Source organism: Hymenobacter lapidiphilus, assembly GCF_013377885.1.
Lineage (GTDB): Bacteria > Bacteroidota > Bacteroidia > Cytophagales > Hymenobacteraceae > Hymenobacter > Hymenobacter lapidiphilus.
In genome coordinates this window covers 1-57,671 of the sequence record NZ_JABKAU010000010.1, presented here as the reverse complement: position 1 = coordinate 57,671, position 57,671 = coordinate 1, and the positions used below count along the sequence as shown (strand labels likewise).

Genomic DNA, 57,671 nt, shown 5'->3' with positions numbered 1-57,671 from the left:
CTCCTACACCACGCCAGCAGGCCCGGTGCGCGGCACCATCGGGCTTAAGCGCCAATACCGCATCCGCGACGGCCGAATGGAGTTTCTGCTCGACAGCGACGTGAACATTCAGGACGATGTACTGCAGCGCGAGCTGGCCAAGTCGTCGGACGACAAGCTCAAGAACATTGTTGCCACCATTCAGCGCGACCAGAACGCGGTTATCCGCAACGAGAGTGCCTCGGTGATGGTGATTCAGGGCGTGGCCGGCTCGGGCAAAACGTCTATTGCCCTGCACCGCATTGCCTTTCTGCTGTACCGCTACCGCGAAACTATTGCCGCCGGCGACATTCTCATCATCTCGCCCAACAAAGTATTTGCCGACTACATTTCCAACGTGCTGCCCGAGCTGGGCGAGGAGTACATTCCGGAGATGGTGATGGAGGAGCTGGCGGCCGACCTGCTCGAAAACCGGCAGCCGTTCCAAACCTTTTTTGAGCAGGTATCGGCCTTGCTGGAGCACCACGACGCGGCCTTCATTGAGCGCATCCGGTTCAAGTCGTCGTTCGATTTTCTGAGCCAGCTCAACCAGTACCTGCTGCACATTGAAAACAGCTACCTCACGTTTCAGGACCTGCGGGTGGGCAGCACACTGGTCCCGAAGGCCCTTATCGAGCAGAAGTTCCGAGGCTACCACCGCGTGCCGCTGCTGAAACGCTTCGCGCTGGTGGCCCAGGATGTGCGCGATTACGTGCGCCACGCCGCCGGCCGCAAGCTCAGCGGCCGCGAGAAGGGCACGATTGGCGAGGCTATGAACCGCATGTTCCGGTTTCAAAACGTGCTCGACATCTACCGCGACTTCTACCGCTGGGCCGGCCAGCCCACGCTGCTGAAGCTCGGGCATAACCTGAAGCTGGAGTACGCCGACGTGTTTGCCCTGATTTACCTGCGCATCCGGCTGGAGGGCGTTAGCACCTACGCCCACGTAAAGCACCTGCTGATAGACGAAATGCAGGACTACACGCCCGTGCAGTACGCCGTGCTGTCGCGCCTGTTTACCTGCCGCAAAACCATTCTGGGCGATGTAAGCCAGACGGTGAACCCGTACAGCGCCTCCTCGGCCGAAACGATTGAGCGGGTTTTCCCGCAGGCCGATGTAGTGCGGCTCTACCGCAGCTACCGCTCGACGATGGAAATTACGGCCTTCGCGCAGCGCATCACGCCCAACCCCCACATTATTCCGCTGGAAAGGCACGGGCCGGCCCCGGCCGTGGTGGGCTGCGGCAGCCCTGCCGAGGAGCTGGATACGCTTAAGCGGCTGCTGGAGGCGTTCCGCAAGTCCGGTAATCAGTCGCTGGGCATCATCTGCAAAACCCAGCACCAGGCCGAGCAGGTGCATGAGGCGCTGCCAGCCCCGGATGTTCACCTGCTCACCGACGAGTCCTCGTCTTTCAAAGAGGGCGTCATCATCACTACCGCTCACCTGGCCAAAGGGCTGGAGTTTGATGAAGTTGTTGTGCCCTTTGCATCGGCCCGCACTTACCAAACGGAAGTAGATAGGAGCATGCTTTACGTGGCCTGCACCCGCGCCATGCACCAGCTTACGCTCACGCACACGGGCCAGCCAACCGGATTTCTGGCCTGATTTGCCCTATCTTGACCAAAATCATTCGCTCAGCGGACGCAAATCAAGGCGGCCAAGCGCTTAGGGGGCAACCTTTGTCGGACGCCAGACGCCCGGTGCCCGAACCGGCTGGCAGACGGCTTTATTTTTACCTTTCAATCCCTTTCCAGATGACCCGAAATACGACCAAAATCCGCACGATGAAAGTGCTGCTCACCTCCCTGGCCGGGGCCGGCGTGGGGGCAGCCGTGGGGGTGCTGCTTTACTCGAAAAGAAGCACAGAGCGCCGCCAGCAGTTCCGCCATTACCGCACCGAACAGCGCCTGCGCCTGCAGGGCGACTGGAACCAGCTCAAAGCCAAGCTGCAGCAAACCTACACCCAACTCACCGACGAGGACCTGGCCTATGTGGAGGGCAAGGGCCACGAGCTGGTGAGCCGTTTGCAGGCCAAGCTTGGCAAGGGCAAGCGCAAGGTCATCAAGCTACTGAACGCGTTGTAGCCTTACTGCCTCTACCCACCCAAAACGGGCCCGCCCCTGGTTGTAGCAACCAGGTGGCGGGCCCGTTTTGGGTGGCGGGTAGCAGGCAGGCCTACTTAGCCGCCGGGTACCAGTTACGCAGCCGCACGTCGATTTTCTTGTTGGCGGTGTTCACGGTTTTCTTGAAGCTGTCCACATCACTCAGGCCATCCTGGCCCCGGTAGTGGTAGGGGTACACGATGCCCGGCTTGAAGGCCAGCACGCCCTGAGCGGCCTGGTCCACGTCCATGGTGTAGGGCAGGTTCATGCACACGAAAGCCACGTCTATTTTCTTGAGGGCGCGCATTTCGGCAATGTCCTCGGTGTCGCCCGACAGGTACACGTTCTTGCCGCCCAGGTTCAGCACGTAACCATTACCCCGGCCCTTGGTGTGCCGCGAATCGGCGGCTTCGGGCAGATTGTACATGGCCACGGCCGAAACCGACATATCCAACGTATCGAGGCGCTGGCCGTTGTTAAGAATGCGTACCTGCGCCTGGTACTCGGCGGGCAGCTTTTCGGCCACCGCTTTGGGCACGATCATCAGGGCTTTACCCACCGAAAGGCCCGCCAGCGTTTTGGGGTCGAGATGGTCGCCGTGGATGTCGGTAATCAGGATAACATCGGGCGCAGCCAGCCCGGCATAGGCTTCGGCTCCGCCGTAGGGGTCCACGTAAATGGTTTTACCGTTCCAGGTGAATACCACGCTGCCGTGCGTGATGGGCTGCACCGTTATGGGGCCTTTTTTGGTGGCAATCTGGTCGGCGGCCGCCAGGGGCGCGGCGGCGGGGGCAGCCATCTGGGCCTGCGCCTGAACCGCGAAAACAGCCAGCGCGGCTGTGAGCAGGAAGGTAGATTTCATCGAATTTTCTGTTTGATGCTGATGAGTGAGCAGAATGGCGTTCGGGGGCAGTGCCTTGTTGCCGCTGCTCCCCCCGAAAACCGTGCCCTATAACTCTGTTGCCCCGCACAAGTTTTAGCGGGCTGGCCACTCAGCTTGCTCTGTCTTGCCCTGACCGACATTGCCAGTCGGCTTAAAAGCGGGGGGGGGGGTATCGGCAGCAAGTCAAAGCCCCGCTTATGCTGCCTCTGCTGGCTTTGCACCGCCTGAGCCGAAAAAGCCGGCGCTGGTTTCCGGCCATGCCTACCACTTGCCGCTTTCCCCCTTGCCGGAGTGAGCCGGGCGCAGGCGGCTACTTCAAGCCGAGGCAGCCAACCGATTTGGTTAAGCGGGCCTACCCCTCCCGACTTCCGGCGGATTTTGGCCAGGTTGTTTCGCTTACCAGAATGCTTTTGCTTTATTTAACCCATGTTGCGACGTGGTTTGCCGGACCGCAGTGCGGGGCCTGGCTTCGCAACTCGGGTTATTTAATCGATTCATTTGGAGCCCCTGCCATGAGTCCGTTGCTGGTTACAGAACAGCCATTCCTGGAGTGCCTCAACAAAACGGCGCGGTGCCAAGCCGCCAGCCACGGCCAACTGGCCGGCTTAAGACGGTGCAGTACCAGGATAAGTTGCCGACACTATTATGCCCGGATGCTTTCAGGAATTTACTGCCTCCGGCTTAGGGGGAGGCGGCTGTATACCGGTTCCACATAGTTCCGACGCATCTGCCTTTGGGCACCGGCTGCTACTGTGGCGCGCCCCGCATACCCGCTCTTCCTTCTTCACTCCTTATTCCCGGCCCGATGGTCAATACCCCTGTCCCCGTTACAACCCGGCTCAATCTGCTGGAAGAAACGCGCTTCGAGAAGCAGCCCGTCACGGTTTTCCCCAGCCCGCAGCTGGCTTCGGTGCAGGTGGCGGCGCGCATTGCCAACCTCATCCGGGGCAAGCAGCAGCTTGGCGAGCAGGCCGTGCTGGGCCTGGCTACCGGGGCCACGCCGGTAGCCGTGTACGCCGAGCTGGTGCGCCTGCACCAGCAGGAAGGATTGAGCTTCGCCAACGTTGTCACCTTCAACCTCGACGAGTACTACCCCATGCTGCCCACGGCGCCCCAGAGCTACGTGACGTTCATGCACGAACACCTGTTCGACCACATCGACATCGAGCCGGGAAACATTCATATTCCCGATGGTACGCTGGCCCCCGAAGACGTGGCCGACTACTGCCTGCGCTACGAGCAGCAGATTGAGCAGGCCGGCGGGCTCGATCTGCAGCTGCTGGGCATCGGCCGCACGGGCCACGTAGGCTTCAACGAGCCGGGCTCGGCACCCAACTCGGGCACCCGCCTGGTGACGCTCGACGACCTCACCCGCCGCGACGCCTCGCGCGACTTCGGGGGCAAGGAGAGCGTGCCCCGCAAGGCCATTACCATGGGCATCGGCACCATTTTCAAGGCCCGCGAGCTGGTGCTGCTGGCCTGGAGCGGCAAGAAGGCTTCTATTGTGAAGAAGGCGGTGGAGGGCGAGGTATCGGGCGAGGTGCCGGCTACTTACCTGCAGTTGGCCCCCAACGTAGAATTTGTGCTCGATGCCGCCGCCGCTGCCGAGCTGACGCGCTTCGATACGCCCTGGCTGGTGAAGGACTGCGTGTGGAGCGAACTGCTGATCAGGAAGGCCGTCATCTGGCTTTCCAACACGCTGGGCAAGCCCATTCTCAAGCTCACCGAAGAGGACTACAACAACAACGGCATGGCCGAGCTGGTCACGGAGCGCGGCGCGGCCTACGACATCAATATTGCCATTTTCAACCACCTCCAGCACACCATCACGGGCTGGCCCGGCGGCAAGCCCGGGGCCGACGACTCGCAGCGCCCCGAGCGGGCCCTGCCCGAAAAGAAGCGCAGCCTCATCTTCTCGCCCCACCCCGACGATGACGTGATTTCGATGGGCGGCACTTTTATTCGTCTGATTGACCAGGGCCACGAGGTGCATGTAGCCTACCAGACTTCGGGCAACACGGCCGTCTGGGACGATGACGTGCTGCGCTACATGGAGTTTGCCATCGACCTGGAAAAAAGCCTGGGCCGCGACAGTAGCGAGCTGCTGAACGTGTACGAAGCCATGCGGGCGTTTATCGGCCAGAAACAGCCTAACCAGGTAGATACCCAGGAAATCCGCAACGTGAAAAGCTACATCCGCAAGAGCGAGGCCATTGCCGGGGCCCGCTACGCCGGCCTGCCCGACAGTAACATCCACTTTCAGGCCCTGCCCTTCTATGAGTCGGGCAAAACGGTGAAGAACCCGGTAACCGACGACGATATTGAGCTAACCATGCAGCTGCTGCAGCGCATACAACCGCACCAGGTGTTTCTGGCCGGCGACTTTGCCGACCCCAACGGTACGCACATTGTATGCTTCAACATCGTGGCCGAAGCCCTGCGCCGCCTGAAGGCCACCGAAAGCTGGGTAGCGGACTGCTGGGTGTGGATGTACCGCGGAGCCTGGCACGAGTTTCCGGTGCACGAAATTGAAATGGCCGTGCCCCTCTCGCCCCACGAGGTTACGCGCAAGCGCAACGCCATCTTCAAGCACCAGAGCCAGAAGGATACGCCCGTGTTTCCGGGCGACGACGCGCGCGAGTTCTGGGTGCGTGCCGAGCACCGCAACCACGAAACGGCCGAGCAATACCACCGCCTGGGCATGGCCAACTACGAGGCCATGGAGGCCTTCGTGCGCTGGCACTTCTAGCCCCTGCAGAAGGCATACCGCTCCTACTTGTTCCCGTTTACCGCTCCAGGCTGCCGGGCCAGTCCAGTTTGCAAGAGCTAGCCCGGCAGCCTCTGGCCCAGGAAATTACCCGTATTATTGGCAAATTACTTCCGTTATGTCAATCCCTCCTGCTATGTTAATTCAATCTGAAATTACCCTTGAAGCAGCCCGCCTGCAAGCATTGAAGCGCTACGATATCCTCGACACGCCGCGGGATGGCAGCATGAACCGGCTGGCAGGCCTCGCCGCCAGGGTATTCAATATGCCCATTGCCATTATCAGTCTGGTTGATGAAGACCGGATATGGTTTAAGTCGCGCCACGGCCTGGATGCCGAGCAGATTGACCGGGGCGGCGGCCTATGCGACTCGGCCATCCTCTCCGATGAAGTGTACATTGTGGAAGATGCCCGCAACGACCCGCGCACCCTTGCTAACCCACTTGTGGCGGGCGAATTTGGCCTTCGGTTTTACGCCGCCGCCCCGCTACAAACCCACGACGGCTACCGCCTGGGCACCTTCTGCCTCATCGACCAGAAGCAACGCTACCTGAACGAAAACCAGAAGCTGGTTCTGCAGGATATGGCGGCCATTGCTATGGATGAGCTTGAACTGCGACTGGCTGCCCGGCAGGCCGCCCAGGAAAACGAGCGGCAGCTCAACGAACTCCGGCAACAGCTAGGCAGCAAAGCCTGACCGCTGTCTGTCTCTCGGTTCGGGTTTAGGCTACCAGCTTTGGAGGTTACGTGCTGAGCCGTTGCAACACGGCAACCAGCTCTTCGCCAACCTGCTCAATGCGCGTCAGGCCCCGGCGAGCTTCGTCGATGTGACCCTGGCGGTATTGCGTCGCCAGCTCGCGGCCCGTATTCAGCAGCTGCTGGAGCAGGCGCTCGGCTTCGCGCACTTCGGGCCGGTTGGGGTAGCGGGGCTTTACCTCAGTGCTCAGCCACAGGCCCAATGCATTGTTTTGCAGCGAGAACAGGTTCTCATCGGCCTCGCGCACCCCGTAGAGTACCGAGCGCAGCTGCGACTTAAACAGAATCTGTTTAATGCGGGCTTGCTGAATATCAAGAGTAGTAAGATCCATGGGTGAGGAAGTGAGCAAAACCTGGGGAGCACACTCGCTTACCTAGGAGGCAGCCGGGGGTTGTGGCAACAGGCCTTCTAGCTTATGGCGGGCCTCCACAAGTTCAGTTACATCGAAGGCAAAGCTGATCACCCCCACAATTTGTCCTTTTTCACGCAGCGCCTGATACGAGAAGTCGAAATACCGTTCCTCGATCTGGCCCGTGGCACGCCGGTGGAGCTGCAACGGCATCTGCTTGCCAGAGAAAGGCTCCCCCGTCTGGTACACATTATCGAGCAGCGCGATGTAGCCCTGTTCGGCAGCCTCGGGCACTACTTCCAGCACCGACCGGCCAATGATGTCGTCGGTGGCAAATAGCTCGTAGTAGGGCGGGTTGGCGAACTCGAATATGTGCTGCGGCCCGCGGGCAATACCGATGAGGGCGGGTGCCTGCTGAAACAGGGCGTAAAACGTTTCGCGCTGCGACTGTGCGAGCTGGTAGGCCTGGTACGCCTGATCGGAAAGCGCTGCCTGCTCTTCGCTGGCTTGCAGCAGCTCCAGTACCATCAGTTTCTGATCCTGAATATCGACGCTGCAACCTACCCACATGGTTACAACACCCTCGGCAGTGCGGCGCGGGATGCCACGGGCCAGTACCCAGCGGTAGTCGCCGTCGGCACAGCGCAGGCGGTATTCGGTCTGGTAAGCCTCCCCCGACTCGTAGGCCCCGCGCCAGGCGGCAGCCGCACCGGCCCGGTCGTCGGGGTGTACCCCATCAAGCCAGCCAGAATTGGTTTCGGCCTCCATCGGCTTGCCCGTAAAATTGAGCCAGCGCTGGTTGAAGTAATCGGCCGCCCCGTCGGGCTGGGTAGTCCAGACCATAACGGGTAGCGACTCGAGGATAAAGTGGGTCCGCTCCTGGCTTTCGAGCAGTTCGCGCTCGATGGCCTGGGCCTGCTGCTCGGCGCGATGCTGCGCGGTTACATCTTCTGTTTTGAGCAGAATAGTCTGGAGCTGGCCTTGGTCGTCGAACTGGGGGTAGTTGGTCGTCTGCCAGTACCGCTCCTCCAGGCCGCCACCCTGTGCGGCGGGGCGCTGCAGGTCGTAGCGGATGCGGGGCATGGTGTGGGCCGTGGCGTGCTGGCGCACGTACTCAAGCGAATTGAAAAGCACCTGCCACTCGCTTTGCTCTTCGCGGGGGAAAACATCGAATACATCGCGGCCCACAATGTCGGCGCGTTCCAGCAGCGTGGTCGTCAGGTACAGGTCGGTGGCGTCCAGAATGGTATGGTCGGGTGCCACCAGCATATAATGCTCGGGCAGCTGCCACAAAGAATAGAACGTGCCGGGGGCAGGAAGAGGGAGAGTCATGGCGCGAGAACTAGAAAAAGAGCAGGCGATGAGCCTTTACTTACATACGACGGAGCCACGCAGCGGCCGTGGGCAGGTCGTGGAAGGACATGAACGTAATACCGGAGGAAGTTTGCTGCATGGCCAGTTCGGCCGAAAGCTGGCTGTAGCGCTCGGGCGAGTGTACCCACGAAAAGTAACGACAGCCGGCAGCATGGAGCTGCGGAAAAAGCACGTCGCTGCCCCATTTGGCCGCATCGGCCCACAAGCCCGACACGTGGGTATTGTCGTTAAGTATTTTAGCGCAGCGCTCCTGCTGCAACAGCTCCAGCAGCTTGAGCGCCCCGGGCATAATGTCGTCATCATTGAGCCGGCCGTGCCAGTCGAGGTACAGCCAGTCATCAATGTAATTGATGGAAATGGTCAGGACAGGCGAGTCGTAAAGGATGCGGTTGGCCATTGCAAACTAAGAGGTGGTGGCAGGTGTACGGTCGCAGCCACGTTGGGTTAGGGCAGGCCTGGAAAACGGGCGCCCTAATGCACGATGAATACAAAAGGCGGTATACAACCTTCTCTGTGCTATTTCGCCATGTGATAGGCTCGTTTGAACGCCCCGGCTACCGCGGCCGCCGGGCGCTTATGACACTTGCCGCAGCCACTGCTGCGCTGCCTCCTCCGAATCGAACATGCGGTAGGTAAGCGCGGCCACGTGGGCATCAGTCATCAGCTGGCTGGTAGGAAGACGGGCAATATCGTCTTTGGGCAGCAATACAGCGCCATAAATGCGGGCAACGCCCCGCTGCTCGGCCGTAAGCCAGTAATTAACAATCCATTCGCTTTCCTCGGGTGTAAAGGCCGTCATCAGCCGCTGGTCGCCCAGCAGCCTGTTCCAGCCCCGCAATTCCAGGAGCTTGCCGGTATGGGTAAGAAAGGACTGCAGATAATCGAGCCGGCGAAGGCCGGGTTCGTAGATAATATGGGCGTACCCCTCGGGGTGTTCCATCACCCTCCCCACAGGGTTGTTGAAGTAAAGCCGGGAGGCAGCAGGCATGAGCAACGGGTAGTTAGAGCAAAAGGCTAAAGGCACCAGGTAATGGAGTGCAACTACAAGTGCGGGCCCCCGGCATCAGGGGGGCACCGGCACCATATGCACCCGTCATTGAAAAGGCAATTTAGGTATTCCGGCTGAACGCGCGGCTGAACCGTTTCGCCGGCTTTTCAGATCATTTCCTGCCTGAACGCAACAGTAAACGCCCGAAAAGCTACATCCGAAGCCTTCTAAAAACCTCTAATAGTGCGAGTTGATCAATCAGCGAGCAGAAATCAGGCACCTGTCTTTATGGGCAAGCCGACGTACCAGCGGCGGCGTAGCCAGCGCGCAACATTCACCAAGACAATGAGGGTAGGCACTTAAATAAGTGGCCCGATAACGCCGGCAAAAGCCTGACCCGAGTTGAAGCCAAACACACCAATGGCGACGGCAATGGCCAGCTCGAAATTGTTGCCGGTATTGTTGCCGGTGGCCGTGAAGGCACTACTGGTATTCGAGGCGTAGCTGGCTCCCAACCATTTGCCGGCTGCAAAGCAGTATCTGAACCCTGTTGTTTCAGCGCCTTAGCCAACCACAAACGGCCCGGCCCCTGCCAGCCAAATGGTAGCAGGGGCCGGGCCGTTTGTGGTTGGCTATGCAGCCTAACTGAACAGCTCGCCGGTGGAGGAGTTGCCGCGCAGGTGCTGCGGCATAGGCCGGCCCAGGTGCTGGTAAGCTGCCTCGGTAGCCTCGCGGCCGCGGCTGGTACGCTTGATGTAGCCTTCCTGAATCAGGAAGGGCTCGTACACCTCCTCAATAGTTTCGCCTTCTTCGCCACAGGCCGTGGCAATGGTGCTAATGCCTACCGGACCACCCTTAAACTTGTCGATGATGGTAGTCAGAATGCGCTTATCCATGTCATCGAGGCCGCGGGCGTCTACGTCGAGGGCATTGAGGGCGAACTGGGCAATATCCTGCGTGATGGTGCCGGTACCTTTGATCTGGGCAAAGTCGCGGGTGCGGCGCAGCAGGTTGTTGGCGATGCGCGGGGTGCCACGCGAGCGGCGGGCAATTTCGTAAGCCGCCTCGTCGTGAATGGGCGTGGCCAGGATTTCGGCCGAGCGGCCCACGATGCTGGTCAGCAGCTTGGCATCGTAGTACTCCAGGCGGGAGCTGATGCCGAAACGGGCTCGCAACGGCGCCGTGAGCATACCCGAGCGCGTAGTGGCCCCGATGAGGGTGAACGGCGACAGGGAAATCTGCACTGAGCGGGCATTGGGACCCGAATCGAGCATGATGTCGATGCGGTAGTCCTCCATGGCCGAGTACAGGTACTCCTCCACTACCGGGTTGAGGCGGTGAATTTCGTCGATGAAGAGTACATCGTGCGGCTCCAGGTTGGTGAGCAGGCCGGCCAGGTCGGAAGGCTTGTCGAGCACCGGGCCCGAGGTCATTTTGATACCCGATTCGAGCTCGTTGGCGATGATGTGCGAGAGCGTGGTTTTGCCCAGTCCGGGAGGGCCGTGCAGCAGCACATGGTCGAGGGCGTCGCCGCGGCGTTTGGCGGCGGCCACGAATACCTTCAGGTTTTCCACCACCTTATCCTGGCCGGCGAAGTCGTCGAAGGAAAGCGGCCGCAGGGCCTTGTCAATGTCTTTATCGGTGGCGTCGTAGTGTTCGGTGTCACCCGTCAGGAGCGGTTCGCGCATAAGTCTGGCAATAATTCAGCGTGTCGAAAGGTAACACTTTGCCGCCGGCCTTGGTGCCTTTTTTAGCAAAAAATAGTTGGCACCTTGAATACGGCTAACATGATTAGCAATTGCACTTATGGAGCTGTCTGAAAAGTTAAAGAAACGTCATGCTGAGCCTGCCGAAGCATCTCTCCCACTTTGTGGCAACGGTTGCAACGAAGCGGCAGAGATGCTTCGACAGGCCCAGCATGACGGGCTCATTAGCGTTAACGACTTTTTAAGAAGTTTTTCTGTTTAAAGACTGCAGGCTTGCTGTATGGGCGTTGTTACTTCCAATCAGCAGGCCAAGGCTGTACCTTGCAGCCTTAACCCGCTGCCTCGCATATGCCCGCTTCCAATTCCTGGCTCGATACTCTGCCAGCCGATTTCTACGCCCAGCTCACCCACACCCTGAACCTGCACGGCATGGCCGCGCTGGAACTGCTGAGCCGGCCCGCCACGCCCGCCACCGACCGTATCCACCAGCTTAGCGGCCTCGATGCAGCTACCGTGCAGCGGCTCAACGGCATCGGTAGCCACGCGCAGCTGCTGGCGGCTTTGCGGCAGGAGCCGCTGGCCGTATACCACCTGCTGCTGCTAGGGGGCCTGACGCTGGAAACCAGCTTAGCCGCGCCGGTACTGGCTTACGTGCGGCAGGCGATGAGCATTACCGAGGAACAGCTGGGGCAGCTGCTCGCCTACTGCCAGCAGCTGAGCGGGGCCTTTCTGGGGCAGCTGGAAGAGCATGTAGCGGCCCCGGCAGGCGCGGCTTCGCTGGGCCTGCATCGGCTGGCAGTCGAGGAGGCTTTTGCAGAGTTTTTGGCCGCGCAAATGGCCGCCCGCCCCGTGGCCGAGTTGCGGCCGTTGCCGCCGCAGCTGCACATTATGCGTTTGGCGCTGCTGCTGGCCGTCAGCCTGCCGCAGGACACCGACCATCCGTTCGCGCAGGCCGTGCGGGCGCTGCCCCACCTGCAGCCCGCCACCCTGGAGCCGCTTATTGCCCGGCTCGGCCACGCGCAGGCCCACGCGCCACTGCCGCTCAGTATGCCCGAAGTGGTGCAGCTCTACCAAGCCCTGCAGGTATGCGGCATGGTGTTCGTGTCGGATTTGATGAGCCACATCGGACTGGAGGACTCCTTCCCGACCTTATCGGAGGAGGAGCGCCGGGCCAGCGAGCCAGCGCCGGCCAGCAACCGCGAGGCAGTAGGCAGCATCGTGAGCGGCTTCACGCAATGGGTGCAGCAGCACTTCCCCAACCACCCCGACATAGCGTTGGCCCGGCAGCAAGTGCTGGCCCTGGCCGATGAACTGTAGGCGGTGAACTGTGGACGGCGAGCAATAGAAGAACTATTATAGAACAGTCATTCTGAGCGAAGGCGCAGTCGCAGTCGAAGAATCTCTACCGCCATAGTAATCCTGTCGTTGGGAAATACTTTGGCGGTGGGGATTCTTCAACTACGGCTGCGCCTTCGCTCAGAACGACCGTTCTATAACAGTGAAGCTGTTTAGGAAGTACCCGGAATCAATTAGAACGTCATGCTTCATCTGGCGTCCGCGCAGCCGAAGCATCTCTACCGCTTCGCTGAATGACTGTAACGAAACGGTAGAGGTGCTTCGGCTGCGCGGACGCCAGATGAAGCATGACGTCCTTTTGACTTTCTAAACAGCTTCAGTTCCTGCTGATTCGTTCTACTGGGCCAGCAGCACTTCAATTTCCAGATGCAGCCACTCATCTTCCCAGGCTTTGTGGGTGAGGCGGGCCGAGAGCGGGTAGCCGGCGTCGAGCAGGCGGGCAACGGTTTCGTTGCGGCCTTCGGGCAGGTAGCCAAGCCAGAACGCCTCGCCGGAACCACTGGTGAGCACGCGCACAGCCCAGTCGTCGTAGGAGCTGTCGGCCTCGCGGGTGAGGGCCAGGGCCTGGCCGGGCTGTAGCGCGGGTTCGAACTCGCGCAGGCCGGGGCGGTGGGTGGTACCGGCCACAAGGCATTCGAGCAGTACCAGGGCGTTGGCGGGGGCAGAATCGGACATGGGGAGAGAGGCGTAGTGAGGCTCTAAACTACGCAGCAAAACGGGTTTACGCAGCTGCGGGTTGGGCAACCTGGCAGTGCGGGCCGCATTTGCCCGGGTTCGGCTGGCCTCATTTGCCCGCCCGCTACCTTTGCCGCCTATGTATAGCAAGACCGAAGCCACCCAGCTCCGCCAGGCCTTCTGGACCACGCTGGGCCAGTACATGCAGCCCGTACCGTCGGCCGACGGCGGGCCAGTGAACTGGATGAACTACAAAACCGGCCTCAAGCACGTGTATTTCCGCCTGCACGCCGACAACCGCCACGCTACTATCAGCATCGAAATAACGCACCCCGACGAATGCCTGCGCGAGCTGTTCTTCGAGCAGTTCCGGGAGTTGCGGCCGATGCTGGAAGAAATCACCGGCGAAACCTGGACCTGGGAGCCGGCCGCCGTCAACGAAAGCGGCCAGCCGCTGGCCCGCATCTGCCACGAACTGCGCCCCGCCAACCTGTTCTCCCGCGACGACTGGCCCCGGCTCATCCCCTTCTTTAAGCCCCGGCTAGTGGCGTTGGACGAGTTTTGGAGCACGGGGCAGTACGCTTTCGACGAGTTGCGGTAGGGCGACGGGTCGATACCTCGACTGGAGACAAAAACGGCCACTCTGTTTCCAGAACGGCCGTTTTTAAACTGTGCAAGACGCCACTATATCACTCATCCGGGAAATCATCCGGCACCGCTTTCAATAACTGCCGAATTTCCTCTCGCCCAATTGACGCAACCTCTGACTTATCGTAGATTGAGAGTAGAAAAACCCACTCGGTCCCGGTTTGCGCATCCAATACCCGCCGGTAGGTGATAACCCGCGCCCCGCCGCTTTTGCCTTGGCCTTTGCTGGCAATAGCCACCCTTATTTTATAGCAGTCCTGCCCCAACGGCTCCCCTAAAGCGGGCTGCACCAGTAGAGCAGTTCCAAGAACTGCCAGTTCAGATTTCAACGAGCGGTACCGCTTTACTAAAGGCTTGGCTTCGCGCTTGAAGTTAGCCGTGGCAATGACGCGAACAGGCACTGCGGGCGGTTAAAGCGAATCCAAAAAATCGTGCAAATCCTCGCCCGGCTGCTTTCCGGCTTCGATAGCGCGAGTTTCTAGCAGCGCACTGCGCATACCCTCCAGCACCTCGTCGCGGCGACGAAGCTGGGCGTAATACGCTTCCAGCTCCTTCCACCGCGCAATCGGAATCACGACAGCTTCGCGCTTGCCGGTTTCGTCGGTCAGGTAATGCAGTGCTTGCGCCGCCATAGTCGAGGAGGGGTAAGAGGGTTTATTTGAACGCCTGAATGCCCTTACTATCCGCCTTCATAGTGGAAAGAAAAACACTGTAGTACCAGCTGAAATCACAAGACACTATCCGCTCCGTGCCTTAATAGTCTCATTTGGCCTCACTTGACCTGGGCAACCAGTTACGATAGTGCTTCGGGGCGAATAAAAGTACAATCCAAGCAACAATGCATATTGGAACTCCACCATTAAGCAGGGAATTTGCATTAAGAGCCTCAGCAACAGTAAATAAAGACACCCACATACCTATCCAGATTATGGTACCTCGCCAGCCCAAAGGATAGCAAAGCAGCATAACAATAAAAGGCAACACAACCATAAACCAAGAACGATAAGACGGCTGTTTGAGATGCTATAATTCTGCGCTTACTTGAACGCCTGGATACCGGTGATATCGGCGCCGGTGATGAGCAGGTGGATGTCGTGGGTGCCTTCGTAGGTGAGCACCGATTCGAGGTTCATCATGTGGCGCATGATGGGATACTCGCCGGTAATGCCCATGCCGCCGTGAATCTGGCGGGCTTCGCGGGCAATGTGCAGGGCAATTTCGACCGAGTTGCGCTTAGCCATCGAAATCTGGGCGCTGGTGGCTTTGCCTTCGTTTTTGAGCACGCCCAAACGCCACACCAGCAGCTGGGCCTTGGTAATTTCGGTAATCATTTCGGCCAGCTTCTTCTGCTGGAGTTGAAAGCCGGCAATCGGCTTACCGAACTGCTCACGCTCCAAGCTGTACTTCAGCGCCGACTCGTAACAATCAATGGCCACGCCGATAGCGCCCCAGGCAATGCCGAAGCGGGCGGAGTCGAGGCAGCTGAGGGGACCTTTGAGTCCGTCGATGCCGGGCAGCAGGTTTTCCTTGGGCACCTTCACGTTGTCGAACACCAGCTCGCCGGTGGTGCTGGCGCGCAGGCTCCATTTGTTGTGGATTTCGGGGGTCGTGAAGCCTTCCATGCCGCGCTCCACGATAAGGCCTTTGATGCGGCCTTCCTCGTTTTTGGCCCACACCACGGCCACCTGACACTCGGGCGAGTTGGAAATCCAGAGCTTGGCACCGTTCAGCAAGTAATAGTCGCCCATGTCCTTGATGTTCGTGGTCATGCCGCCGGGGTTCGAGCCGTGGTCAGGCTCGGTGAGGCCGAAACAGCCGAGCCACTCGCCGCTGGCCAGCTTGGGCAGGAATTTCTTGCGCTGCTCCTCCGAGCCGTAGGCGTAAATCGGGAACATTACTAGTGAGCCCTGCACCGAGGCCGTGGAACGCATACCGGAGTCGCCGCGCTCAATTTCCTGCATAATCAGGCCGTAGCTGATGTAATCGAGGCCGCCGCCGCCGTACTCGGTCGGGATGGTGGGGCCGAACGCGCCGACATCACCAAACTTGCGCACGATTTCGCTCGGGAAGTGTGCCTGCTGGGCCCATTGCTCGATGTTGGGGCTAATTTCCTTTTTTACGAAGTCGCGGATGCTCTGCCGAATGAGCTTGTGCTCCTCAGTCAGCAGGCCGTCGAGGTCGAAATAATCGGTGAAACCGGCGGCGTTGGTAGAGCCGCGCTGGGCAGTGTGGGCTTTTGCCTGGGGCGAGAGAACGTCAGCTTCGGAAGACATGGCAGAGGGTAAATTGGGTTGGGTGGCTCAAAGATAAAGATTTAAGACGGCGCCGGCTATTCGTGTGCTCAGCCCGATTCATTAACAGAACAGCCTACCAGCAAGCGGGTTCCGGCACATCCTAAATTCATTCCTCATCTTTCTGTCGCTGATCTGCGTAGCGCCTACCCGACCCCAGCGCGTTGCTCATAGCAGCAAAGGCTCTTCTGATGCGCCAGCGTCCGTAAGCCGGCCCCACTACCTTTGTTTTGAAGCTATTACAGGAAGTGCCTAAGAACTTGAGCGAATGTCATGCTTCGGCAGGCAGATGCTTACCTTTTTAACCGGCTTCTTTCCCTCGCCCAATGCTCCCTCCTACGCTAAGTAAACGTTTTCAGGACCGTCTGCAGGAGCATCGCCCCCAGCTACTCAGCCGGGCCGATGCTACGCTGTTTTACCTGAGCCTGGCAGGGCTACTGATTTTTGTATACGACCTGGGGTTTGCGCAGGCAGCGGCGGCCGAGCAGGCATTTTCGGTTTTCTACGGAGGCTACACACTGGTTCTGGTGGTGGTGCTGGTGCTGCGGTTATTCCTGCTCAACCGGGCGGGGGTGCCCAGGGGGTGGGTGATGGTCGAGTTCGGGCTTATCCTGCTGGCGGCCTGCGGGGCTTTTTTGAGCTTCTTTCCCGAACAGTTCTTCTATCACAGTACGGTATTGGGGCGCTTCGTCGATCGGGGCTTTCTGGTGCTGGGTGTGCTGCTGTATATATTCCTGATCGAGCTTTCGCGCCGCTCGCTTACCATTTACCGCCTGCGCTACAACCCGGCGCTGCTGTTTATCGGCAGTTTCGTACTGCTTATTCTGCTGGGGGCGGGGCTGCTGCTGCTGCCCCGCGCCACGGTACAAGGCATTCCGCCCCTCGATGCCCTGCTCATCTCGACCAGCGCGGTGTGCGTTACCGGCCTGGCTACCGTGGATCCGGCCACGTATTTCACCACCTTCGGCAAAACCGTTATCCTGATGCTCATTCAGCTGGGTGGCCTGGGTATCATGACGTTCACGAGCTTCCTGACGCTGTTTTTCCAACGTTCCTCGTCGTTCCAGAACCAGCTTTTCATGCAGGGACTGGTGAATGAGGAAAGTATCGGTAACACCATGCGCACCATTGGCAGCATTGTGGGCATCACGTTTCTGGTGGAGTTTATCGGGGCCGGGCTGATTTACGCGTCCATCAGCCCGGCCGCTGTCCCGCACCTGTCCGACCGGATGGGGCTGGCCGTTTTCCACTCCGTATCGGCCTTTTGCAACGCGGGTTTCTCTACCCTGCCCGGGGGCCTGTACAACAGCGGCTTTCGCTTCAACTACCCCTTTCAGCTGGTTATCATCGCCCTGATTGTGGTTGGCGGCATTGGCTTTCCGATCATCTTCAACCTGTACCGCTACCTGCGCGAAAGGAGCCTTAGCCGCTGGCGGCAGCTGGTACGCCGCGAGCGGTACGTGTACGTGCCGCGTATTATCAGCGTAAATACCAAGCTGGTGCTGCTTACTACCGCCATTCTGCTGGTAGGCGGCACGGTGCTGTATGGCGTTTTTGAGTACAATAACACCCTGCGCGAGCACTCAGGATTCGGTAAGCTCGTAACGGCGCTATTCGGGAGCGTTACACCCCGCACCGCCGGCTTCAACACCGTGGATATGGCGCAGCTAAGCACCCCAATCGTGCTCATTTACCTGCTGCTGATGTGGATTGGAGCCTCGCCGGGCTCCACAGGCGGCGGCATCAAAACCACCACCTTCGCCCTGGCTTTCCTCAACATTGCCAGCATTGCCCGCGGCAAGGAGCGGCTGGATGTTTTCGGGCGGCACGTGCCCAGTAAGTCGGTGCAGCAGGCGTTTGCCGTGATGATGCTCTCGGCGCTGGTTATTGGGGTGGCTACGCTCTCAGTTGCGTATTTTAACCCGGATATTCCGATTGTAAAGGTGGCGTTTGAGGTGTTTTCGGCCTACAGCACCACCGGCCTCAGCCTGAACGTAACCAGCGAGCTGGCAGCGGGCAGCAAGCTGGTAATTATTATCACAATGTTCCTGGGCCGCGTGGGTACGTTTACGCTCATTGCCGGCGTGGTAAGCAAGGTAAACGACTTAAACCACCGCTACCCCCCCGAAAATATCATCATCACGTAACTTTTGCTGAACTTACCTTTTCGCTGAGCAAAACCGCATGAAATACATAATTATTGGCCTCGGCAACTTCGGCGCTTCTTTATCGATGCAGCTCACGGCCATGGGCCACGAGGTGATTTCGGTGGACAACGACATGGCCAAGGTCACCCAGTTCAAAGACCTGATTACGCATACCGTGTGCCTCGATGCCAAAGACCAGCGGGCCCTGGCCACGCTCCCGCTCAAAGACACCGACATGGTGCTGGTAGGCATTGGGGAAGATTTTGGCGCCTCCGTAATGGCCGTGGCCAACTTCAAGCAGCTGGGCGTCAAAAAAATCATCGGGCGCGCTATTTCACCCCTGCACCAAACGGTGCTGGAGGCCATTGGCGTTGACCGGATTGTGAGCCCGGAAACCGAGTTTGCCGAGCGTCTGGCCAAAAGCCTCGACATGAAAGGTATTCTCGACTCGCTGGACCTGACCGAGGACTACAACATCATTCAGGCCACGGTGCCCGCCCGCTACGTGGGCCACACCATCCAGGAGGCCAACTTTCGGCAGAAGTACAACATCAACGTGCTCACCATCATCCGGCAGAAGCAAGCCACCAACATGTTCGGCCGCTCGCAAACCAAGCCGTCCGCCATTGGCGTAGTAGCCGCCGACACCGTTTTTTTGGTCGACGACATTATGGTACTTTTCGGTAAGATGGACGACATCCGGAAAGTACTGCAGTAAGTACCCGACACTGCGGAGCGCATCGGGCCGCTAAATTTGAGCCCCAGCGCCAGTTTTAAAACGACAACCCGGGCATACGAGTACAAGGGCAGCCTGCCACCGCAGCAGGATTCCTCAACCCCGCAATCAGGTTCTGCCCGGCCACCCGCGGTTTGCCACTCCCTCAGCTTACGCCTACCCCCTTTTATGAGCCACGAAAAAAAGCTAACCGAACTGGAAGCAACCGCCATTTGCGGCAACGACATTTCTTCGTCCTGCCTCTACGTTTCGGCTCTGGCCATTGCCTACGCCGGCCAGTACGCCTTCGTGGCCCTGCTGATTGTAGCGGCGGTGCTGTTTCTGTTCCGCAAAATTTACGGCGAAGTGGTGGGTGCGCTACCCCTCAATGGCGGGGCCTACAACGTACTGCTTAACACCACCAGCAAGCGCAACGCCGCCCTGGCCGCCTGCCTCACCATCCTGTCGTACATGGCCACGGCCGTGATTTCGGCCTCCGAGGCCATGCACTACCTGCACACGCTCTGGGAAGGGCTCCCCATCATCGGGTCCACACTGGGGCTGCTGGGACTGTTTCTGGCGCTTACCATTCTGGGTATGTCCGAGTCGGCGAAAGTGGCTGTGGCCATTTTCATTACTCACCTGGTTTCGCTTACGCTGCTGGTGGGCGCGGCCATCTGGTTTCTACTAACCCACGATTTGAGCACCTTATCGCTCAACTTCTCGGCCCCGGTACCGGGCGGCAGTATTACTACGGCCCTGTTTTTCGGTTTCAGCGCAGCCATGCTGGGTATTTCGGGCTTCGAAAGCTCGGCCAATTTTGTAGAGGAGCAAGGCCCTGGGGTGTTTTCGAAGACGTTGCGCAACATGTGGGTAGTCGTGAGCTTCTTCAACCCGGCCATTGCTTTTCTGGCCATTGCGGTCCTGCCGCTGGCTACGGTGGGCGAACACACCGAAACCCTGCTCTCGTACCTGGGCACCACCACCGGCGGCCGCTGGCTGGGGATACTCATCTCTATTGATGCCGTGGCCGTACTCAGCGGAGCTGTACTCACGAGCTTTGTGGGCGTGAGCGGCCTGATGAAGCGCATGGCTCTAGACCGCATTCTGCCCCAGTTCTTCCTCAAGGAAAACAAGCGCCAGAGCAACTACGTGATTCTTATCACCTTTTTCCTGCTGTGCATGTCGGTGCTGTTTATCACCAACGGCGAGCTGGGCCCGCTCTCAGGCGTATACACCATCTCGTTTCTGTCGGTAATGGCCTTTTTTGCGCTTGGCAACTTCCTGCTCAAAAGCAAGCGCCCCAACCTCCCCCGACCGGTGTACGCCGGCATTCTAACGGTTACAGTGGCGCTTATCAGCATTATGGTAGCGCTCTACGGCAACATCACGCTGCACCCCGACTACCTCATCGTGTTTTTGCAGTACTTCCTGCCCTCGATGGCCGTGGTCTACATTATGCTCAACCGGGCCTCTATCTTGGAACTGATTCTAGCCGCCGTCACCTCGTTTGGCCATAAATACCCGGGCATGTCGCGCTTCAGCCGCCTGCAGGTGCAAAAAGCCACCCGCGAGCTGCATCAGCAGGAATTCGTGTTTTTCACCAAGGGCGACAACGTGTCGAACCTTAACAAGGTGATGGCCTACGTGGTGGAAAACGAGTTTACCAACCGCCTCAAAATCGTAACGCTGCTTCGCGACGGCGAATCATACTCCCAGGATCTGGTAAACGATATTGAGGTGCTCGACCGGGCCTACGAGGAAATCCGAGTCGATTTCGTAGCCATGCCCGGCCACTTCGGCCCCGAGCTCATCGACCGCCTCTCCCGCGAGTGGAACGTGCCTAAAAACTTCATGTTCATCGGCTCCCCCGGCGACCGGTTTCCCTACCAGATTTCCGAGCTGGGCGGGGTGCGCCTGATCATTTGATCACAGATGTTACAGACGGGGCCGATGCCGCAGATTCGTTCTGACAACGAATCTGCGGCATCGGCCCCGTCTGTAACATCTATGATTTAGAATTTAGCCCCTACTGATACCAGGAAGTTGCGGGTGGCCTGCGGGAAGTACCAGTTGAAAGTTTGCTGGCGGCCGTCGGTGCCGGGGTAGCCGTAGGTGTAGCCGTTGGCCACATAACGGCGGTTGAGCACGTTGTTTACCAGCAGGCCCAGCTCGATTTCCTTGATAAACACGGGCCGGATAGTGTAACGCAGCCGGAAATCAAGCACCTGATAGGGGCTGATGCGGCGGTCTTCGCTCGTGGAATTATCGAGGTATTGGCGGCTAACGGTTTTGTAGAGCAATGCCGCCCGCAAACCCCGTAGCGGCTGCACCTCCAGCGTGTGCGCCGACACAACCGAGGGCGAGTAGGAAATAGTGCTGGTACGCAGAACAAAAGTGCTGTCGGTGGTGGCTTCCTGATAGTTCCGGATGCGGTTCTGGCTCAGCGTAATCGTGCTGCTGAGGCTGATTTTGTCGTTGGCCGACACGAAGCCCGTCAGCTCCAGGCCACGCCGGTAGCTGCGCGTTACGTTGGTACGCAACGGCGTGCCCACATCATTGAGCTGCCCAATCGACACCAGTTGGTTGCGGTAGTTCATGTAGAAGTAGTTGGCCTCGAAGCGCAACGACGTATTCGGTCCCAGCAGGTCGGTATTGGGCTGGGTGAAGCGGTAGCCGCCCTCGAAGTCGTGCAGACGCTCGGCCTGGGCGCCCGCGTCGCCGGCGGGGCGGTCGGTGAAATCGGAGCGCACCGGCTCGCGCTGGCCCACCGCGAAGCTGGCGTAAAGCTGCTGGCCTTCGGCCACCGCAAACGTGGCGCCAGCCTTGGGGTTGACGAAGGTGTAGCGGGCACGGGTGCGCACGTCGTTCTGGTCGTCTTCGAGCCCGTCAATGGCGTAGTCGATGTGGCGCACCTGTACATCGGCGTACACCCCGAGTTTGGGCAGCAGCTGCCAGGTGGCGCGGGCGTAGGCGTTATAGTCGGTTTTGGTGGCGTCGTTGAAATAGTAGCGCTGGCGGATGCTGCCCGTGGAAGCATACCGGGCCCAGATAATTTCGCCGTAGTGGTCGTTGATGAAGCGGTTCCAGGCCCCGCCTACCGTCGCCTGTAGCCGGTCATTGGCCTTGGGTTGGTAATTGAGCGCGAAAGTGCCTCCGTAGAAGTAGTTGTCGAGGTACTTGCGGTCGATCAGGTCGGTACGCTTAATGGTGGTGTCGCCGAGCGTTACATCGGGCAGCTGGTAGTTGGCCAGCTTGCGGTTGGCGCGGAAGCTTTCGTAGTAACCCAGGCCGCGGGTCAGGTGCAGAGCTGCGCCCAGGCTCCAATCCTCGCCAAAACCCTGTGAGAGGTGCAGCTGGTAGTGGTTCTGCTGGTAGTTATCGGTCTGGTTGTCGTAGGTGTACGAGCTATAACGGCGGCCCTCACGGCGCAGCCGGTCGGCATCGGCGGGGCTCAGTTCGCCGTTATCAATAAACTGCTGCAGCAGGGCCGCGTCGCCGGTAATGGCGGGTTCGGGCACACCGTTCCAGGCCTGGTAGGTTTTCTCACGGCCCGAGAAAGTGATGAACTTCACCTGCGTAGATTTGCCCTGGTAGCCGGCAGCCAGGTAGTATGATTTCAGGTCGGAAGACGCCCGGTTCATGTAACCGTCGGTGCTGATGCGCGAGAGACGGCCGTCAACCGTGAAGTGCTTTCCCAGCAAACCGGTACCAAACTGGGCCGTGTTTTTCCAGGTGTTGAAGGAGCCGTAGGAGTTGCTGGTTTCACCGTAGGCCTCGGCGCGATTGTCGAGGGTAGAGATGTTGAGGCTGGCCCCGAAAGCCGCGCCGCCATTCTGGCTCGTGCCCACGCCCCGCTGAATCTGGATGGAGCTGATGGAGGAGGATAAATCGGGCAGGTTTACCAGAAACGAGCCGTGCGACTCCGCATCATTCAGCGGAATGCCGTTGATGGTCATGTTGATGCCCGTGTTGCTCGTGCCCCGGATGCGGATATCGGTGTAGCCCACGCCCGCCCCGGCATCCGACGTAACCACCACCGAAGGCGTCTGATCGAGCAGATAGGGCAGATCCTGGCCGAAGTTACGCTTGGCAATATCCTGCTTGCCCAGGTTGGTGTAGGCCGTGGCGGTGCGGTCGGAGGCGCGCTGGGCCGTTACGAGCGCATCGCCGGTGAGCACCCCGCCGGGCTGCAGCCGGGCCGCTACGCGCTGGGCCTCGGCCTGCCCTTGCAGGGCCTGCACAAAGGTTTCGTAGCCCACAAACGTGATGCGCAGCTCGTGCCGGCCGGCCGGCACGACGGCCAGGCTGAAAGCGCCGGCTGCATCGGTGGTGCCGCTGGGTGTGCCGTCGAGCAGTACGGTGGCGCCCGGCAGCGGCTGGCCGCTACGGGCATCGGTAATGGTGCCGGCCACGGGCCCCTGGGCCCAGGCCACGCCAGACGATAGCCCCAACAGGGTTAGTCCGGTGGTTAGTACTTTTTTCAAAAGTGAAAAAATAGAAAAAGTGGAACGTACCCAGGGCCAGGGGTCGGCCCCCGTGGGTGTTTCGCTCGCGGATCGTTTGTTCCCTTCGCCGGCATTACCCGGATCAGGTTCAATGGGTATGATCTCAGCCTTATTGCTACTCGCGTAGCTTGGGGCACCCCTAAACTGTGCGGCGAAGGTACGCCACTAAATCTGGTTCCGGCGGGCCAGACGCGGCCGAACGATGCAAAAAAGGCGGGCGGCTTCGTTTTCTACTGACAATCAGTTATCTTAGAAATACGCCCCGCCCGCTGCGGCAGCCCGGCCGAAAACCCGGGCACGCTAAAAACAAGCCGGGGCCACTGCCCGTTGCAGTAAACAATTCGTCCGGTTCCGGAGCTCTACCTGCCTCTCTTCAACCTCCCGCGCCATGTCCGCTCCCAGCCTTCTGTATATGCTTGCCGCGCTTATTTTCGCCGCTTTCGTGTTGCTGATGCCCAGCCGTCGCCTGCGCCAGCCCCCGGCTCCCGGCAACGACGACGACAGTGGCGGCGGCGAACCTATCGACGATGGGCTACCCGATTTCGACCTGCCCCCGGGCATCTCGCGCCCCATAAACGACTGGGAGCCCGAATACAACCGCCGCCCGGTGATTAGGGATTAGGGATTAGGGATTAGGAAAGCACGTCATTCAGAGCGAAGCGAAGAATCTCGCGTGAATCGTTGAACAACAACCGTTGTAACGATTCACGCGAGATTCTTCGCTTCGCTCTGAATGACGTGCTTTTTTGACTTCCAACCCCCCCCTTATACTACAAGTCCCTGGCCATCAGAATATACGGCTCGGTGCCGCGGTATATGCGGTTGCCTTCGGGCTCCAACTTGAAAGCGCGGTAGAAAGCCTCGTTGCGGGCGCGGGCGTCGCACCACAGGCGGCGGGCGCCGTGGCGCCGTGCTTCGTTGATAACGTGGCGTAGCAGCTGCGAGCCGATACCCTGGCCCTGACAGTCGGGCCGGGTGGCAAACTTGCGGAACCGGGCCACGCTGCCATCAATAAACAGCGAGACAACCGAAACCAGTTTGCCGTTGCGGAAGGCGCCGAAGTGCAATCCGGCTTCGTCGTTGCCCAGCTTAATGTAGGCCATTGGTTCGCCGGGCCATAGCACCTTATGGCGCAGCTCGTAGGTATCGGCCGCCGAAATGGCCCGGATGGTGATATCGGAAGTGGTGGTATTAGGCAACGGTGAGACTGTAAGAAGTGATAAACTGCTGGCCGGCGTTCAGGCGCAGCATGCCCTGCTTGTCGGCCAGCTCGACGGGGCCGCCCACGCTGCCCGCCAGCCCGTGCCAGGGCTCGATGCAGACAAACCCGGCACCTGAGCCGGCCGTCCAGAGGCCCAAATACGGGAAGCCGTCGAAACGGGCCCGCACGCTGTGGCCCGAACGCCGGCTGCGCAGCGTGATACTGGTGAAATCGAAGTGCTGAAAGACCAGCGCATCTTGGGCAAATAGCGCGTAGGTAAGTGGCAGCACGGTTTCCTGACGCAACAGCGGCGTAGTGCGGCCGCTAAAAAGGCCGTTTTCCAGCAGGTGCTGGTCGAGGCTGACGGGGTGGTCGAAAACGAATTCGTAGTCCTCGAACGTTTCGCCGGGCAGCAGCGGGCAGCGGAAAGCCGGGTGCGCCCCAATGCTGAACAGCAGTTCCGCAGAGTCCGGGTTTTCGACCTCCCAGCCCACCGTGAGCGTGGAGCCAGCCAGCCGGTAGCTGATGCGCAGCGCAAACCCAAACGGATACACGACCCGGCTGGCGGCATCGTCGCGCAGCTCAAACGTCAGCTCGAACTCGCTGCGGTGCAGCAGCACAAACTCCCGGTCGCGGGCGAAACCGTGCTGGCCCAGCTCGTAGGTCTGGCCCTGGTGGCGGTACTGGTTGTCGGGCAAGCGGCCCACCACCGGAAACAGCACCGGCGCGTGGCGGCCCCAGTAGGCGGGGTCGGCCTGCCAGATATACTCCAGCTCGCCGGCCGCCTCCAGGCGCACAAAGCTGATCAGCTCGGCCCCGTGGGTATTTACCTGAACGCGGCAGTGCTCGTTTTCGAGGGTATGGATCATGGCAATACCTGTTTTATTCCCTGATAAGCATAGCGCCGATTTCATCATTCCAGCATCCCCAACCGATCCGCTACCGGGCAAACAACGGCAGCCGCCCCGTAAAGTTACTCCGGCGCTTCGTCGGGCCGGGGCTGACGGCCAAGCAGCTCATCAACGTGGAAACAGGCCTGCTCGAAACGATGGGCGGGCGGGCCGCAGATTTCGGCAAAGTTCGACAGTTGGTCGCGGAGTTCGCGCTGGTAGAGGGTATAAAAATGGTTGCGGTGCTGCGGATGCTCGCGCAACGGGTCGGCTTCCCAGGGCAAATCCACGTTCAGCAGCAGCACCAGACCATATTGCTGCTGCTCCATCCGGCGCAGAATCCAGTCGGGGCAATAGCCGAACGAGTGCTCGGCCCATATTTTTATCACCAGCAAATCGGTGTCGCAGAACACCAGCGGCCGGCCCAGGCGTAGGGCCTCGGCTACGGCCTGCTCCTCAGCCAGCAGCTGGCCGCGGGCAATATCTTCGAGGTCGGAAAGCGTGTAGCCCGGGGCGCGGCCGGTGAGGTAGGCGCGGGCGTACTCGGGGGCCCAGGCCGTGTGGTAGTGCACGGCCAGCAGGCGGCTCAAGGTGGTTTTGCCCGTCGATTCGGGGCCGGTGAGGGCAACGCGCAGCATCAGCGGGCTGCTCCGCGAAACGGAAAATCGGCTGGCAGGAAGTAGAGCGGTTGTTTCATAGCAAGTCAGGTAGAAAGCGGAACGGAGCGAATGGCGTGCTGGCGCAGCGCCCGCCGCCACTCCAGGTAGCCATACACGGCCAGGCCGAGGTAGAGCACATATAGGGCGCTGGTGGGGTATAGCTGCTTATACCAGAGAATGGGCACGTAGATGATATCAACCACCATCCAGACAAGCCAGTTTTCGAGGCGCTTGCGGATGAGCAGAAACTGCCCGGCCAGGCTACCGGCCGTCGTGAAGGCGTCCCAGTGGGGCAGCGCGGCATCGGTGTGGTGCTGCAGGTAGTAGCCCACGCCCAGCGTATAGGCCGCCACAAAAGCCGCACAACCCGCCCACTCGCGGGCCGGCGTGCGCGTCACGGGCAGCTCCGAGCGGTTGCGCCCGCCATACAGCCACTGGTACCAGCCCAGCCCCGCCAGCCCGATAAACAGCACCTGCAGGAAGGCATCTGAGTACAGCGTGGCCCCCGAGTACACCACCACATACAGCGCGCAGCTGACAATGGCCACCGGAAAATTCCAGAGCGATTCGCGAGCGGCCAGCCACACGCAGGCGAAGCCCGTCACGACGGCCACCCATTCGAGCGGGCCGTTGCCGGCCGCGGCGGTCCAGAGTCTGAACAGTTCTTCCAATTCGGTTTCAGCAGATGAAGTGCGCCGGCGCCGTGCGGGCCGATTGGTCAAAGCTAACCAGCGGCGGGGTAATTTTACGGTTGACACCGCTTTTTAGCCCCTACCTGATGCTGCCCGAACTCACGCCCGAAGCCCTGCACGCCCGCCTGCAAAGCGGCGAAAACCTCCAGCTCATCGACGTGCGCCAGCCCGAAGAGTACGCCTTCTGCCGCATCGAGGGCAGCATTTTGATTCCGTTAGGCGAGCTGGCGTCCCGCGCCGACGAGGTGCCCGACGACCGGCCGGTGGTGCTCATCTGCCACCACGGCGTGCGCTCGATGCAGGCGCTGGCCTATCTGCAGCACCGCCACGAGCACACCAACCTGCTGAACCTGCGCGGCGGCATCGATGCCTGGAGCCGGCGCGTGGATGCTTCGGTGGCGTTGTATTAGGGAGTGTGACCAGTTGTTATAGGGCGGTTATGCTGAGCGCAGCCAAAGCATCTCTACCGCTTTGTTGAATGTTGTAGAGCAGCGGTAGAGATGCTTCGGCTGCGCTCAGCATAACCGCCTTTTTTGATTCTTATAATCAACCATCTACGCAGCCCAGGACAAACAGCACCAAACTAAATGCGCTTCCCCGACCTGCCCATAACCGCCGCCCTGCCCGAGCTGCTTGCCACGCTCGAAACCCACCATGTGGCCGTGCTGCAGGCCCCGCCCGGTGCGGGCAAAACTACGCTGGTGCCGCTGGCGCTGCTGGAAGCGGCTTGGTGCGCGGGCCAAAAAATAATCGTGCTGGAGCCCCGGCGGCTGGCGGCGCGGGCGGCGGCCACCCGCATGGCCCAGCTGCTGGGCGAGCCCGTGGGCCAGACCGTCGGCTACCGCATGCGGCTGGAAAGCAAGATTTCGGCGAGAACCCGCATCGAAGTCGTCACCGAAATCATCCTCACACGCCAGCTCCAAGACGACCCCTCTCTGGAAGGTGTGGCCGCCGTGCTGTTCGACGAATTCCACGAGCGCAGCCTGCAGGCCGACCTCGGCCTAGCACTGGCCCTCGATGCCCAGCAGGTTTTGCGGCCCGATTTACGCCTGCTGATCATGTCGGCCACGCTGGATGCCGAGCGGCTGGGCCGCTGGCTGGGCGCGCCAGTCGTGAGCAGCCTGGGCCGCATGTTTCCGGTTGAAACCCACTACCTGAGCCCCCAGCGGGCCGCCAGCTCCTCGCGCCGCCCTCACGAAAAGCTCCAAGACCTCGTGCCGGTGCTCGTGCGCGAGGCCCTGCAAGCCCACCCCACCGGCGACGTACTCGTGTTTCTGCCCGGCCTGGCCGACCAGCGCCGCGTAGCCGCCAAGCTCGCCTCACTGCCCGACCATATTATCATCCATACGCTGCACGGCGAGCTGCCCGCTGAACAGCAGGACGCCGCACTGCGCCCCGCCCCGGCCGGCCGCCGCAAGGTGGTGCTGGCCACCAGCATTGCCGAAACCAGCCTCACCATTGAGGGCGTGAGCATCGTGGTGGATGGCGGCTTCGCCCGGATTCCGCGCTTCGAGCCGCGCACCGGCCTCACCACACTGGGCACCGAGCCAGCCAGCCAGGCGGCCGCCGACCAGCGCCGGGGCCGCGCCGGCCGCCTCGGCCCCGGCACCTGCTACCGCCTCTGGACCGAAGCCGAATTCCGGGAGCTACCGCAGCACCTGCCGCCCGAAATCCTGACTGCCGACCTGAGCCCGCTGGCCCTGGAACTGGCGTTGTGGGGCGCGTACGCGGCCGATAGTTTGCGCTGGCTGGATACGCCGCCGGCCCCGGCGCTGGCCCAGGCCCGCGAACTGCTGGTGCGGCTGGAGGCTGTTACGCCGGCCGGGCCACCCACTGCCCACGGCCGCGCCCTGGCCCGGCTGGGACTGGCCCCACGCTTGGCGCACCTGGTAGCCCGGGGTCAGCAAATCGGGCACGGGGCCACGGCCTGCGCGCTGGCCGCCTTGCTCACCGAGCGCGACATTCTGCGCCCCGCCGACGGCTCGTTCGGCCCGCCCGATCTACGCCTGCGCCTCGAAGCCCTGCACACCGGCCGCGCCCCGCTGCCCGGCCTGTTGCCCGATGCGGCCGGCCTGCGCCGGGTGCGCGAGGCGGCGGCCGTGCTCCGCCAGCGGGCCGGAGCCAAAGGCGAAATTGAGCCCGACGCGGCCGGGCTGCTGGCCGCCCTGGCTTACCCCGACCGCCTGGCCCAGCGCGAAACACCCGAACGGGTACGGCTGCGCAGCGGCCAGCGGGCCACATTGCCAGCCGAGCATTTCGGGCAGCAGGACCAGTTTTTTGCCGTGGCCAGTCTCGATGGATACACCGCCCAGCCCCGCGCTAGCCTGGCCGCCCCCCTGAGCCGGGCCGAGCTGGAAGAGCATTTCGCACAGCAGATTGAAACCCGCGACGAAGTGCGCTGGGACGAAGCCGCCGGCCGCGTAACGGCCCGCCGCCTGCGCCGCCTCGGGGCCCTGATGCTGTCCGATATCAACCTGCCCAACCCCGACCCGGCGCTGGTGGCCGCGGCTTTGCTGGAGGCCGTGCAGGCAGGCGGCATTGCCGGCTTGCCCTGGAGCGAGGCCGCCACCCAGCTACGCGAGCGGCTGGCCTTTATGCACCATCATTTCCCCTCAACCTGGCCCGAAGTGTCGGATGAAGTACTGCTGGCGGAACTTGACGACTGGCTGGGCCCTTACCTGACAGGCGTGAAGTCCATGGCTGAACTGGGCCGGATTGACTTCCACGAGGCACTGCTGGGGCGGCTGCCGGACGGCTGGAGCCAGCGCCAGGAGCTGGACCGCCTCGCCCCTACCCACCTCGAAGTGCCCACCGGCTCACGCATCCGCCTCGATTATACAGTGCCCGAAACACCGGTACTGGCAGTGCGCCTGCAGGAAGTGTTCGGCCTGCTCGATACGCCCACGGTAGGCGGCGGCCGGGTGCCGCTCACGCTGCACCTGCTCTCGCCCGGCTACCGCCCCGCCCAGGTTACGCGCGACCTGCGCAGCTTCTGGACCAGCTCTTACTTCGAGGTGCGCAAGGACCTACGCGGCCGCTACCCCAAGCACTACTGGCCCGAAAACCCGCTTGAAGCCCAGGCCGTGCGCGGCACCAAAAAGCAGAACGGGCTTTAGTAGTCAGTAGTCAGTAGTCAGTAGTCAGTAGAAAATACGAACGGCATTCAGAGCAAAGCGAAGAATCTCGCGTGAATCGTTACAACGATTGTTGTTCAACGACTCACGCGAGATTCTTCGCTTCGCTCTGGATGCCGTTCTGCTAAGCCTAGAAATCTAGCTTGGGAAGTCGGCCGAATTACCGGTTTCTTCCACTTCGGACAGCTCTTTTATAAGGCCGGTGAACTTCTCGCGGGCGCCTTTAACGGCGGCCTTGCCCAGGGGCAGGTGCAGGGGTGCGTCACCCTCAGCGTGCACGAGGTCGTACATGATCTGGGCGGCGCGGTCGGGGTCGCCGGGCTGGTTACCGCTATAGCTCTGGATGCCTTTGAGGTTTTCGCCCACGGTGCTACGGTAGTCCTCAATATTGGTATCAACGTAGGTGGCCGAGGCGCCAGCCCATTCGGTGCGGAACCCGCTGGGCTCGATATTGGTGACTTTGATGCCGAGTGGTTTCACCTGCTGGGCCAGGCTTTCGCCGATGGCTTCGAGAGCAAACTTGCTGGCGTTGTACACGCCCACGCCGGGGAAGGTTTTCAGGCCGCCGATGCTGGTGATGTTGAGTACGTGGCCACTTTTCCGCTCGCGCAAATGGGGCAGCACAGCCCGTAGCACGTGTAGCGGCCCGAATACGTTCACGTCGAACTGGCGGTGTACTTCTTCGGCATCGATTTCTTCGATGCTGCCCAGCGAGCCGTAGCCGGCGTTGTTTACGATAACATCGAGGTGGCCTAGCTGCTTGATGGCATCAGCAATGGCTTTTTTAACCTGGGCTTCGTTGGTCACTTCCATCACGAAACCGTGGCCCTGGCCGTTGGCCTTTTTGGTGAACTCGTCGGCCTGCTCCTGCTTGCGGAAAGTGGCGGCCACTTTGTCGCCTTTTTCGAGGAGCAAGTCGGCCAGAGAGGCGCCGAATCCGGAACTGACGCCGGTAATAAACCAGTTTTTGGTAGTTGCCATAGGTTAGAGTAGCTAAGTAAGGCCGCACCAATCCGGCGCGGTTGGGGCTTATAACTGCAAGAGCGGGCCGGGGGTTTTAGAATGTGCGGCCCAGGCCCGACTGCGGCTTATTTGAGGGCATTCCGCGAAAAGCAAGCTGGACCATAACCCGGAAACCAACTTTACGCCCTAACTTTGACCTGCAACAAGCCACCTTCTAACTCTCTTGTTGCCATGGCCGACCACGCCGCCAAAATTGCCTTCGAGGCCCTGACCTACGACGATGTGCTGCTGCTGCCCGGCTACTCCGAGGTGTTGCCCCGCGACGTTGACACCGGCGCCCCCCTTACCCGTCGTATTCGCCTGCAGCTGCCTTTCGTTTCGGCGGCCATGGACACCGTAACCGAGGCCGAAATGGCCATTGCTCTGGCCCAGGAAGGCGGCATTGGCATCATTCACAAGAACATGAGCATCAAGGCGCAGGCCGAGCTCGTGCGCCGCGTGAAGCGTTCGGAGAGCGGTATGATCCTCGATCCGTTCACGCTCACCGAAACTGCCACCCTGGCCGAGGCCAAGCAGCTGATGCGCGAGCACAACATCGGTGGTATTCCCATTATCGATGAGCAGCGCCACCTCAAAGGCATTTTGACCAACCGCGACCTGCGCTTTGAGAAGGACATGACGCGGTCGGTGAGTGAGGTGATGACCGCCACGCCGCTCGTAACGGCTAAGGCCGGCACCGAGCTGGCCGCCGCCGAAGAGATTCTGCAGGATTCCAAAGTCGAGAAGCTGCCGGTTATCGATGTGGAAGGCCGGCTGGTGGGCCTTATCACCTACAAAGACATCCGCAAGCGCCGCCGCACGCCCAACGCCTGCAAAGACGAGCTGGGCCGCCTGCTGGTAGGTGCTGCCCTGGGCGTTACGGCCGACCTGATGGAGCGCGTAGCCGCCCTGTTGGAAGCCGGCGTAGATGTCGTGAGCCTGGACACGGCCCACGGCCACAGCAAAGGCGTACTCGACGCCGTGCGCAGCCTCCGGCAGCAGTTCCCCGACCTGCAGATTATTGCCGGCAACGTGGCCACCGCCGAGGGAGCCCGCGCCCTGGCCGATGCCGGTGCCGACGCCGTGAAAGTGGGCGTAGGGCCGGGCAGCATCTGTACTACCCGCATTGTGGCCGGCATTGGCGTACCCCAGCTTTCGGCGGTGCTCGAAGCCGCCCGTGGCCTCGAAGGTACCGGCGTACCGGTTATTGCCGACGGCGGCATCAAGTACTCGGGCGACGTGGTGAAGGCCCTGGCGGCCGGTGCCAGCACCGTGATGATTGGCTCGCTGCTGGCCGGCACCGACGAAGCCCCCGGCGAAATGACGCTGTTCGAGGGCCGCAAATACAAGGGCTACCGCGGCATGGGCTCGGTAGAAGCCATGGAGGAAGGCAGCAAAGACCGCTACTTCCAGGATGCCGAGGACGACGTGAAGAAGCTCGTGCCCGAGGGCATTGTGGGCCGCGTACCCTACAAAGGGCTGGCCGCCGAAGTGCTCTACCAGCTCGCGGGCGGCCTGCGCGCCGGCATGGGCTACTGCGGTGCCGCCACCATTGAAGTGCTGCAAACCGCCCGCTTCGTGCGCATCACCGGGGCCGGCCTGCGCGAGTCGCATCCCCACGACGTGCAGATTACCCGCGAGTCGCCGAACTACAGCAGCCGCTAGAAAAAGTCGATTGGCTATCCAGGCGAGTACCCCGGGGCGCTGCTTCCGGGGTACTCGCTTTATTAACCATCTGGCAACCTGGGTATAATGCCACTCAATCTGGCCGGAAGTAGCCTGTTATTAACGGGCCGCGTATCTTGGCCTCCTGTTTACTGCCGCCGCGCTCTTTGCCTGGGTTGGCTTTTCCTTACTTTGTCTGCATGGCTGTTCTTAGGAAGCCTTTTTCCTTGCTGGGTATTGCCGTGCTGCTAAGCTGGCTGGCGTTGCTGGCCGCCGCGCTGCTCTATGCTCATCCGGGCCTTGTTGGGGTATCTCTTTCTCCTCCGGCCGGACTGATTCTGGTTTTGCAGGCACTGTTTACGGGCATTGTTTTTCTGTACGAGCGGAAATCGCCCGAGCGCCTGCGCGGAGTTGATTTTATCGGGCTGTTGCAACGGTTGCTGCTGGGCCCGGCACTGCTGGCAGTAGGCAGCGTGGTACTGCACCAGCTGCTGCAACTATTGCTACCCGGCTTTGCTAACGGCTCGGTACTGCACACTATATTCTATACGCTCAATGTTGGGCTCTTTGTGCTGCTGCTGGCCCGCACCAACTATGCCTGGCGGGCATTGATGATGTTTCGGGGTTCCGAGCGCCTGCAACGGCAATGGGTAGCCTTTGAACTGCTGCTGGGTGCCACCCTGCTATTGCGCCTGCTGCCTTACGCTCCCCCTGCGGCTCTGTCGGCGGCGGTGCTGGGCGTGTTGGCTGCCTTTGGGGCCTACCTGAGCGGCCGTCAGAAGTGGGTAGCTTACCTCAGCCGCCGCCAGAAGCTGGAGGCCGTACTGCTGCAGCTGGCCATTATTGGGGTGATGGGCATATTCGTGGCCTACTTTCTGGATACCCGGCTCGGTTTCCGCTTGGTAGGGCCCGCTCCTCAGAATGCCTTTCTGCTACTCAACGCCTTCTTCGCCACTTTTTATGCGCTTATGGGCCTGCTGGTAACCCTGTTCAACCTGCCCACCGCAGGCGTATTCGAGCAGAAGCGCGAAGAAATTCTGAGTATGCAGCGCCTCACCCAGCTCATTCAGCGGGGCCAGACGACGGACGAGGTGTACCAGATGTTCTTCGATTCGGCCATCCAGACAACCGGCGCCGATGCGGCTTGGCTACATATCGAAGCTACCGACGAAGACGACCAACACAACCTCTTCTACCAGCTGCCCGCCAATCAGGGCAGCGCCATCCGCAGTACGCTGGCCGAGTTTAATCTGGGCAACCTCGAGTACTTCAACAACGACCTGTCGGGCGGTAGCTTCGGCCGGCTGCAGCTTCCTTTCGGCTCGCTGATGGTGATGCCGCTCAGCTCCAGCAAGCGGCAGTACGGCAACATTTACCTGCTCCAGCAGCCGGTACAGGCCTTCGACCGCGAAAGCCTGAGCATCCTCCAAACCTTTGCCAGCCAAACGGTACTCAGCATCGAAAACCTGCAACTCATTCAGGCTTCCATGCGCACCCAGCGCGTGCAGGACGAGCTCAAGATTGCCTCGGCCGTGCAGGACAGCCTCATTCCGAAGAACCTGCCGATTGATAACTGGTTTGAAATCAGCTCCTATGCGGTGGCTGCCACCGAAGTAGGCGGCGACTTCTACGACTTCCTGCACCTGCCGGGCCGGCGGCTGGCCGTACTCATCGGCGACGTGAGCGGCAAGGGCGTAACGGCGGCCTTCCATGTGGCCCAGATGAAGGGCATTTTCCATGCGCTGATGCAGGAAAACCCCCTGGCGCGCAACGAGCGGGAGAAATACCCGGTACCCAGCCAGTTCATGACCCAGGCCAACGATGCGCTGGGCCGCTGCCTCGAAAAATCGGCCTTCATTACGGCCTCGCTCTACATCATTGATTATGAGCACGGCGGCTTCGTGTTTGCCCGGGCCGGCCACTGCCACACGCTCTACTATCACTCCATTAAGGAAGAAGTATCGTACTTCCAGACGCCCGGGCTGGGGCTGGGCATTATCCGGCACGATGGGTACGAGAAGCACATCAAGAACCAGTTTTACGACTACAACCCCGGCGACGTGATGGTGATTTACACCGACGGCATCGTGGAAGCCCGCGACGCAGCCCAGGATGAGTACGGGGAAGAGCGTTTGCAGCGGATGTTGGAAGAATCGTATTACCTCGACGCCGAACACATTAAGGCCCACATCCTGGCCGACTTACACGAGTTCACCAAGGGCCAGCCCATGCACGACGACCAGACCCTGCTGGTGATTAAATTCCGATCGGCCCAACCCGAAGCCGGGCTTTAACGTAGCTTCAAGCCATGAAAATAACGCAACACGCCACCGATACCACGCTCACGCTGGCCCTCAATGGAGAGCTGGACGCCAGCTCCTCTGTTCTGCTCGATACCGAGCTCAGCAAGCCCGAAATTCTTCGCACGCAAAAAGTGCTCATCGACTGCCAGCAACTCAACTATATCTCGTCGGCAGGTCTGGGGGTGTTCATTTCGCACCTGCAAACCTTTCAGGATGCCAACGTGAAGCTGGTGTTCTTCAACATGCAGGAGAAAGTGCGCAACGTATTCGAGATTCTGGGCCTCGATTCGCTGATGACCATTGTGCCCTCGGAGGCCGACGCGGCGGCTGTTTAACTTCCCGAAACTGCTCTGCCCCCATTCCCAAGGCATGGAACAAGCTATTCGTATTAGCTGCAACCGTCGCAACCTGAAGGTGGTGCGCGACTTTGTGGGCGAGTACTTGGCCGGGCAGCAGCTTTCCGAGGTACTCGTCAACCAGCTGATACTGGCCGTGGATGAGGTGGTAGCCAACTTCATCATCCATGCCAACGCCGAAAACGAAAAGCAGTTTCTGGATGTGCGGGTAACGGTGCTTAACCGCGAGTTTGGCTTCGAGATTGAGGATGGCAATTCCTCAACCTATTCACCCGGCTCGTATCAGGAGCCCGATTTGCGTGAGTTTGTGCGCGTGGGCAAGAAGGGTGGCGTGGGCATGATGCTGGTAAACCGCATCATGGACCGGGTGGAATACAGCACAGTCGGCGAGCATACCATCTGCCGCCTCTACAAAACCCTGACCTGAGCCGGCGGCACAGCGCGGGCAGCCGACTGCGGCCGCCGGGAAAAAATCCGTAAAATTGTAGTCACCCCCATCCGGCCCGTTGGCCCGGTATGGAACTACGCCCGCTGATTCCCTTCTTTCGCAAGTATGCATAACCGTTTTTTGTTTGCCGGCACTGCTGCGGCGGCCCTGCTCGCCGGGTGCCAGACCACCAAACCTGCCACAACTACTTCGGCTGCCGCCGTCGAAACCCTGGGTACTACCGCCGTTCCGGCTTCGGAGTTTGCCTATGTGTATCGGAAAAACAACAGTTCCGACCCTGCCTTCGGCACCAAAGCCAGCGTGCAGGAGTACCTCGACCTCTACACCAACTTCAAGCTGAAGGTACTGGCCGCCGAGCAGCGGGGTCTCGATACCACCCAGGCGTTCCGGCAGGAGCTGGAGGGCTACAAGCAGCAGTTGGCCCAGCCTTACCTCACCGAGAAAAGCGTAACCGACCAGCTGGTGCGCGAGGCCTACGACCGGCTGAGCAAGGAAATAAGCGCCTCGCACCTGCTGATAAACGTGGCCCCCGATGCTACGCCCAAAGACACCCTGGCCGCCTACGAAAAGGCCATGGGCCTGCGCCGCCGCGTAACCGAGGGCGGCGAGAACTTCAACGTGGTGGCCCGCGAAAACTCCGACGACCCCTCGGCCCGCGGGGCGAATGGCAACGGCGGCAAGCTGGGCTACTTCACGGCCATGCAGATGGTATACCCCTTCGAGTCGGCCGCCTATTCTACTACTCCCGGGCAGGTGTCGGCCCCGGTTCGCACGCGCTTTGGCTACCACCTCATCAAGGTAGATAACGTGCGCTCCGCGCAGGGTGAAATAAAGGTGGCCCACCTCATGGTACGGGCCACGCCCGGCATGCCCGCCGCCGACTCGGCTACGGCCAAGAAAAAGGTGGACGAGTTGTACACCCGCCTGACGCGCCGTAACGAGAACTGGGACAAGCTGGTAAGCCAGTTTTCGGAGGATGCCGGCTCGGCACCCAACGGCGGCGAATTGCCCGCTTTCGGTACCGGCCGCATGATTCCCTCGTTCGAGGAAGCCGCCTTTAAGCTCCAGAAGCCCGGCGACCTAGCCCCGCCCGTGCAGACGCCCTACGGCTGGCACATCATCAAGCTGACTGAAAAGCAGCCTGTGCCATCGTTTGAGGCCATGGAGCCCACGCTTAAAAGCAAGGTTTCCAAGGATTCGCGCTCCGAGCTAAACCGCGCCGCCTTCCTTAAGCGGGTGCGCCGCGAAAACAACTTCGTGGAAATTCCGGCCGTGAAGGAGTACGTGCTGGCCAAGGCCGATACCTCGCTGGTGCAGGGCCGCTTTGCCTACTCGGCTCCAGTAGCGGCCGCTGGCAAGGTCAGCAAGAATATCACCGACAACTCGGCGCTATTCACCATTCAGGGGCAGCCCTACCTGGTAAAGGATTTCCTGACCTACGCCCAGCAAAGCCAGCGCCCCCGCGCCAACGCCGAGCCGCGCTTCGCCATGCAGCAGCTCTACGACCAGTACGTAGACCAGCGCCTGACCGAGTTTGAAAAGGCCAACCTCGAAAACAAGTACGAGGACTACCGCATGCTGGTAAAAGAGTACCGTGATGGTATTCTGCTGTTCCAGCTGATGGACGAAAAGGTATGGAGCAAGGCCATCGAGGACACCACGGGCCTGCAACAGTTCTTCGCCGCCAACCAGACCAACTACCAGTGGGGCCCTCGGGTGCAGGCCACCGTTATCAGTGCCGCTACGCCTCAGCTGCGGAGCCAGGCGCAGGCCTTCTTCCCCAATCCGACTGCGCCGAAAGCGCCCGCTACAGCCAGCACCTATCTGCCGGTTACGGAAGGCATTCCGGCCGTGCTGAAGTTCCAGCCCCGTACGGCCACACTGTTACCTACCAGCAAAGCATTGCTAGAAGAACTGGCCGGCCGCATGCTAGAGGGCGATACAACGTTGTTGCTGGGGATGAATGACCCATCCCGCGTTAAGACATCCAGCAAGCTGGTTAGCCAGCGTCAAGCAGCCGTGCAGGCCTACCTAACCGGACAAGGAGTAAGCTCAGGTCGCCTAAATGAAATGAGCCGCAGCCCCCAGCCAAAGCAGTACGCCACTGCCTCAGACGCACTAATCCTGACGGCCATGAGCCGCAATCCGACCCTGATTGAGCAAAGCCTCAACGAGAAAAACCCGCTGGCCGTCCAGATCCAGCAGCGCAGCTTTGCCAAAGGCGAGAACAAAGCCGCCGACCAGTTCATGGACAAGGCGCCCGGCCTGTACCAGACCGAAATGGAAGGCCGCTACTACACGGTGATTGTGGATAAGCAGCTGCCCGCCGGCCCCAAAGCCCTGAACGAAGCCCGGGGCCAAGCTACGTCCGACTACCAGAATTACCTGGAAAAGGAGTGGCTGGAGCAGCTCAAGGCGCAGAACCCGGTAAAAATCAACCAGCCCGAGGTAGACAAGCTGATAACCAAGTAAGCCGCTGCCAATCTAAGAGAAGCGAGAAATCCGGCTCAAACCGCTGAACGACTTTGTTTAGTGAGTTGAGTCGGATTTCTCGCTTCTCTTGTACCGGCAGTTGTGCCCCTGATGCAACGCCTAGCCCCTAAACCGGCTCCCGTAACCGGAAGCATGCGCGGTTTTTGCCGGTGCAAGGATTTATAACGAAATTTACGGGCGGCTTTGGGCGTTGAAACCTTTGCCAACCCTTTCCGGGCATATTGCCGGGATGGGCATTAGAACCAGATTCATGCGTATTTTTTTGCGAGTACCAGCCTTTAAAGCCCTGCTAAGCCTGACGTTGCTGGTTGTTACGGCTACGGCCGGCCACGCGCAGCTGGGTGTTGGGCGCCCGATGGGTCGTTCCATAGTCGATGGCATCATCGCCAAGATCGACAACCAGATTGTGCTGAAATCGGACCTGGAGGGCATTTATGGACAGGAAGTGGCCCGCGCCGAGGGCAAGCCGCTGCCGCCCGATACCAAGTGCAAAATTCTGCAGAGCTTGGCCCTTAATAAGCTGCTGCTGGCCAAGGCCGAAACCGACTCGGTGGTAGTGGAGGAAAGCCAGGTAAAAAGCGAGCTGGACCGCCGTATGGGCTATTTCGTGCAGCAGATTGGCTCGGAGCAGAAGCTGGAGGAATACTACGGCAAGCCGCTCAAGCAGATCAAGGACGATCTGCGCACGCAGGTGAAAGAGCAGCTGATTCAGCAGAAAATGCAGGACCAGATTGCCGGCAAAGTGTCGGTGACGCCGCGCGAGGTACGCCAGTATTTCAACCGCATGCCCAAAGACAGCCTGCCCTACTACTCCTCGGAAGTGGAAGTGGGCCAGATTGTGAAAGTGGCGCAGGTGAACAACAAGGTAAAGCAGGCCACCCAGGCCAAGCTCAACGAATTGCGCGCCCGTATTGTGGGCGGCGAGGATTTTGCTACCCTGGCCAAGCAGTACTCGCAGGACCCCGGCTCCGCCGTAGAAGGCGGTTACCTGGGCTTTTTCAAGCGTCGCGAGCTGGTACCCGAGTATGAGGCCGCCGCGCTGCGCCTCGAGCCGGGCGGTATTTCGCCGGTAGTCGAGTCGCAGTTCGGCTTCCACGTCATCCAGCTCATCGAGCGCAAAGGCGACTCGTACAGCACCCGCCACATCCTGCTCAAGCCCGAAACCGGCACCACCGACACCAATGATGCTTCGTTGCAGCTGGCCAAGCTGCGCCGGCAGATTATGGCCGACACGCTCACCTTCGCCAAGGCAGCCAAGGATAACTCCGACGACAAGCTGACCAGCGGCAACGGTGGCCTGATCCAGAACCGCCGCGACGCCAGCACCTACCTGCCCCTCGACCAGCTCGACCCAGCCATTTTCTTCACCATCGACACTATGAAAGTGGGCAGCATCAGCCCGCCCCTACCCTACCGCACCGAGGATGGCAAGGACGCCGTGCGCATTCTGTACCTGAAATCGAACAGCCCGCCCCACCAGGCCAACCTCAACGACGACTACCAGAAAATTGCCGCCGCCGCGCTTAATCAGAAGAAAAACAAAGCCCTCGACGCTTGGTTTGCCCTCAACCGCGGCACCGTATTCCTCGAAGTAGACCCCGAGTATGCCGGCTGCCAGCTGCTGAACTCGATTAATTAGTTGCTAGTTGTTAGTGCTGAGTTGTCAGTTTTTAACGCCCTCTAACTCAGCACTAACAACTAGCAACCAACAACTAACAACTCTAGAATGCCCTTCGCCTCCGATAAAGAAGCCGCCGACGCGCTGGCTGCCGCTTACCAGAAGCTGCGCCGCGAAATTGGCAAAGTCATTATTGGGCAGGAAGACGTGGTGGAGCTGGTGCTGACCGCTGTTTTTTCGCAGGGCCACTGCCTGCTGGTAGGCGTGCCCGGGCTGGCCAAAACGCTGCTCATCCAGACCGTGGCCGATGCGCTGGACCTATCGTTCAACCGCGTGCAGTTCACGCCCGACCTGATGCCCTCCGACATTGTGGGCTCGGAAACGCTCAATAAGGAGCGCGACTTCCACTTCGTGCCGGGCCCGATTTTCGCCAACATTGTACTGGCCGACGAAATCAACCGGACACCGCCCAAAACCCAGGCCGCGCTACTCGAAAGCATGCAGGAGTACGCCGTAACTGTCGCCGGCAAGCGCTACGCATTGCCCCGCCCTTTCTTCGTGTTGGCCACCCAGAACCCCATTGAGCAGGAAGGCACCTACCCGCTGCCCGAGGCCCAGCTCGACCGGTTCATGTTCAACATTGAGCTGGGCTACCCGAGCTACGAGGCGGAGCTGCAAATCGTGAAAAACACTACCTCCAACCACCGGGTGCAGGTGGAGAAGGTGTTGCACGCCGACGAAATCCAGGCCTTCCAGCAGCTCGTGCGTCGCGTGCCGGTGGCCGACAATGTGGTAGAGTACGCCGTGGGGCTGGTGCACAAAACCCGCCCCAACACCGGCCGCGCCGCCGCCCGCGCCAGCCAGCTGCTGGAGTGGGGCGCCGGCCCACGAGCTTCGCAGCACCTCATTGTAGGGGCCAAATGCCACGCCCTCATCCATGGCAAGTATTCGCCCGACATTGAGGATGTGCAGGCCGTAGCGTTGCCCATCCTGCGCCACCGCCTCGTACGCAACTTCAAAGCAGAAGCCGAGGGCATTACAGTGGATCAGCTGGTGAAAGAGTTACTTTGAAATCAATTAAAAGTTGAAAATTGAGCGCTAAGAACGAATGGAAGCGGTTTACCGTGAAACTCATTGATAGTCAATTTTTAACTTTTAACTCTTAGTTTTTAATTGAAAAATGGAAGCAGCCGGTTACTACGAGCAGTTTGAGCGCAACCTCGTCATCATCCTTAGCGGCCTCGATGCGGGCCTCAACATCAGCCCAACGGCCCTGAACGTGTCGTTGCCGCTGGAGGTGTACGTGCTGAGCGAGGTGCTCAACCAGGGCGGCGGCCAGTTCCGCCTTTCCCCCGACCTCACGCCCCGCGAGCAGGTACGCGAGTTTCTGGCTCAGTTCCAAAGCAACGAAGCGCACAACGAGGCAATGATGCAGCGGATTCTGGCCGACAAAAAGAGCCTGATGCGCACGCCCGAAGGCCGCGTGCTGACCAAGGAAATGCTCATCCGTCGGCTCGAATACTTCAACGAAGCCGCCCGCCAGGTAAACGTGATGCGCAATCAGCACTCCCTGGGCAGCCCGCCTCAGTCGCGCTCCGGTGTCGGCCTGCAGCTCACGAAATAGCCGCTTTCAACCGGTCGGATAATACATTAGAAAAGCCACCTCCCATGAGGTGGCTTTTCCGGTTATAACCGTTTCGCAAACGGCGTGTTCGTATGCTAGAAGCGCAGCAGTTCACATTTCGTTGCTGCTGATATTGGCTGCCGCGAATGCCATCCAACTACGGAACGCAAAAAGGCGTCTCTACATTGGGCAGGCGTTAGCACCGGCAACCCAAATATGCGTTCTGGCAGCGTGGGCGGACTACAGCGTCGTGTTCTGCGTTATAAAGCGTCTGCCGCCTTTCTGTACCCATTTCCAACGCATATACGCCGCTTTGCCCGCTCCTGCCGCTGCCCCCGACTCCGACCCGCGCCTCACGACCCGGCTGCTGCTGCGACCTTACGGTATGGCTGATGCGGCAGAATTCTTCGCGCTGATAGCCGCCAACCGGCTGCGGCTGCGGCCATCTTTCCCCACCCGCGAGGCGGCGGCCACTTCGGTTGAGTCGAGCGGCCGGCTGCTGGAGCAATTCGGCCGCGACTGGCGCACCGGCCGGCTCTACGTGCACGGCATCTGGCACCGCAAGGGCGGCCACTACCTCGGCGACATCAGCCTTAAGCCTAAGTGGACCGCTCCCATTACTCTCGAAATCGGGTATTACCTGGCCGCTGAGGCAGAGGGACAGGGGTATGCCCGCGAGGCATTGGCGGCAGCCGTGGCCTTCGCCTTCGGGCCGCTCGGGGCGGCCCGCCTGCTCATCCGCTGCCGCCCCGACAACCCGCGCAGCGTGGCTGTAGCCGAGGCGCTGGGCTTCCAGCCGCTGCCGGTGCCCGCCCGCCCGGCTTGGCTGCGCCGGGTTTTGGGCACTGCGCCGGTCCTGCACTACATTTTGCGGCGCGAAGAGCAGGCGTAAACGTAAGATGTTCTATTCTTCGTCCTTTACGCGGCCGCCTTCTCCAGATAGGCTCAGCCTCCACCAGTCAGCGGTTAGGGCGCAACGTGGTTAGCAGAAAGCTCTGGTTGAAATTCAGGTAGAGCGCAAACGAGAAGTCGAACAGTCCGTTGTTGAGGTCATAGAGGGGCTCGAAACGGGTGGTTAGAATAACCTGGCCCGGTAGCCGGTAGTCGCGTAGCACCCGCAGAATCAGGAGTTGGCGCTGTCGCTCTGTGTAGCCCACATCCACGGCCGAAGACGATACCGACTGGTAGAGCCGGCCGCCAAGGGGTGAAATGTAGCCTTTCCCGCTCCAGTAGGCCACTTGCAGATTGGAAAGCCGCGTATCAGCCCCCACGTTCAGGTAGATGCCCGTTCCGCTCTTGAAAGGCAACTCCTCGGTGAAAGAATAATCGTTGAAGTACGTCAGATAGCCATCGAAATGCACTGCACGCACCAAGTTGGAGGACAGCCCGCGCCGCACCCGCAGCCCCGTGGCGCCGTTAAACAACGTCTGCAACGGCTTATCGATGGTATCAATCTGGCCGCCGCGGTGAGTAGCCGTGAACTGAAACGGCAATGCCACCAACCACCGGGCCGAATCGGCCAGCAGGCGATGTTCCAGCGTGAGGCCCCCGGCCACTTCTTCCTGGAAATTACTGAACCGGTACTGTTGTCGCACCCAGTTTACCCATGCATCCAAGCTGGTGCGCGGGGTTTGCAACTGGTACTGCAAGCCTTCTTCCAGCCGATTGGTTATCACCCGCTCAAAATCAAATAGCGGCTCAATGTAGCCGTGGTGCAGGTTGCCTTCGAGGTTACCAAACAACAGCGTGTGCGGCCCCTGGCGGTATTTGAGCGTGAATAGCGGCCGCACCTGCCGCAGCCGGGGCGTCCCGTAGTCTTTCCACAGAAACACACCTGCCTCCAAGCGCAGGTTGCCGGCCGGATAGTACACCAGCCGCGGGGCCAGTTGCGCCCCGAAGTAAGTTAGCCCAGGATCAATCTTGTTGAAATACTCGTTGTCTTTATTAAACAGAAACCCCTGCACCTCCAGCCGCAACTGGTGTTCGTAGCTCGGGCCGAGCGGAGCCCGGTACAGAAAAGCCCGGTTGTCGAGCTGCGCATGGGCCAGCGTGCTGCTGGCCAGCCCGGCTAGCAGCGTCAGTATCAGGGGCCTGCAGGCAGGGCAAATTTCTAAAAATTTTAGCACGAGAAAAAGATGCTGAATCCGACGAATTTCTTTAGCATTGCGGGCACAAAATATAGTCGGCCGGCGTTACCAGATGCCAGCCCCTCCGGCAGCCTGAGTAGGCTTGCAGAGGCTGGCAAAAAGACTTACATTCACCAAACCTAAGCAAATCTACTTACCCCCTTTTCTGATGGCCTTAAACTCCAACAAAGCCGATAAGGCTGAGAAAGCTGACAAAGCTGACAAAGCCGATAGCAAAGACCTGACCCCGCAGCAGCAGAAGCTGAAGGCGCTGGCCCTGACCCTTGAAAAGCTTGACAAGAACTACGGCAAGGGCACCGTCATGAAGCTTGACAACAGCCGGATACAGCAGGATATTGAAGTTATCAGCACCGGCTCGCTCGGCCTCGATATTGCCCTCGGCGTGGGTGGTTTGCCCAAGGGCCGCGTGGTCGAAATTTACGGCCCCGAGTCGTCGGGTAAAACCACGCTCACCATGCACTGCATTGCCGAAGCCCAGAAGAAGGGCGGCATTGCGGCCTTCATCGACGCGGAGCACGCCTTCGACCCTGTATACGCCCGCAAGCTTGGCATCGACACGGCTAACCTGCTCATCGCGCAGCCCGACAACGGCGAGCAGGCCCTCGAAATTGCCGATCAGCTGATTTCCAGCGGTGCCATTGATATCATCGTCATTGACTCGGTAGCGGCCTTGGTGCCGAAAGGCGAGCTGGAAGGCGACATGGGCGACTCGAAGGTGGGTCTGCACGCCCGTCTGATGAGCCAGGCCCTGCGCAAGCTCACCGGCACCATCAACAAAACCGGCTGCTGCTGCATTTTCATTAACCAGCTGCGCGAGAAAATCGGCGTGATGTTCGGCTCGCCCGAAACCACGACTGGTGGTAACGCGCTCAAGTTCTATGCCTCGGTACGCCTCGACATCCGTCGGATCGGCCAGATCAAGGAGGACAAGGACAACATCACTGGCAACCGCACCAAGGTAAAGGTGGCCAAGAACAAGGTGGCCCCACCGTTCAAGGTGATTGAATTCGACATCATCTACGGCGAAGGTATTTCCAAAGTGGGTGAAATCCTCGATCTGGGCGTTGATATGGGTATTATTGCCAAGTCGGGCTCGTGGTTCAGCTACGACGGCAACCGCCTCGGCCAGGGTCGCGAGGGTGTAAAAACCATTTTGCAGGACAACCCTGAGTTGGCCGACAAAATCGAAGCCCAGATTAGAGCCAAGGTAAAAGGCAGCCCCGAGGAGGCGCTGGCCGCCCTCGACGAGGACCGCACCGTGGACTCCGAAGAGACTATGGAGCCTGTGGAAGACGAAGCGTAAGCGCGTGTCTGTAGTTTATAAGAAAGCTCCCCCGGTAACCGGGGGAGCTTTTTTTTGCTGGTCAGCGGTTCGAAACCCGCTTGGCTACAGCCTGCACCCCGGTACGCTGCCAGACGGGCCACCTGCGTGTATTACGGTTGCAGGCCGATGGCTGGACCACAGTCGATGGGCTGCGTAATTGCCTAGGTTCATAGTGGCAGATTTTCTGCTGCCTAAAACCCAGTATCTTTACTGGCACCGCTTTTGAAATGAATCAGCCGATTCATTGTTCTGGACCTGCTCATGCTTATTCGCCGTCGGCTTCTACTTTCACTTGTATTCTGTTTGCTGATTACTGGTCTGGTGGCTTTCGGACCAACCAAGCAGCCGGCCCGCTCGGCTGACAATACCAGTTTCCAGACGGGCGAAACCCTGCAGTATAAAGTGCATTACGGCCTAATCAACGCCGCCGATGCTACCATTGAGCTCGACAACAACCTGCACCGCATCAACGACAGGCCCTGTTACCGGGCCACCGTTACGGGCCGCACTATCGGCTCGTTCGACTACTTTCTGCGCATCCGCGACACCTGGCGCTCCTACATCGACACGAGTAGCATTCAGCCCCGGCGCTTCTTCCGCAATATTGAGGAGAACAACTACCGCAAGCGCGAAACCGTCGACTTCGACCGTCTGCGCGACGTTGCAAATGTCGAGAGCTACAAGAAAGACAAGAACGACGTCAAGCGTGGCACCTTCAAAGTACCCGACAATGTGCAGGATATCGTCAGCGGATTTTACTACCTGCGCACGCTCAACTACGATCTGCGCCGGCCCGGCGAGGTTATCCGGGTGCAGGGTTTCTTCGATGAGGAAATGCTGCCCATGGATGTAATTTACAAGGGCCGCGAAACGGTAAGCACCAGAGCTGGCACTATCCGCGCTATCCGGCTGGTTCCCAAAATGCCCAAAAACAAGTTATTCAAAGGCGAAAACGCCGTTTCCGTATACCTCTCCGACGATCAGAACAAGGTACCGGTGCTCATTCAGGCCGATATGCTGGTCGGAGCCGTGAAGGTGGACCTCTACAAGTACAAGGGCCTGCGAAACCGGCTCAATATGGTGGCTCAGAATTAGCACGTATTACCAGGCGGCTCCCAACAGGGGCCGCCTTTTTTTTGCCCTTCCAGGTTCATCAGGCTGCTCCTTTCACCTCTTTTCCTGCTTTGCTTCCGATGCTGCTATTTGCCCCTGCTCGCTTCCGACCGGTACTGGTAAGCACCGCCGCCGCTGCTTCAGCCCGCCCGCCTGGGCTGGCCGATTTCGTGTGGCCCATTCCGAACCCGGTGCCGACCAAGCTGCCCCGGCCGGCGCTGCTGGGCTGGCGCCGTGGCCCGGGTAACGAAACGATAACACGCCGGTCACGCCGGCCAGCCGTACTTTTATCTGCCCGCCTGCTGTTCTACCCTAAACCGCCTCTGCCTGTGCAACCAGCCACCAACCCCAACGCCTACAAAATTCTGGTAGTCGATGATGACCCCGACATTGTAGAGCTGCTTGAATACAACCTGCGCAAGGAAGGCTATACCGTGGCCAGCGCCGCCGACGGCCATCAGGCCCTTGAGGTAGCAGCCGAATTCAGCCCCGACATTGTGCTGCTCGATGTGATGATGCCCCGCCTCGACGGCATTGCTGCCTGCCGCCAGCTGCGCGAGCAGCCCCGGTTCAAGGACACCTACATCATCTTCCTGACGGCCCGGGCCGAGGAGTTTTCGGAAGTAGCCGCCTTTGATGCCGGGGCCGACGACTTCATTGCCAAACCCATCAAGCCCCGCGCCCTGCTCAGCCGCCTAGCCGCCTACGTGCGCCGCGACAAAGAGCCCCAGCACGTGTCCGACACTATTGAAATAAACGGCCTCACCATCGACCGCACGGGTTTTGCCGTGTACCAGGACGGCCGCAAGATCACGCTGCCCAAAAAGGAGTTCGAACTGCTGGCCTTCCTGGCCGCCTCGCCCCACAAGGTATTCGGCCGCGAAGAGCTACTGCAGAACATTTGGGGCAGCGACGTGTTCGTGCTGGCCCGCACCGTGGACGTACACGTGCGCAAAGTGCGCGAAAAGGTAGGCGACCACCACATCCAGACCATCAAAGGCGTGGGCTACAAGTTCAATATTGACTGAGTCAGAGATTAGGCACATCATAGGGAAGCTGTTTAGAAAGTGCCAGGGGTCAAGTAGGACGTCATGCTTCATCTGGCGTCCGCGCAGTCGAAGCATCTCTACCGCTTTGTCAGGGCCGCTCAACATAAACAGTAGAGATGCTTCGACTACGCAGACGCCAGATGAAGCATGACATCCTACTCGACCTCCTAAACAACTCCGTTGCCAGCAGGCTCTGACACCTGAAACCTAATTTCTGAAAGCATGCGCCTGGTTTTATCTTCCCGCAGCATTGCGCTGCTACTGTCGGGGCTGGTAGCGGTGGTGCTGACGGCGCTGGTGCTGGCGGTGCCCACTATGCCGCGCGAGCAGGCCGTGCTGGCGGCTGCCATTACGGTGGCGGCGTGCTTTCTGCTGCTGTACCTGCTGTTTGAAGCCCTCATTTTTCGCGAGGTCAACAACATCTACCAGGAGCTGGACTACATCAAGCGCAAAGACTTCCGGCGCCTGTCGAACAAGCTGTTGTTCCGGCCCGAGCCACTCAAGCGCATGCGCGAGGAAATCCTGGACATGGCCCAGCGCAAGCAGCAGGAAATCGACGAGCTGAAGCGCCTGCAGGAGCTGCGGCGCGAATTTCTGGCCGATGTGTCGCATGAGTTAAAAACGCCCATTTTCGCCGCGCAGGGCTTCGTGCATACCGTGCTCGACGAGGAGGAGGAGAGTCCGAATGGGAGCATGGACGCGGCCACGCGCCGCAAGTTTCTGCGCAAAGCCGCCACCAGCCTCGATGCCCTCGACCAGCTCGTGCAGGACTTGGTAACCATTTCCCAACTCGAAAAAGGCGTGTTGCGGATGCGCCGCCAGTCCTTCGACTTACCCCAGCTGGTACGCGACATTTTTGAGCAGCTGGAGTTGCAGGCCGCTCGCCGCCAAGTAAGCCTGGAGCTACGGGTAGCGTCCGCCGAAGCCGACGGGTCCGAAGCGCAGATGCCCGATGTAACGCGCTCCGTACTTGTGCTGGCCGACCGCGGCCGCATCCGGCAGGTGCTCATCAACCTGATTGACAATGCCATCAAATACGGCCGCGAGCAGGGGCAGGTGATGGTAAGCCTGGAAACCGGTCCAAAAAAAGTACTGATTCAGGTGCATGATGACGGCGAAGGTATTGCCAAGCAGCATCAGCAGCGCATTTTCGAGCGTTTCTACCGCATCGATAAAAGCCGCACCCGCGAGTCGCGGGCGGCGGGCGGCACGGGGCTGGGGCTGGCCATCAGCAAGCACTTGGTGGAGGCCCACAAATCCATCATCCGGGTACGAAGCGAGCCAGGCCAGGGTACCACGCTCGAATTCAAGCTGCCCCGGCCGAGGCAGAAGTGAGCAGCGAGGGACGGGTATGAAGAAGCAAGAAAAAGGAACGTCATTCTGAGCGAAGCCGAAGAATTTCTACCGCAACAGTATTCCTGTCGGCTGCAACGAAGCGGTAGAGATGCTTCGACTCCGCTGCGCTGCACTCAGGATGACCTCCCTTTTTCTTGCTTCTTCATACCCGTCTCCCCGCTTCTCACTTCTCTACCCCTTACCTTTGCAGCTCTATATGAAGCTGCCCAATTTCGAAGACCTGATTCTGTTTGAAGACGAGGATTTCATCGTCATCAACAAGCCCCCATTCCTGGCCACGCTCGACGAGCGGTTTGGCGGGGCGCCCAACATCCTGCGCCTGGCCCGCGAGCACCACGACGACGTGCAGGCCTGCCACCGCCTCGACAAGGAAACCAGCGGGGCGCTGGCGCTGGCCAAAAACCCGGCCGCCTACCGCCACCTGGCCATGCAGTTCGAAGACCGGCAGGTGCGCAAGGTGTACCACGCCGTGGCTTGGGGCGTGCACCACTACGAGGGCCTACGCGTCGACCGAAGCATCGAAACTACCACTAAGGGGAAAGCCCGGCTGGCCTACAAGGGCAAGCCGGCCGTTACGGTGGTGCGTACCATGGAGGCATTTGCCCGCCACACGCTGCTCGAATGCCAGCCCATCACCGGCCGCATGCACCAGATCCGGCTGCACCTCGCTTACCTGCAGGCGCCTATTGTGGGCGACACAGTGTATGGCGGCGAAGACTTCTACCTGTCGACGCTCAAGAAGAAGTTTAACGTGAAGCAGGGCGAAGAGGAACAGCCTTTTATCAAGCGCTTTGCCCTGCACGCCGCCCAGCTCACCTTCGCCAAGCTCGATGGCGAGTCGGTGACCATCGAGGCCCCCTACCCCAAGGATTTCCGGGTGCTGGTGGAGAACATGCGGCAGTACGCGTAAGTGGTAAACGAGGGCAAAAAGTGCGTTATACTTTGCTCACCATGACGCACTTTTTTTCCTTGTTTACCACCAAAACAGCACGCCTTTCCCACTGCTTTCCAGACAATTATTAAGCTCCCGGCTTGAATATTTGCCGAAAGGCGGTAACTTTGTGTCCGTTTTGCCCCCAGGGCTCGCGGCTTCTTCTTCATTTTCAAACGTTTATCCTCCTCCCCAATGGACCATCTGAGCTTCAAGACGGTTGCCGTCAACAAAGCCAACGCCAACAAGGGCTGGGTTGTGGTTGATGCCGCCGACGCCACTCTGGGCCGGTTGTGCAGCCAAGTTGCCAACATGCTGCGTGGCAAGCACAAGCCCTCCTTCACGCCCAACTCGGATTGTGGCGACAACGTCATCGTCATCAATGCCGACAACCTGCGGGTAACCGGCAAGAAGTTGACCGACAAAATCTACATCACCCACTCGGGCTACCCCGGCGGACAGAAGCGCATCAACCTGCGCGACAAAAAGGCCAAGGACTCGACCCGGATTATTGAGCACGCAGTACGCGGCATGTTGCAGGGCAACAAGCTGGGTGCCGAGCAGTTCCGTAACCTGTTCGTGTACGCTGGCACCGAGCATCCGCACGAGGCGCAACAGCCTAAGGCGCTTTCTTTCTCGCATCTGTAAGCCGCAACCCGGCTCCTTTTTTCTTTAATTCTCCACTTAATGGAAATCCTCAATACCTCTGGTAGAAGAAAAACCTCGGTGGCCCGCATTTACATGCAGGCCGGGCAAGGGAATATCACTATCAACGGCCGGGAAATGAAAGCCTATTTTGGCAATGAACTCCTGGAAAACATCGTGAACCAGCCTTTGGCTACTGTCGAGCAAGTCGGCCAGTATGACATCAAGGTGAACGTTCGTGGTGGTGGCATTTCGGCCCAGGCCGAAGCCATCCGTCTGGCCATCTCGAAAGCCCTCGTGGGCGACAACGCGGAGGTTCGCCCTGCCCTGAAGAAGGAAGGCTTCCTGACCCGCGACCCGCGCATGGTGGAACGCAAGAAATTCGGCAAGCGTAAAGCTCGTCGTTCGTTCCAGTTCTCGAAACGCTAATATTCCAGAGGAACCCTATCATGGCCCAGACTACCACCTATAAAGAATTGCTGGACGCCGGTTCGCATTTTGGTCACCTCACCCGCAAGTGGGACCCCAAAATGGCTCCGTACATCTTCATGGAGAAGAACGGCATCCACATCATCGACCTCAACAAGACGCTTGCTTCGCTTGAGCACGCGACCAGCGCAATTCGCAACATCGCGAAGAGCGGCCGCAAGATCATGTTCGTGGCGACCAAGAAGCAGGCGCAGGAAATTGTGACTGAGGAGGCCAAGCGCCTACACATGCCCTACGTTACCGACCGTTGGTTAGGCGGCCTGCTCACCAACTTCGCCACCGTACGCAAGTCGCTGAAGAAGATGAGCACCATCGACAAGATGGTAAAGGAAAACACGGCGTACGCGGCCCTCGCTAAGCGCGAGCGGCTGATGCTGTCGCGCGAGCGGGAGAAGCTTGACCGGGTACTCGGTGGCATTGCCGACCTGAGCCGCCTGCCCTCGGCCCTGTTCGTAATCGACGTGAAGCGCGAGCACATTGCTGTGAAGGAAGCCCAGAAGTTGGGTATCCCGGTATTCGCTATCTGCGATACGAACTCGAACCCCGAGTCGGTGCAGTTCCCGATTCCAGCCAACGACGACGCTTCGAAGTCTATCCAGCTCATCGTGGGCATCATGGGTAAGGCTATCGAAGATGGTCTGTCGGAGCGCAAAGTCGACAAAGAGGACGCCGATAAGAAGCAAGCCGAAGAAGAAGGCATCAAGGAAAAGCAGGACGCCGACGAATAGTCGCTTTTGTAGAAGCTAGAAGTCAGGAGCCAGGAGCTAGAATCAGAGGGAAACCGCCTGGCAAATTCTAGCTCTTAGCTCCTGACTTTTTTGCATCTATTCGCATCTGCTCTTTCATTCAATTCCAACATTTAGCTTTTAGCTACCAGCTCTATCTTTTGAGATTCTGACTTCTGGCTTTCAGCTCCTAACTCCTACCAAATGGCCACAATTACCGCCGCTGACGTAAATAAGCTCCGCACCATGACCGGTGCCGGCATGATGGATTGCAAGAAAGCCCTCGTAGAGGCTGAAGGCGACTTCGAAGCCGCCCGTGACCTGCTCCGCAAGCAGGGCCAGAAAATTGCCGACAAGCGCGCCGAGAACGAAACGTCGGAAGGCGTGGTACTGGCCGCTGTAAGCGAGGATGGCACCAACGGCAAGCTGGTGTCGCTGGCTTGCGAAACCGAGCCGGTTTCGAAGGTTCCTGATTTCAAGGAGCTGGCCCAGCGCATTCTGGACACGGCCGTGAAGAGCAATGCCGCCTCGAAAGAGGAACTGCTGGCTGCTAAGCAGGACGACGGCCGCTCGCTGCAGGAGCACATCATTGACCTGATGGGCAAAATCGGCGAGAAGCTCGACGTAACAGCTTACGAGAACATCACGGCCGAGAAAGTTGCTTCCTACATCCACTCCGACAACAAGAAGGGTGTGCTTGTAGCCATGAAGAACGTAGGCGGTGCCGACGTTGCTACCGTGGGCCGCGACGTAGCCATGCAGATTGTAGCCATGAAGCCCGTTGCCCTTGATAAGGACGGCGTGGATGCCGCGACCATCGAGCGTGAAATTGAGATTGGCAAAGAGCAGGCGCGTGCCGATGGCAAGCCCGAGGCTATGCTGGAGAAGATTGCCCAGGGCAAGCTCAACAAGTTCTACAAGGAGAACACCCTGCTCAACCAGGAATTCGTGAAGGACAACTCAATGACCATCGCTCAGCTGCTCGACAAGACCAGCAAAGGCCTGACAGTTTCCGACTTCAAGCGCGTAGCCATTGTAGGCTAATTCTCGGAGCTGTTAGCTGATAGCTTTTAGCCGTTAGCTTCCCGTTCAGGATTTAAAAAGGCCCCGCTGGCAATCTGCCGGCGGGGCTCTTTTTGTGTTTCCTATATTCGGCCGATATGACAGACGAGCGCAAAGTATTATACCGGGAGCTACTATACTGGGCTATGTCGGATATAAAGGCACATAGCTACGTGGAAGGCTTTCTATTCTATTTTCGGTACGGGCGAAGTAACCGAAGGCGGCTCCGTTTTGCGTATGCCATTACCCAATGGCTTCACAACCTTGCCATGTATTCCGCCGGCGACTTCAAAGGCTTCCAAGAAGATTGAAGCTGTTTAGGAAGTACCCGGAATCAATTAGAACGTCATGCTGAGCGCAGCCGAAGCATCTCTACCGCTTCGCTGAATGACTGTAACGAAACGGTAGAGATGCTTCGGCTGCGCTCAGCATGACGTTCTTTTGACTTTCTAAACAGCTTCATTGTTTCTGGGAAGGATATGCCGAGTTTCGGCAGGAATTTCCGGCCGACCGATGGGCACCTTTTACGGAGGAAATTATCAAAGAACTGCGAGAGCAGCAGTGAGTGTTCACTTCGCCTTCGCCTGCCAGGCCCTCACCCGCGTAACCGCGTTCTGGCGGATGTTGGCGTAGAACAGGCCATAATCGGCGATGTGGAAGGAGTGCCAGAGCTGGGGTTGGCCGGGTATTAGGAAGCGCGGGTAGCCCGAGGGTTTGGGCGGATGCACCCACAGCAGGCCGTGGTGTACCTTGGCATCGACCACGCCCACGTCGAGCCGGTTGAAATCCTGCCCGACGCCACCGCGGTTGAGGCGGGCAGGCGCGGCCAGCGTGTCGAGCGTCCAGGTGAGCGGGTTCACGGCCACGCCGTTTTCGAAGGGTGGGTAGGCGTTGCCCCAGGCCACGGTGTTCCAGGCCACGTAACAGCCGGTCTGGGTCGAGTCGGTGCAAGGCTTGAGAACCTGGAACTCGTCGGGTTTTACTTTGAAGCCGATGAGGTAGGCTGCTACCAGCCGCTGGCGCAACTTGGCGTCGTTATCAAAAAACTCGTGTAGCAACCGGGTGGCGTGCACGGTGCCCTGGCTGTGGCCGGCAATGATGATGGGGCGGCCCTGATTGTAGTTGGCCAGGTAGTGCTGGAAAGACGCCTTCACGTCGGAATACGCTAAGTCCAGCGCCTGTTTGCCGTTGGTGCTCTGGTCGTCGACGAAGAAACTGTACAGCGTGGCTTGGCGGTAGCGGGGCGCGTATACCCGGGCCGCCGCATTGAAAGCCGAAGCCTGGTTGCGAATCACGTCGTCGTCGGTGAACTGGTTGACCCGGTCGTTGCTGAGGCTGGCGTTCCACTGCTTGCGCCAGTAGTAGGTGGTGGGGTGCACGTAAAACACGTCGGCCGCGGCAGTTGCCTGCTGGTCTTTGAAGTTTGTGTTGCGCGGCACCGCGTCGGCCGAGTCGCGGCGGGTGGGCAGGGCGGCCCAGCTAGCCTGCTGGGCGTAATCAGGCGCGACGGGGTTATCGTACTGGCCGAAATCTTTGCTCGGCTTGATAACTTTCAGGCAGGAGCTGAGGCACAGCAGGGCCACGGCCGATAACAAAACGGGACGGATAAGCATAGACGGATTGGGAGGGAGCCAGCCAGGCAGCGTTGCGCCGGCCAGCCGGAAGGCTTACTCTTCGAAGTTGTTTTCCAGTAGCTTTTCCTGCCGCAGGTACACAATTTTAAAGTCCTTGTCGAAGCGCACCCGCATCTGGGCGGCAGTTTGCTGGCGCTTCTGCAACGACTGACGCAAGGCCGTGCTATTCTCTACAAACGTGACCACCCGCGAGCCATCGGCCACCGGGGTACCCACCTGGAGCGTGCCGGGCCGGATACTGGTCTGGGCTTCCAGAAATTCGGGGAAGTGAGTTCTGGCCAGCTCGGCACTGATGGCGGCTGGAGTGGTATTCTGCATCAGATAAAACCGCTCAATCTGGGGGGCGAAATAGGCCGTGGCCGTGAACGGTGGGGCCTGCAAATCGGTGTAATAGCGCTGCATAATCGTTTCTACGCGGGCCTTGGCAGCACTGGCCGACAGCCCAACCGAGGCATCGGCAGCGGCCGGCGCTGGGGTTACAGCGGGCGGAGCCGACACTTCGCCAACCGCCGTGTCGGCGGGCGCGGGGGCCACAATAGGCGCAACCACAGGGGCCACGCGAATAGTTTCGGGGGCAGCAATGGGCGGCAACTCAATCTGCTCGGTCTGGGGCCCTACTTCCGGAGCCACCGCCACCGAATCGGCCGTGGTGCGGGAGGTGCTGGTGAGGCGCTCCGAGTCGCGGCCGTCGGTGAGCAGATACGCCACAAGGGCCAGCAGGGCCAGAATGGAGGCTACTACCACAATCGTCATCAGGGGGCTTTTGCGCGGGGCGGTGTAGGCGTCCTCCTCCACGTACTCCTGCTCGGCGACGCCGTAGGGCCCAGTTGCCGGGGAGTGGGTAACCGGCGGGAGCATGGGCATCATTTCTACCGGAGCCACGGTGGTCGGCTCGGGCCTGACCGGCGGAGCGGGCGGCACGTCGGGCACAATGGCAGCAGAAAGCTCCGGCTCGGTGGGCGGCAGCTCGGGCATCATGCCGGGCACAATGGCACCGGAAACTTCCGGCCCGGTGGGCCCTGGCTCCGGCAGTTCGGGGCTGCGGAACTCCGGCGCGGCGGCTTCGGGTGCCACGGCCGGAGTGGCCGGCGCAAATACCAGTTTCTGCTTCAACGTCTGAAACTCGTCGGGCGTGATGGTGCCGGCGTCGAGCCATTCTTTGAGCTGACGAAGCGTATCGAGGGGCGAGAGGTCTTTCTCCATAGGGAAGCGCGGCGAAAACGGCGTTACGGACGGTCTAGGTTGAGCAATCGGGTCCGGCTGCGTTCCAGCTGGGCCTGACGTAGCTCCAGCAGCCGGGCGTTATCGAGCAGCTTCACCGAGTCCTCGGCCGATTTACGCTGGTTGTCGAGGTTTTGCTGCTTGAGCTGCTCGATTTTTTCGAGGTTGGACTTGGTGTTGCTGGCCATGTTGGCGCGGTTCTTTTCCAGCTTCTCTTTGTCCTTGGTCGTGGCGGCCAGTTCCTTCTCGGCCGTTTCCACCCGCTCGCGGTAGGCACGCTGGCGGGCGGCCGTGCCGAAGCTTTGCACAATGGAGCGCAGCGCCACGAACTCGCTGCTCGAAGCGGCCAGAAACGTGTCGGGACCCGTGGCAGCCCACACCGATAGCTCGGTAACCGTATCGGCCGGGGCCAGTATGGTCGAGTACAGGTCGATGAGTTGGCCGCTGACGCTCGACATGGGCACCTGCTTGGCCGTGAGGTTGTCGCGCTTGCCCACGCCAAACACGCCGTCGCCCTTCAGCTTGATGTTGTAGGTATCCTTGAGCCAACGCTGCCAAAAGTCGCGGGTCCAGTCGGCCGAGGCCTCCACCTCCACTTTCACGGCGTCGCGCGTGCGCTTCTCGAAGTTGACGCTACTTGTGCGGGCCTCATACAGCTGGGCCTGGGCTAAGGTAGCGGTCAGCAGCAGTGCCGGGAGTAGCAGGAGATGTTTCATTTCAGGTACAGGGAATGCGGGTAGGTTGCGAGTGGGCTGCGAGTGGGCTGCGAGTGGGCTCAAAACGGGTGTTATGCTTCGCCTGCGCTCAGCATGACGCCTATTTCTTTGACCTTCCTTAAATATCGTGGCGGTCGAAGGCGGCCTGCAGGTCGGTTTGCATAGCGGCAAAGCGGGCCACGGCGGCCTGCACGAACTCATTGTCGAGCAGGCGGTGGATGTCCTCTTCGCCGGTCAGGTCCAGCTCGCTCACCTTATACGTCTGCTCAAACGAGCCCTTTTCGAGCTTGATGAGGTACTTGCCATTCCAGCTGAAGAGCGTGATTTTGGCGTGCGGATTGGGGATGATGGCGAGCTGGCGCATAAGTAACGGGCAACGAAGCAGAACGGGGCGAAGATACGCAGTCCGGGCCGCCTCCTACCCAAAACGATGAAAGCCGTTGCTGCCAGCATGGGCAGCAACGGCTTTCAGTTCGACAATTGACTCCATTTGCGAAATGGTTTGCTGAAACGAGGTATGGGCGGGGCTTGTCCCCGCCCGCCGTTGCACAGTTTGTATCCGCGTCGTTCAACGGCGGGCGGGGACAAGCCCCGCCCCTACCTCGTTCTTCGCAATGGCAACACTTGTGCCTACAGCTTCACAATAACGTATAACGATGCCGCCGAAATGACTACCCACAGCAGCACCCCGAGCCCGAACGGCCGCGGCCCCACGGCCTTGATGGTTTTCAACGACAGACCCGCACCGATAAAAAACAGCGTTACCACCAGGCCCAGACGTGCCAGTTTCACCAGCCAGGACCCTACAACGTGGGTGGCAGGCACGTAGGTGTTCAGCAGCATGGCCCCGATGAAGCCCAGAATAAACCAGGGCAGCTTCACCTTCACATCTTTCTGCTTGAAAAAGTAAGCTGTGCCCAGCGCCACCGGGATAATCCAGAGGGCCCGCGCCAGCTTCACGGTAGTGGCCACGCCCAGCGCCTCGGAGCCATAAGCCGCCGTCGCGCCCACCACCGACGAGGTATCGTGGATGGCAATGGCACACCACAGACCGAACTGCTGCTGCGACATGGCCAGCGCGTGACCGATGGGCGGAAAGGCGAACAGCGCCACCGCATTAAGCACGAACACCGTGCCCAACGCCACCGACATCTCCTCATCCTTCGCCCCCACTACTGGCCCTACCGCCGCAATGGCCGAGCCTCCGCAAATGGCGGTTCCGCACGAAATCAGGTGCGTGACTACGCGGTCCAGCTTCAGCCACCGGCCCGCCACGTAGCCCAATACCAACGTTCCGAGAATAGAAACAACGGTAAACAGGACTCCCTCGCGGCCGGCCTGCACTGCGGCGTGGGCATTGAGGCCGAAGCCCAGCCCGATAACCGAGAACTGCAGCAGGTTGGACGTGTGCTTTTTGGTGAAGGCCGGAAAGGGGTTGCCCAGCGTTTGAGCCAGCACTAAACCCAGCGCCAACGCCAGCGGCGGCGAAGCCCAGGGCGTGAGACAAAAGGCCAGCAGCAACCCGAACACCACTTTAGCCAACAAGCCAGTATGGCTTCCGGGGCCACCTGAGCCTAATGCAGGAACTGCCGTTTCGGGGGTAGTAAGCAGGGCTCGGGGCATAAGTAGGGTGGGCTAATAAACGCCTTCAAAGGTACGTTCACCCCTCCCCGTACGATAATCTAAAATAGTTTAGGACTTACGCACTCGTAGGCAGTAGGGCTGGAATGAGCGGCTTAGCCAATAGTTGACGCAGATATGGAGCCCACTGCTGTCGGTGAGCCTGGTAAATCGTCTGGGCCGTCTGTTGGGCAAACTGTCGCAAGGATACCCAGGCCAAATAGCAACAAGCCAAGTGGTTGCGCTGCGCTTGCGCCCGTCGGCATTGA

At 59.9% G+C, this 57,671-nt stretch carries 52 protein-coding genes, 2 pseudogenes and 1 riboswitch (1 of these 55 running past the window's edge); of the genes and pseudogenes, 30 read left to right on the top strand and 24 right to left on the bottom strand.

The features are described from left to right. A protein-coding gene (locus tag HW554_RS07315; protein ID WP_218134632.1) for a HelD family protein crosses the window boundary here: on the top strand, window positions 1-1,624 show its 3' portion. Its footprint begins 449 nt before the window's first position; the window shows 1,624 of its 2,073 coding nt (coding positions 450-2,073); its start codon lies beyond the left edge, outside the window; the stop codon is at window positions 1,622-1,624. Between the two features lie 149 nt (window positions 1,625-1,773). Then, window positions 1,774-2,103, top strand: coding sequence for a CsbD family protein (locus tag HW554_RS20600; RefSeq protein WP_246285143.1), 330 nt, complete (start codon window positions 1,774-1,776; stop codon window positions 2,101-2,103). Window positions 2,104-2,194: 91 nt separating this feature from the next. Here the strand turns inward: HW554_RS20600 and HW554_RS07305 are convergent, their stop codons facing one another. Next, window positions 2,195-2,983, bottom strand: a complete 789-nt coding sequence (locus HW554_RS07305) for an MBL fold metallo-hydrolase (RefSeq protein ID WP_176907928.1) — start codon at window positions 2,981-2,983, stop codon at window positions 2,195-2,197. Window positions 2,984-3,809: 826 nt separating this feature from the next. Between HW554_RS07305 and nagB the strand changes: the two genes are divergently transcribed. Beyond that, complete coding sequence (nagB, locus tag HW554_RS07300; RefSeq protein WP_176907927.1) at window positions 3,810-5,753, top strand: glucosamine-6-phosphate deaminase; 1,944 nt, start codon at window positions 3,810-3,812, stop codon at window positions 5,751-5,753. A 154-nt stretch (window positions 5,754-5,907) separates the two neighbouring features. Further along, complete coding sequence (locus HW554_RS07295) at window positions 5,908-6,468, top strand: GAF domain-containing protein (protein ID WP_176907926.1); 561 nt, start codon at window positions 5,908-5,910, stop codon at window positions 6,466-6,468. A gap of 46 nt (window positions 6,469-6,514) precedes the next feature. Here HW554_RS07295 and HW554_RS07290 read toward each other — a convergent pair whose 3' ends face one another. The 6 genes and pseudogenes from HW554_RS07290 to ruvB form a co-directional block, all read right to left on the bottom strand. After that, window positions 6,515-6,859 carry a hypothetical protein gene (locus HW554_RS07290; protein ID WP_176907925.1) on the bottom strand — a complete coding sequence of 115 codons (345 nt, stop codon included), beginning with the start codon at window positions 6,857-6,859 and terminating at the stop codon, window positions 6,515-6,517. Window positions 6,860-6,901: 42 nt separating this feature from the next. Further along, complete coding sequence (locus HW554_RS07285; protein WP_176907924.1) at window positions 6,902-8,209, bottom strand: PAS domain-containing protein; 1,308 nt, start codon at window positions 8,207-8,209, stop codon at window positions 6,902-6,904. A gap of 40 nt (window positions 8,210-8,249) precedes the next feature. Beyond that, entirely contained in the window at window positions 8,250-8,648 is a 399-nt protein-coding gene (locus tag HW554_RS07280; RefSeq protein WP_176907923.1) for a hypothetical protein, read from the bottom strand. A 177-nt stretch (window positions 8,649-8,825) separates the two neighbouring features. Further along, entirely contained in the window at window positions 8,826-9,239 is a 414-nt protein-coding gene (locus HW554_RS07275; RefSeq protein WP_176907922.1) for a hypothetical protein, read from the bottom strand. Window positions 9,240-9,598: 359 nt separating this feature from the next. After that, a pseudogene (locus HW554_RS20945) lies at window positions 9,599-9,772 on the bottom strand (arsenic resistance protein); the annotation flags it as partial. A gap of 108 nt (window positions 9,773-9,880) precedes the next feature. Further along, window positions 9,881-10,927 carry a Holliday junction branch migration DNA helicase RuvB gene (gene ruvB / locus HW554_RS07265; protein ID WP_176907921.1) on the bottom strand — a complete coding sequence of 349 codons (1,047 nt, stop codon included), beginning with the start codon at window positions 10,925-10,927 and terminating at the stop codon, window positions 9,881-9,883. A 366-nt stretch (window positions 10,928-11,293) separates the two neighbouring features. On the opposite strand from ruvB, the gene HW554_RS07260 reads away from it, so the two are divergent. Next, the gene (locus tag HW554_RS07260) at window positions 11,294-12,262 is read left to right on the top strand and encodes a hypothetical protein (protein WP_176907920.1); all 969 of its coding nucleotides are present in this window, start codon (window positions 11,294-11,296) and stop codon (window positions 12,260-12,262) included. Window positions 12,263-12,637: 375 nt separating this feature from the next. Here the strand turns inward: HW554_RS07260 and HW554_RS07255 are convergent, their stop codons facing one another. After that, complete coding sequence (locus HW554_RS07255) at window positions 12,638-12,976, bottom strand: HIRAN domain-containing protein (RefSeq protein ID WP_176907919.1); 339 nt, start codon at window positions 12,974-12,976, stop codon at window positions 12,638-12,640. 139 nt (window positions 12,977-13,115) lie between these two features. Here HW554_RS07255 and HW554_RS07250 point away from each other — a divergent pair, with 139 nt between their 5' ends. Next, on the top strand, window positions 13,116-13,577 hold the full coding sequence (locus HW554_RS07250) for a DUF4268 domain-containing protein (RefSeq protein ID WP_176907918.1): 462 nt from the start codon (window positions 13,116-13,118) through the stop codon (window positions 13,575-13,577). Window positions 13,578-13,665: 88 nt separating this feature from the next. On the opposite strand, the gene HW554_RS07245 is transcribed toward HW554_RS07250, so the two are convergent. The 3 genes from HW554_RS07245 to HW554_RS07235 all read right to left on the bottom strand — a co-directional run bounded on the left by HW554_RS07245 (window position 13,666) and on the right by HW554_RS07235 (window position 15,897). Next, the gene (locus HW554_RS07245; protein ID WP_176907917.1) at window positions 13,666-14,025 is read right to left on the bottom strand and encodes a type II toxin-antitoxin system RelE/ParE family toxin; all 360 of its coding nucleotides are present in this window, start codon (window positions 14,023-14,025) and stop codon (window positions 13,666-13,668) included. A gap of 9 nt (window positions 14,026-14,034) precedes the next feature. Continuing rightward, window positions 14,035-14,256, bottom strand: a complete 222-nt coding sequence (locus HW554_RS07240) for a hypothetical protein (RefSeq protein WP_176907916.1) — start codon at window positions 14,254-14,256, stop codon at window positions 14,035-14,037. A gap of 405 nt (window positions 14,257-14,661) precedes the next feature. Further along, window positions 14,662-15,897 carry an acyl-CoA dehydrogenase family protein gene (locus HW554_RS07235; RefSeq protein WP_246285142.1) on the bottom strand — a complete coding sequence of 412 codons (1,236 nt, stop codon included), beginning with the start codon at window positions 15,895-15,897 and terminating at the stop codon, window positions 14,662-14,664. Between the two features lie 344 nt (window positions 15,898-16,241). Here HW554_RS07235 and HW554_RS07230 point away from each other — a divergent pair, with 344 nt between their 5' ends. The 3 genes from HW554_RS07230 to HW554_RS07220 all read left to right on the top strand — a co-directional run bounded on the left by HW554_RS07230 (window position 16,242) and on the right by HW554_RS07220 (window position 20,706). Further along, entirely contained in the window at window positions 16,242-18,062 is a 1,821-nt protein-coding gene (locus tag HW554_RS07230) for a TrkH family potassium uptake protein (protein ID WP_176907915.1), read from the top strand. Between the two features lie 37 nt (window positions 18,063-18,099). Beyond that, entirely contained in the window at window positions 18,100-18,780 is a 681-nt protein-coding gene (locus HW554_RS07225) for a potassium channel family protein (protein ID WP_176907914.1), read from the top strand. A 186-nt stretch (window positions 18,781-18,966) separates the two neighbouring features. After that, entirely contained in the window at window positions 18,967-20,706 is a 1,740-nt protein-coding gene (locus tag HW554_RS07220) for an APC family permease (protein ID WP_176907913.1), read from the top strand. Between the two features lie 86 nt (window positions 20,707-20,792). On the opposite strand, the gene HW554_RS07215 is transcribed toward HW554_RS07220, so the two are convergent. Then, on the bottom strand, window positions 20,793-23,264 hold the full coding sequence (locus HW554_RS07215; RefSeq protein WP_176907912.1) for a TonB-dependent receptor: 2,472 nt from the start codon (window positions 23,262-23,264) through the stop codon (window positions 20,793-20,795). A 61-nt stretch (window positions 23,265-23,325) separates the two neighbouring features. After that, a riboswitch (TPP riboswitch) is annotated at window positions 23,326-23,436 on the bottom strand. Between the two features lie 261 nt (window positions 23,437-23,697). Between HW554_RS07215 and HW554_RS07210 the strand changes: the two genes are divergently transcribed. Continuing rightward, window positions 23,698-23,907, top strand: a complete 210-nt coding sequence (locus HW554_RS07210; RefSeq protein ID WP_176907887.1) for a hypothetical protein — start codon at window positions 23,698-23,700, stop codon at window positions 23,905-23,907. Window positions 23,908-24,055: 148 nt separating this feature from the next. Here the strand turns inward: HW554_RS07210 and HW554_RS07205 are convergent, their stop codons facing one another. The 4 genes from HW554_RS07205 to pnuC all read right to left on the bottom strand — a co-directional run bounded on the left by HW554_RS07205 (window position 24,056) and on the right by pnuC (window position 26,706). Then, window positions 24,056-24,484 (bottom strand): GNAT family N-acetyltransferase, encoded by a 429-nt coding sequence (locus HW554_RS07205; RefSeq protein ID WP_176907911.1) that lies wholly within the window; start codon window positions 24,482-24,484, stop codon window positions 24,056-24,058. Next, window positions 24,477-25,355, bottom strand: a complete 879-nt coding sequence (locus tag HW554_RS07200; protein ID WP_176907910.1) for an aldose 1-epimerase family protein — start codon at window positions 25,353-25,355, stop codon at window positions 24,477-24,479. Before HW554_RS07200 ends, HW554_RS07205 begins: the two co-directional genes overlap by 8 nt. Before the next feature lie 104 nt (window positions 25,356-25,459). After that, window positions 25,460-26,014: an AAA family ATPase gene (locus HW554_RS07195; protein ID WP_176907909.1), complete on the bottom strand. Its 555-nt coding sequence runs from the start codon at window positions 26,012-26,014 to the stop codon at window positions 25,460-25,462. Between the two features lie 65 nt (window positions 26,015-26,079). Further along, window positions 26,080-26,706, bottom strand: a complete 627-nt coding sequence (pnuC, locus tag HW554_RS07190) for a nicotinamide riboside transporter PnuC (protein ID WP_176907908.1) — start codon at window positions 26,704-26,706, stop codon at window positions 26,080-26,082. A gap of 107 nt (window positions 26,707-26,813) precedes the next feature. Here pnuC and HW554_RS07185 point away from each other — a divergent pair, with 107 nt between their 5' ends. Further along, window positions 26,814-27,137 carry a rhodanese-like domain-containing protein gene (locus HW554_RS07185; RefSeq protein WP_176907907.1) on the top strand — a complete coding sequence of 108 codons (324 nt, stop codon included), beginning with the start codon at window positions 26,814-26,816 and terminating at the stop codon, window positions 27,135-27,137. 177 nt (window positions 27,138-27,314) lie between these two features. Beyond that, complete coding sequence (gene hrpB / locus HW554_RS07180) at window positions 27,315-29,843, top strand: ATP-dependent helicase HrpB (protein ID WP_176907906.1); 2,529 nt, start codon at window positions 27,315-27,317, stop codon at window positions 29,841-29,843. 156 nt (window positions 29,844-29,999) lie between these two features. On the opposite strand, the gene HW554_RS07175 is transcribed toward hrpB, so the two are convergent. Then, window positions 30,000-30,842, bottom strand: a complete 843-nt coding sequence (locus HW554_RS07175) for an oxidoreductase (RefSeq protein WP_176907905.1) — start codon at window positions 30,840-30,842, stop codon at window positions 30,000-30,002. A gap of 213 nt (window positions 30,843-31,055) precedes the next feature. On the opposite strand from HW554_RS07175, the gene guaB reads away from it, so the two are divergent. From guaB to HW554_RS07130, 9 genes are all read left to right on the top strand, one after another. Further along, the gene (gene guaB, locus HW554_RS07170; protein ID WP_176907904.1) at window positions 31,056-32,528 is read left to right on the top strand and encodes an IMP dehydrogenase; all 1,473 of its coding nucleotides are present in this window, start codon (window positions 31,056-31,058) and stop codon (window positions 32,526-32,528) included. Between the two features lie 200 nt (window positions 32,529-32,728). Then, a complete protein-coding gene (locus HW554_RS07165; protein WP_176907903.1) occupies window positions 32,729-34,822 on the top strand; it encodes a PP2C family protein-serine/threonine phosphatase in 2,094 nt (697 codons plus the stop codon). A gap of 14 nt (window positions 34,823-34,836) precedes the next feature. Further along, a complete protein-coding gene (locus HW554_RS07160) occupies window positions 34,837-35,166 on the top strand; it encodes an STAS domain-containing protein (RefSeq protein WP_019947653.1) in 330 nt (109 codons plus the stop codon). 34 nt (window positions 35,167-35,200) lie between these two features. Continuing rightward, window positions 35,201-35,614, top strand: a complete 414-nt coding sequence (locus tag HW554_RS07155) for an ATP-binding protein (protein WP_176907902.1) — start codon at window positions 35,201-35,203, stop codon at window positions 35,612-35,614. Window positions 35,615-35,740: 126 nt separating this feature from the next. After that, entirely contained in the window at window positions 35,741-38,107 is a 2,367-nt protein-coding gene (locus HW554_RS07150; protein WP_176907901.1) for a peptidylprolyl isomerase, read from the top strand. A 271-nt stretch (window positions 38,108-38,378) separates the two neighbouring features. Next, a complete protein-coding gene (locus HW554_RS07145; RefSeq protein WP_246285141.1) occupies window positions 38,379-39,767 on the top strand; it encodes a peptidylprolyl isomerase in 1,389 nt (462 codons plus the stop codon). Window positions 39,768-39,854: 87 nt separating this feature from the next. Beyond that, on the top strand, window positions 39,855-40,817 hold the full coding sequence (locus HW554_RS07140; RefSeq protein ID WP_176907900.1) for an AAA family ATPase: 963 nt from the start codon (window positions 39,855-39,857) through the stop codon (window positions 40,815-40,817). Window positions 40,818-40,926: 109 nt separating this feature from the next. Next, a complete protein-coding gene (locus tag HW554_RS07135) occupies window positions 40,927-41,370 on the top strand; it encodes a hypothetical protein (RefSeq protein WP_176907899.1) in 444 nt (147 codons plus the stop codon). Window positions 41,371-41,683: 313 nt separating this feature from the next. Beyond that, window positions 41,684-42,262: a GNAT family N-acetyltransferase gene (locus tag HW554_RS07130; RefSeq protein ID WP_176907898.1), complete on the top strand. Its 579-nt coding sequence runs from the start codon at window positions 41,684-41,686 to the stop codon at window positions 42,260-42,262. Window positions 42,263-42,329: 67 nt separating this feature from the next. Here the strand turns inward: HW554_RS07130 and HW554_RS07125 are convergent, their stop codons facing one another. Beyond that, window positions 42,330-43,496, bottom strand: a complete 1,167-nt coding sequence (locus tag HW554_RS07125) for a hypothetical protein (protein WP_176907897.1) — start codon at window positions 43,494-43,496, stop codon at window positions 42,330-42,332. 169 nt (window positions 43,497-43,665) lie between these two features. On the opposite strand from HW554_RS07125, the gene recA reads away from it, so the two are divergent. From recA to tsf, 9 genes are all read left to right on the top strand, one after another. Further along, complete coding sequence (gene recA, locus HW554_RS07120; RefSeq protein WP_394354315.1) at window positions 43,666-44,820, top strand: recombinase RecA; 1,155 nt, start codon at window positions 43,666-43,668, stop codon at window positions 44,818-44,820. 324 nt (window positions 44,821-45,144) lie between these two features. Further along, window positions 45,145-45,936, top strand: coding sequence for a DUF3108 domain-containing protein (locus tag HW554_RS07115; RefSeq protein WP_246285140.1), 792 nt, complete (start codon window positions 45,145-45,147; stop codon window positions 45,934-45,936). 347 nt (window positions 45,937-46,283) lie between these two features. Beyond that, complete coding sequence (locus tag HW554_RS07110) at window positions 46,284-46,982, top strand: response regulator transcription factor (RefSeq protein WP_317170848.1); 699 nt, start codon at window positions 46,284-46,286, stop codon at window positions 46,980-46,982. A gap of 243 nt (window positions 46,983-47,225) precedes the next feature. After that, window positions 47,226-48,338: a sensor histidine kinase gene (locus HW554_RS07105; protein ID WP_176907894.1), complete on the top strand. Its 1,113-nt coding sequence runs from the start codon at window positions 47,226-47,228 to the stop codon at window positions 48,336-48,338. 217 nt (window positions 48,339-48,555) lie between these two features. Continuing rightward, a complete protein-coding gene (locus HW554_RS07100) occupies window positions 48,556-49,269 on the top strand; it encodes an RluA family pseudouridine synthase (RefSeq protein WP_176907893.1) in 714 nt (237 codons plus the stop codon). Between the two features lie 216 nt (window positions 49,270-49,485). Further along, window positions 49,486-49,938: a 50S ribosomal protein L13 gene (gene rplM, locus HW554_RS07095; RefSeq protein ID WP_176907892.1), complete on the top strand. Its 453-nt coding sequence runs from the start codon at window positions 49,486-49,488 to the stop codon at window positions 49,936-49,938. Window positions 49,939-49,977: 39 nt separating this feature from the next. Further along, window positions 49,978-50,364 carry a 30S ribosomal protein S9 gene (gene rpsI, locus HW554_RS07090; RefSeq protein WP_092741435.1) on the top strand — a complete coding sequence of 129 codons (387 nt, stop codon included), beginning with the start codon at window positions 49,978-49,980 and terminating at the stop codon, window positions 50,362-50,364. 20 nt (window positions 50,365-50,384) lie between these two features. Continuing rightward, window positions 50,385-51,152, top strand: coding sequence for a 30S ribosomal protein S2 (gene rpsB, locus HW554_RS07085; RefSeq protein WP_176897009.1), 768 nt, complete (start codon window positions 50,385-50,387; stop codon window positions 51,150-51,152). A 201-nt stretch (window positions 51,153-51,353) separates the two neighbouring features. Next, complete coding sequence (tsf, locus tag HW554_RS07080) at window positions 51,354-52,193, top strand: translation elongation factor Ts (protein ID WP_176907891.1); 840 nt, start codon at window positions 51,354-51,356, stop codon at window positions 52,191-52,193. Between the two features lie 587 nt (window positions 52,194-52,780). On the opposite strand, the gene HW554_RS07075 is transcribed toward tsf, so the two are convergent. From HW554_RS07075 to HW554_RS21160, 6 genes and pseudogenes are all read right to left on the bottom strand, one after another. Further along, window positions 52,781-53,824, bottom strand: a complete 1,044-nt coding sequence (locus HW554_RS07075; protein ID WP_176907890.1) for a DUF3089 domain-containing protein — start codon at window positions 53,822-53,824, stop codon at window positions 52,781-52,783. Between the two features lie 54 nt (window positions 53,825-53,878). Further along, entirely contained in the window at window positions 53,879-55,048 is a 1,170-nt protein-coding gene (locus tag HW554_RS07070) for an SHOCT domain-containing protein (protein ID WP_176907889.1), read from the bottom strand. 23 nt (window positions 55,049-55,071) lie between these two features. Then, window positions 55,072-55,782 carry a hypothetical protein gene (locus tag HW554_RS07065; protein ID WP_176907888.1) on the bottom strand — a complete coding sequence of 237 codons (711 nt, stop codon included), beginning with the start codon at window positions 55,780-55,782 and terminating at the stop codon, window positions 55,072-55,074. Window positions 55,783-55,900: 118 nt separating this feature from the next. After that, window positions 55,901-56,146, bottom strand: coding sequence for a hypothetical protein (locus HW554_RS07060; protein WP_116942903.1), 246 nt, complete (start codon window positions 56,144-56,146; stop codon window positions 55,901-55,903). A gap of 266 nt (window positions 56,147-56,412) precedes the next feature. Next, window positions 56,413-57,405 carry a YeiH family protein gene (locus HW554_RS07055; RefSeq protein WP_246285139.1) on the bottom strand — a complete coding sequence of 331 codons (993 nt, stop codon included), beginning with the start codon at window positions 57,403-57,405 and terminating at the stop codon, window positions 56,413-56,415. A 76-nt stretch (window positions 57,406-57,481) separates the two neighbouring features. Next, window positions 57,482-57,671 (bottom strand): annotated as a pseudogene (locus HW554_RS21160) (IS701 family transposase); the annotation flags it as partial.

Coding starts and splice junctions, on each gene's coding strand:
- HW554_RS20600 (WP_246285143.1), top strand. CDS start 1,774: ATGACCCGAAATACGACCAAAATCCGCACGATGAAAGTGCTGCTCACC.
- HW554_RS07305 (WP_176907928.1), bottom strand. CDS start 2,983: ATGAAATCTACCTTCCTGCTCACAGCCGCGCTGGCTGTTTTCGCGGTT.
- nagB (WP_176907927.1), top strand. CDS start 3,810: ATGGTCAATACCCCTGTCCCCGTTACAACCCGGCTCAATCTGCTGGAA.
- HW554_RS07295 (WP_176907926.1), top strand. CDS start 5,908: ATGTTAATTCAATCTGAAATTACCCTTGAAGCAGCCCGCCTGCAAGCA.
- HW554_RS07290 (WP_176907925.1), bottom strand. CDS start 6,859: ATGGATCTTACTACTCTTGATATTCAGCAAGCCCGCATTAAACAGATT.
- HW554_RS07285 (WP_176907924.1), bottom strand. CDS start 8,209: ATGACTCTCCCTCTTCCTGCCCCCGGCACGTTCTATTCTTTGTGGCAG.
- HW554_RS07280 (WP_176907923.1), bottom strand. CDS start 8,648: ATGGCCAACCGCATCCTTTACGACTCGCCTGTCCTGACCATTTCCATC.
- HW554_RS07275 (WP_176907922.1), bottom strand. CDS start 9,239: ATGCCTGCTGCCTCCCGGCTTTACTTCAACAACCCTGTGGGGAGGGTG.
- ruvB (WP_176907921.1), bottom strand. CDS start 10,927: ATGCGCGAACCGCTCCTGACGGGTGACACCGAACACTACGACGCCACC.
- HW554_RS07260 (WP_176907920.1), top strand. CDS start 11,294: ATGCCCGCTTCCAATTCCTGGCTCGATACTCTGCCAGCCGATTTCTAC.
- HW554_RS07255 (WP_176907919.1), bottom strand. CDS start 12,976: ATGTCCGATTCTGCCCCCGCCAACGCCCTGGTACTGCTCGAATGCCTT.
- HW554_RS07250 (WP_176907918.1), top strand. CDS start 13,116: ATGTATAGCAAGACCGAAGCCACCCAGCTCCGCCAGGCCTTCTGGACC.
- HW554_RS07240 (WP_176907916.1), bottom strand. CDS start 14,256: ATGGCGGCGCAAGCACTGCATTACCTGACCGACGAAACCGGCAAGCGC.
- HW554_RS07235 (WP_246285142.1), bottom strand. CDS start 15,897: ATGTCTTCCGAAGCTGACGTTCTCTCGCCCCAGGCAAAAGCCCACACT.
- HW554_RS07230 (WP_176907915.1), top strand. CDS start 16,242: ATGCTCCCTCCTACGCTAAGTAAACGTTTTCAGGACCGTCTGCAGGAG.
- HW554_RS07225 (WP_176907914.1), top strand. CDS start 18,100: ATGAAATACATAATTATTGGCCTCGGCAACTTCGGCGCTTCTTTATCG.
- HW554_RS07220 (WP_176907913.1), top strand. CDS start 18,967: ATGAGCCACGAAAAAAAGCTAACCGAACTGGAAGCAACCGCCATTTGC.
- HW554_RS07210 (WP_176907887.1), top strand. CDS start 23,698: ATGCTTGCCGCGCTTATTTTCGCCGCTTTCGTGTTGCTGATGCCCAGC.
- HW554_RS07200 (WP_176907910.1), bottom strand. CDS start 25,355: ATGATCCATACCCTCGAAAACGAGCACTGCCGCGTTCAGGTAAATACC.
- HW554_RS07195 (WP_176907909.1), bottom strand. CDS start 26,014: ATGCTGCGCGTTGCCCTCACCGGCCCCGAATCGACGGGCAAAACCACC.
- HW554_RS07185 (WP_176907907.1), top strand. CDS start 26,814: ATGCTGCCCGAACTCACGCCCGAAGCCCTGCACGCCCGCCTGCAAAGC.
- hrpB (WP_176907906.1), top strand. CDS start 27,315: ATGCGCTTCCCCGACCTGCCCATAACCGCCGCCCTGCCCGAGCTGCTT.
- HW554_RS07175 (WP_176907905.1), bottom strand. CDS start 30,842: ATGGCAACTACCAAAAACTGGTTTATTACCGGCGTCAGTTCCGGATTC.
- guaB (WP_176907904.1), top strand. CDS start 31,056: ATGGCCGACCACGCCGCCAAAATTGCCTTCGAGGCCCTGACCTACGAC.
- HW554_RS07165 (WP_176907903.1), top strand. CDS start 32,729: ATGGCTGTTCTTAGGAAGCCTTTTTCCTTGCTGGGTATTGCCGTGCTG.
- HW554_RS07160 (WP_019947653.1), top strand. CDS start 34,837: ATGAAAATAACGCAACACGCCACCGATACCACGCTCACGCTGGCCCTC.
- HW554_RS07155 (WP_176907902.1), top strand. CDS start 35,201: ATGGAACAAGCTATTCGTATTAGCTGCAACCGTCGCAACCTGAAGGTG.
- HW554_RS07150 (WP_176907901.1), top strand. CDS start 35,741: ATGCATAACCGTTTTTTGTTTGCCGGCACTGCTGCGGCGGCCCTGCTC.
- HW554_RS07145 (WP_246285141.1), top strand. CDS start 38,379: ATGCGTATTTTTTTGCGAGTACCAGCCTTTAAAGCCCTGCTAAGCCTG.
- HW554_RS07140 (WP_176907900.1), top strand. CDS start 39,855: ATGCCCTTCGCCTCCGATAAAGAAGCCGCCGACGCGCTGGCTGCCGCT.
- HW554_RS07135 (WP_176907899.1), top strand. CDS start 40,927: ATGGAAGCAGCCGGTTACTACGAGCAGTTTGAGCGCAACCTCGTCATC.
- recA (WP_394354315.1), top strand. CDS start 43,666: ATGGCCTTAAACTCCAACAAAGCCGATAAGGCTGAGAAAGCTGACAAA.
- HW554_RS07105 (WP_176907894.1), top strand. CDS start 47,226: ATGCGCCTGGTTTTATCTTCCCGCAGCATTGCGCTGCTACTGTCGGGG.
- HW554_RS07100 (WP_176907893.1), top strand. CDS start 48,556: ATGAAGCTGCCCAATTTCGAAGACCTGATTCTGTTTGAAGACGAGGAT.
- rplM (WP_176907892.1), top strand. CDS start 49,486: ATGGACCATCTGAGCTTCAAGACGGTTGCCGTCAACAAAGCCAACGCC.
- rpsI (WP_092741435.1), top strand. CDS start 49,978: ATGGAAATCCTCAATACCTCTGGTAGAAGAAAAACCTCGGTGGCCCGC.
- rpsB (WP_176897009.1), top strand. CDS start 50,385: ATGGCCCAGACTACCACCTATAAAGAATTGCTGGACGCCGGTTCGCAT.
- tsf (WP_176907891.1), top strand. CDS start 51,354: ATGGCCACAATTACCGCCGCTGACGTAAATAAGCTCCGCACCATGACC.
- HW554_RS07075 (WP_176907890.1), bottom strand. CDS start 53,824: ATGCTTATCCGTCCCGTTTTGTTATCGGCCGTGGCCCTGCTGTGCCTC.
- HW554_RS07070 (WP_176907889.1), bottom strand. CDS start 55,048: ATGGAGAAAGACCTCTCGCCCCTCGATACGCTTCGTCAGCTCAAAGAA.
- HW554_RS07065 (WP_176907888.1), bottom strand. CDS start 55,782: ATGAAACATCTCCTGCTACTCCCGGCACTGCTGCTGACCGCTACCTTA.
- HW554_RS07060 (WP_116942903.1), bottom strand. CDS start 56,146: ATGCGCCAGCTCGCCATCATCCCCAATCCGCACGCCAAAATCACGCTC.
- HW554_RS07055 (WP_246285139.1), bottom strand. CDS start 57,405: ATGCCCCGAGCCCTGCTTACTACCCCCGAAACGGCAGTTCCTGCATTA.